Genomic DNA, 57671 nt, shown 5'->3' with positions numbered 1-57671 from the left:
GACGGTCAGGTCGTACGCCTCCGGCAGCGGCGTCGGACAGCCCGGTGCCGTGACGAACGGCCCGTCCGCACGCAGCAGTTCGAGCTCCGGAGCCGGTACGACCCGCAGCGACCCGTCCGGCTGCGTGTCCACGACCCTCGGCGCGGTCAGGACACCGGCCCAGCCCGCCCGGTCGACCTCGCTCTGCTCGCGGGCCTCCCAGGACCAGCCCCACATCAACGCCCGCTCCGGCTCCTGGAGCACGGCGGGGGCGTAGAAGTCCCGCCCGTGGTCCAGCCGCCCGCCCACGCGGGCCTCGAAGCGCAACCCGTCTTCCCCGTACGGTCGCAGACGGCCCGTCAGATACCCGGTGGAGCACGGATCCCCGTCCCACAGGGACAACACGAGCACCCACTCCCCGCCCGCCGTCACATACAACTGCGGGCACTCCCAGCCCACCGCCTTGTCGCCGAAGGCATCCACCGCGACCGGGTCGTTGCCGTCCAGGAGCACCCCGGCGAACCGCCAGTCGGCCAGGTCGTCGCAGTCGTACAGCAGCACCGACGGTGTCCCGTCGGCATGCCCCGCACCGACCGCCGCCCACCGTCGGCCCTCGCTGCGGAAGACGAACGGGTCGCGGAACATCACCACGTCCAGGTCGGCGGGCGGGCCGGTCACCACCGGCGTCGCCAGGGGCCGCCAGTCGGTCAGCGTCTCGTCCTCCGGTACCAGCGCCCGCGCCAGGCAGATCGAGCCGAGACCGGTGTGCTGCCGGTCGACGCCCGTGTACACGGCCGTCGGCACCCCGTCGTCGTCGACCACGCACCCCGACCAGCAGCCCGCCTCGTCCGGGCCGCCCGGGGTCGGGGTGAGCGCGATCGGATGGTGCTCCCAGTGGACGAGGTCGTGGCTGGAGACATGGCCCCAGTGGACGTTGGCGTGTACCGGGGCGTCGGGGTTGTGCTGGTAGAAGAGGTGGTGGCGGCCCCGCCAACGGAAGGGACCGTTCGGGTCGTTGATCCAGTTGGCGGGGGGACGGACCCGGAAGCGCGGGGCGCTGGGGTCCGTGGACTGAGCGGCGAGGCTCAACGGTTGACTCCTGCGGACGTGATGCCCTCACGCAGAGGGCGCTGACCGACGACGAACACGGCGACGGCGGGGATCATGGAGAGCACGACACCGGCGAGCACCACCGAGATGGAGCCGGTGCCCAGGTTGCCCTGGAGGGAGACCAGGCCCAGGGGGAGCGTGTAGTTCTGGCCGGAGGTCTCCAGGATCAGCGGGCGGAAGAACTCGTTCCAGTGGTAGTTGAAGGCCAGTACGCCGACGATCGCGAGACCGGGCGCGGCCAGCGGGGCGTACACGGACCGGAAGATCCGCCAGGGCCCGCAGCCGTCCAGCATCGCCGCCTCGCCCAGGTCCTTGGGCATGCCCAGGAAGTACTGGCGCATCAGGAAGGTGCCGAAGGCGGTCGGGAAGGCCGGGATGATCAGGCCGAGCAGCGTGTCGGTCAGGCTCATCGATTTCAGGACCAGGAACACCGGCACGATCGTGACCTGCAGCGGCACCATCATGGTCGCCAGGACCAGCCCGAACAGGGGCTTCTTGAACCGGAACTCGAGGCGTGCGAAGGCGTATCCGGCCAGCCCCGCCGTGATCATCTGGCCGACCGCGATCAGCGCGGTCACCAGCGTCGAGTTCAGGGCGAGCAGCCAGACGTCGATCTGGTCGAAGACCCCGCGGTACGACTCCATGGTGGGTTCCGTCGGGATGATCTTCGGCGGCAGGTCGAAGGACTCGGCCGGCGTGCGCAGGGAGGTGGAGACGGTCCAGATGACCGGGCCGAGGGTCAGCAGCGCGCACACGGTCAGTCCGGCGATGCGTGCCCACGGCGCGAGCGAGTACCGGGCACGGCTGAGGTTCATTGTCGCTTGGCTCATGGGACTCACCCGGCTCACTGGTAGTGGACGAAACGCCGGCTGAGCCGGAACTGGAGGGCGGTGACCGCCATGATCAGCACGAAGAGCAGGACGCCCACCGCGGAGGCCTCGCCGAAGCGGAGCTGCTCGAAGGCGCTCTCGTAGATGACCATCACGACGGTGCGGGTGGCGTCGCCGGGCCCGCCGTTGGTGAGGACGTACGGCTGCTCGAAGACCTGAAGCGCGTTGATGATGCCGACCACCGACGCGACCAGCAGCGTCGGCGACAGCAGCGGCAGCGTGATGTTCAGGTGCTTGCGCAGGCCGGTCGCGCCGTCCAGGGAGGCGGCCTCGTGGATCTCCTTGGGGATGTTGTTGAGACCCCCGACGAACAGCAGGAACGAGAAACCGAACTGCTGCCACACATAGACCAGGACCACCGTGGCCATGGCCGCGTTCTCGGACGTCAGCCACGGCACCGGAGCGATCCCGACCACTCCCAGCAGCCAGTTCACCATCCCGAAGTCCTGGTTGAACAGGTACTTCATCACCACCGAGATCGACGCGGCGGACAGCACCAGCGGGAAGAAGAACGCCGAGCGGAACATCGACCGCAGCCACACCGGCATGCGCCCGTTCACCGCGAGCGCCAGGACGAGGGCGATGAGCAGTTGCAGCGCGACCGCGAACACCATGAAGACCAGGGTGTTGCGGAAGGAGACGAGCACGGTCGAATCGCCGAAGACCTCACGGTAGTTGGCGGCTCCGGCGAAGCTGGGGTCGTCGATGACGTTCCAGTGGAAGAGGCTCAGCACCACCGAGCCGACGATCGGGACGACCGTGAAGACCACGATGCCGACGATCGTCGGTGCCAGGAACAGCGTGGCCAGCAGCCGGGCACCGCGGTCACGGGCGGACGGACGGGGCGCGACGGCCGGCGCAGCGGTCGGGGGAGCGGTCGGCGGCTTCGGCCGGACGGCCGGTATCCGGGTGTTCGTCATACGTCACGCTCCATGGCCTTCTCCAGATCGCTCTGCATCCGCCGCAGCGCGGGGGCGACCGCACGCCGGGAGGCCAGCGCGGTACCGGTGTGCTTCAGCAGCACCTGCTCGACCTCGGCGACCTGCGGGGGCGCGGGGATCGGCCCGGTGTCGGGGAACTTGTCGAGGGTGTCGTAGAAGACCTGCCAGTGGTTCGGGCCGGTCTCCTGGTAGCGGTCGGCGGTCAGCATCGAGCGGCGCGCCGGGGTGGTCTGGTTGGTTTCGAACAGCCGCATCAGGGTGTCCCTGCGGGCGGCGTACTTGATGAACTCCCAGGCCTCCGCCTGCTTCTTCGACGTGCGCAGCAGCGCGTAGCCGGCGGCGCCGTACTGCATGCGCTGCGTGCGCCAGCGCGGGAAGTACTGCACGTCGAAGCCGTCGGCCTTCATGCCCGCCAGATGCAGGCCGCCCGCCCAGAAACCGCCCGCCGGTGTGACCCCGACCCGGCCGGTGGAGAACACGCCGATCAGGTTCTGGCCGTTGCCCCCCTCGGGCCGGGTGCACAGGCCCTCCTGGACGAGCGAGGCGAGATAGTCGTACGCCTCCTCCACGCGGGCGTCGGTCGCCTGCGGGGTCGTCCACCGGAAGCCGCCGCCGCGCCCCTCCCGTTCCGCGGCCCGATAGAAGGAGTCCCACAGCCAGGCGCCCCCCGGCGCCTTGGACTCGGTGAGCAGGTTGGTGTCGTTGGCGAAGAGCCAGGGCACCACGCCGCCCCAGAGCCGGTTGGTCCAGAAGTACGGCGTGAACTGGGAGCCGCTGGACTTCTTCATGTCCCGCAGCAGCGCGGTGAAGTCGTCGCGGGTCCAGTCGGCCGGCGGGAAGCTCGCGCCGGCCCGCTTCAGCACCTGGGTGTTGAAGTACATGTCGGCCGCGTTGAACTCGACCGGCAGCTGGTAGAGGCTCCCTTCGTACATCATCGACTCCACCAGCGACGGATGGACGTCGGCGAAGTACTCGCGCAGCTCCTCGGCGTCCCGCTTCACCCAGTCGTCCAGCGGGACCCCGAGGCGCTGCGCGAACAGCTGCACGCCCTCGGTGGCGACGTACACGAGGTCGGGGGCGGTGCCCGCCGCGATCTGGGTGAGGATCTTCGCGAAGAAGTCCGACCAGTCGACGGCCTGCACGGCGTTGATCCGCAGCTTGATGTCGGGGTGGACCTTCTTGAAGCCCTCGGTGAGCGTGCGGATGGCCTCCGGCCCGTAGGCGGGGCCGAGCGTGGCGACGACGAGGGAGCCGTCGTCGCGGCCGGGGATGTCGGCTCCGGTGAGCCGGTCCCAGCTCGCGGCGGTACCGGCCAGCGCGGCGGCTCCCGCGCCGTAGGCGCCGTACCGCAGCAGGGTGCGGCGGGTGAGATGCGAGTCGGTCATTCAGGGTGGGCCTAACTCGTGTTAGCCGAATCTGATGACCCAGATGATGTGAAGCACGTTACGGGCCTGTCAAGAGTCCCGAACGACTTGACCTTTAACGAGTTAGGTCGCAGAGTCCTGATCCACATGAGCCGCCGTTCTGAGCCTCGACGACGAGAGGAACGATGTGTGATGCGTGGATTGTCCAGAAGAGCGCTCTTCGCCGGTTCGGCGGCGGGCGCGGCGACCGCACTGCTACCTGCCGCGAGCCCCGCCGCCGCGAAACCCAAGACCGCCGCCACCTGCGCCAGTTACCGTGCCGCGTACCACTTCACGGTCCCGGACCAGTGGAAGAACGACCCGCAGCGGCCGGTGTGGATCGGCGGCGAGTACCACTACTACTACCTGTACAACGCGGACTACTTCACTGGCGTCGAAGGCACCGCCTGGCGCCTGGCCACCAGCACCGACCTGGTGTCCTTCACGGACCGCGGCGTCGCCGTGCCCAAGGACACGACCCCCAACGGCGACGTCTGGTCGGGCTCGGCGGTGGTGGACAGGGACAACACCGCGGGCTTCGGTGCCGGCGCGGTGATCGTGATCGCCACCATGTCGCCCGGCGGCGGCACCGATCACCAGGAGCAGTTCCTGTACTACTCGACCGACGGCGGGCGCACGTTCACCAACTACGGCACCGACCCGGTCCTGCCCACTCCGCGGGTGGGAGCCGACTTCCGCGACCCCAAGGTGATCCGCGACGAGGACCGCGACCGCTGGGTGATGGCGCTCGCCGAAGGCACCAAGGTGGGCTTCTACCACTCCGCCGATCTCAAGACGTGGACGTACGCGGGCGGCTTCATCAAGGAGGGCATCGGGACGCTGGAGTGTCCCGACCTGTTCCGCATCACCGCCGAGGACGGCACGGCGAAGTGGGTGCTGGGCGTCAGCGCCAACGGGAAGGGTTCGGGGCTGCCCAACACCTACGCGTACTGGACGGGCTCCTTCGACGGCAGCGCGTTCACCGCCGACGCCGCAGACCCTCAGTGGCTCGACCACGGCTGGGACTGGTACGGGGCCGTCACCTTCGAGAAGCACCGGAGCGACGGCTCGGTGGACCCGTCCGTCCGGTACGCGCTGGGCTGGCTGAACAACTGGGACTACGCGCACCGCACGCCCACCATCGACTGCGACGGCTTCAACGGCACCGACTCGATCGTCCGGGAGATCACCCTGAAGCGGGCCTCCTCCGGAACCCACTACCTCGCCTCACGACCGGTCGCCGCACTGGACCACCACGTCTCCCGCACGCTGAACCTGGGCGACCTGGAGGTCACCGGCACCCGCGTGCTCGACTACCGCGGCACGGCCTACGAGGTGACCTGCGAGATCACCTGGGACCAACTCACCGGCGCCGGCTTACAGCTGCGCCGCTCACCCGACGGCGGCCGCCACATCGACGCCGGGATCTACCGCGACTACGCCTTCCTCAACCGCCGCCCCACCGTCAACCCCGACGCCTCCGGCAGGTGGCAGGAGAGCCACAGCCCGTTCGACCCGTCCGCCCGCACGGTGAAGCTGCGCATTCTGGTCGACCGTACGTCCGTGGAGATGTTCGTGGACGACGGCCGGTACGTGCACTCGTCGGCGGCCTTTCCCTATCTGATCGACACCGGGCTCGCGCTGTTCACGATCGACGGGACGGCGGTGTTCCGGAACACGGTGATACGGGAGTTCGCCGTGGGATGAGTCGGGGGTTCGCCGTGGGATGAGTAGGGTCGACGGCATGCAGTGCGTGCGCGTCGTGCTCATCGGGGGAACCTCCCACACCGGCAAGTCGACCGTGGCCCGGGCCGTCGCCGAGCGGCTCGGGTTCGACTGCCGCTCGACGGACAAGCTCGCCCGGCACCCGGGGCGGCCCTGGCGGACGGCGGAGTGGGAGCCGCCGCCGCATGTCGCCGAGCACTACGCCGGCCTCGACGTGGACGAGCTGATCCGGTCGGTGCTCGACCACTACGCAGGCCTGTGGCCGCGCATCGAGGCACTGATCAACGACCGGGCGAGGGGAGACGGCCCGGGCCTGGTCCTGGAGGGCTCCGCGCTGTGGCCCACCCGCGTGGCCGGGCTGACGTCCGTGCCGCACACGGGAGCCGTATGGCTCACGGCCGACGAGGCGGTGCTGCGTGAGCGCTTGCGGTCGTCGGCCCGCTATGGGGAACTGACGGGCCGGGAACGGTACTTGGTGGACAAGTTCCTGGCCCGTGCCGAGCGTTTTCAGACGCTGGTGGCGCAGGCCGTGGACGCGCACGGCCTGGCCCGCATCGACACGGGCGGGCGCTCGGTGGGGGAGCTGGTGGACGCGGTGCTGACGACCGCGGGCCTCCCCGTGCACCGAGGCCCCGTCGCCACGCCCGCCGAACACTGTCACGATCTTCCTGGAACCGGCTCGGACCGGAGCCGGTGCGGACGACCGACGGAGCGCGCATGACGACGGACAGGTTCCCTGCGGACGGGACGGAGCAGGCCATCGGGATCGAGGTGAACCCGGTCGCCGGACACATCGGGGCGGAGATCGCCGGCGTCGACCTGGCCGGGGACCTGGACGACGCCGTGGTCGCCGCGATCCGGGCGGCGGTGCTGCGCTGGAAGGTGGTGTTCTTCCGGGGGCAGCGGCTGGACCACGCCGGCCATGTCGCGTTCGCGCGCCGCTTCGGCGAACCGGTCGTGCTGGGGCGGCGCGGGAAGGCCTCCCCGCCGGACGTCCCCGAGATCGAAACCACCGCCGACCGGCTGGAGTTGGGCGGCCGCTTCGGCATGGAGCACGACGAGTGGCTGCGCCGCCGCCGGCACACCCTGCTGCGCGGCTGGCACTGCGACCACGGCGCCCGCATCGACCCGCCCGCCGCGACGATCCTGCGCGCCGAGACCGTACCGCCCTACGGCGGCGACACGACCTGGTCGAACCTGGCGGCCGCGTACGCCGGACTGTCCGGCCCGGTCAGGGAGTTCGTGGACGGCCTGCGGGCCGAGCACCGGCTCGGCGTCGGCTACCAGCCCCGGCCCGGCGACGACGCGTACGTCCGCCATTTGCTGGACCATCAGGTCGCCTCGCTGCATCCGCTGGTGCGCGTCCACCCGGAGACGGGGGAGCGGGTCCTCTACGTCAACGGCTACTACGTCGAGCAGATCGCCGACCTCTCCCGGGCCGAGAGCCGGGCGATCCTCGACATGCTGCTGGAGCAGGCGGTACGGCCCGAGTACACGGTCCGCTTCCGCTGGGAACCCGGCAGCGTGGCCTTCTGGGACAACCGGGCCACCATCCACCTCGCCCCCGGCGACACCGCCCACCTCGACTTTCCCCGGATCATGCACCGCGTGATGCTCGCCGGGGACGTACCGGTCGGGGTGGACGGCAAACCGTCGGAGCCGATCATCGGGACCGAGCCGGGGCGCTGGTAGCCGACACCGGCGCATCCGGCGCGCTTCCCTCCTGTCAGCGGGCGAGCAGTTCCCGTAGCGCCTTCACGATGTCGTCCGGCGCCTCCTCGGCCATGAAGTGGCCGCAGGTGACCGTGGTGTGCCGCAGGTCGGCCGCCCAGGCGCGCCACAGCGCGGCGGCGTCGAAGCCGAGGGCCGCGCCCCAGTCCTGCTGGAGCACACTGACCGGCATCCCGAGCGTGCGGCCCGCGGCGCGGTCGGCCCGGTCGTGCTCGATGTCCACGCCGGCGGAGGCCCGGTAGTCGGCGACGATCGAGGGCACCGCCTCCCGGCAGGCCGCCAGGTAGGCGGCGCGGACCTCCGCCGGGACGGCTCGCCGATCGGCCGTCCAGGTGTCGAGGAAGTGGCCGAAGAAGGCGTCCGGGGCGGCGCCGATCATGCGCTCGGGCAGGCCCGGCGGCTGGGCCATCAGATAGAGGTGGAAGCCGACGGCGGCGGTGACACCGTGCATCACCTCCCACATGTCGAGGGTCGGCAGGACATCCAGGCACGCCAGATGGGTGAGCATGCCGGGATGATCGAGTGCGGCACGGAAGGCCACCAGGGCGCCACGGTCGTGCCCCGCCAACGCGAAGCGCTCGTGCCCGAGTTCGCGGGCCAGGGCCACGACGTCCGCGGCCATGGTGCGCTTGGCGTAGACGGTGCCGTCGGTCTCCGCCGGTTTGTCGCTGGCGCCGTAGCCGCGCAGGTCGGGGCAGATCACGGTGTGGTCGGCGGCGAGGGCGGCCGCCACATGGCGCCACATCAGGTGGGTCTGCGGGAAGCCGTGCAGCAGGACGACGGGTGTGCCGGAGCCGCCGACGGCCGTGTGCAGGGACACTCCGTCGGCGACGGGGACGCGATGATGATCGAAGCCGGCGATGACAGGTGTCACGGCTCCGCTCCTTCCTGCGCGAACGCGAATGGATTGGTTGCGATCACTTGGTTCTGAATGGGTGGCGATCGAGTGGTGGAGGATGCCTCTCAGGGAGCCCAGGGGACTCCGCCCCCGGGGGATTCCCTGCGGGGATGTCTCTCGGGGATCTTGTTCCTCGATCCTCCTGCGGGTGGATGAGCAGTGGATGAGCAACGCCGGGGTGACCCGCGACGATGGAGGGCGGTGGAAGACGTGGGGCCAGGCTTCGGCGTGCTCGGGCCGGTCATGGCCTGGGACGCGGACGGGAACCCGATCGCCCTGAAGGGACCGAGACACCGCTCGGTCCTGGCCCGGCTGATCGTCGCCCGGGGCCGCGTCGTGCCGGTCTCCCGCCTGGTCGACGACCTCTGGACGGACCCGCCCGCCGACGCGGTGGGCGCCGTGCGCACGTTCGTCGCCGCACTGCGCCGCGCCCTCGAACCCGGCCGCGCGCCCCGCAGCCCGGCCCGGCTGCTGGTCACCGACGGCCCGGGCTACGCCCTGCGTGCCGCGACGGACGCGGTGGACGCCTGGCGCTTCGAGCGGACGGTCGCCGCGGCCGCGACGCTGCCGCCCGAGGCCGTGACCGTACGGCTGGAGGAGGCGCTCGGCTGGTGGCGCGGCCCCGCCTACGCGGAGTTCGCCGACCAGCCGTGGGCCCGGGCCGACAGCCGCCGCCTGACCGAGCTGCGCCTGCACGCCGTGGAACTGCGCGCCGAGGCGCTGATCTCCCTCGGCCCGGCCGACCGGGCTGCCGCGGACCTTCGTGCGCACGCGACGGAGCACCCCTGGCGTGAGAACGCCTGGCGCCTGCTGGCCCTGGCGCTGTACCGCACGGGCCGTCAGGCCGACGCGCTGGACGTGCTGCGCCGGGCCCGTGCCCTGCTGGCCGAGCAACTGGGCGTCGACCCGGGGCCGCGGCTGCGTGCCCTGGAGGCGGACATCCTCCGGCACGCCGACCATCTCGGCCAGGCGCAGGACACCCCCACCGGCCGCCCGGACCACCCCGCCGGCCGGGTCTGGGAGCAGGTCGCCGCCGCCTACGACCGCACGGTCGCGCCCGACGCCCGGGCCCGCCTGGAATCGACGACCGGTCTGCTGCGCAGCCTCGCCGTCACCGGTGGCAGCGGCCTGCTCGCCGCCCGCGAGCACCGGGTCGCGGCGATCGCGGCCGCCGAGGAACTGGGCGACCCCGCACTGACGGCCCGAGTCATCGGCGCCTACGACGTGCCGGCGATCTGGACCCGCCTCGACGACCCGGAACAGGCCGCACGCGTGGTCGCGGCCGCCGAGCGCACCCTCACCGCCCTGCCTGCCGAAGGACAGGAGGCCGCCAAGGCCCGTCTGCTGGCCACGATCGCCCTGGAGTCACGCGGCACCCCGCTCGCCCGCGGCCCTCAAGCGGCCCGCCAGTCCGAGGAGATCGCCCGCCGGCTGGACGACCCGGTGCTGCTGGCGTTCGCCCTCAACGCGGCCTTCATGCAGTGCTTCCACCGTGCCGGGCTGGCGCCGCGCCGCGACGAGATCGGCGCGGAGCTGGTGGCCCTCTCCGCCCGAGGCGGCCTGGCCAACTTCGAGATCCTCGGCCATCTCGTGCGGCTCCAGGCCCGCAGCGCCCTCGGTGACTTCAGCGCGGCGGACCGTCATGCGGCCGCCGCGGACGCCCTGGCCGTACGCCACGAACGGCCGCTGGTGGGGGTGTTCACCGGCTGGTACGCCGCACTGCGGCTGGACGCCACCGGCCGGGCACCGGTGACGGAAGTGGAGGCCGCCTACCGGGACGCGGCCGGCCTGCTGCACGACGCGGGCATGCCGGGCCTCGCCGCCGGCCTGCTGCCGCTCGCACTGCTGTGCCTGCGTCTGCGGCATGAGCTGCCCCTCCGCCTCGCCTTCGGCGACCACACGGACTGGGGCCCGTACGGCCCCTGGGCGCGCCCCCTGCTCCTCCTCGACCAGGGCCACCGCCCGGAGACCGCCGAAGCCCTGCGCGCGACGCCCGACCCACCGCGCGACCACCTCCAGGAGGCCCTGTGGTGCCTCACCGCCCGAGCCGCGCTGGCTCTCGGCGACCGGCAGACCATGGCCCGCGCGCACACCGCCCTCACCCCGGCAGCGCACGAACTCGCAGGTGCCGGCAGCGGATTGCTCACCCTCGGCCCGGTCTCCGACCACCTGGCCGACCTGGCCACCGCCCTCGGGGGCACGGCTGAACTGTTTGACGAAACTCGTCGTCGTACAGGTGAATGATCCAAAACGCTCGTGCCCGGTACCGGACCTCGGCAGGGCGCGTCCGCGGGCCCCGGCCCTGCGATGAGGAAGGAAGCGCATGCCGACTCCCGGGCGCCGTAGCGCCGCCACGCTCCTCGACCTGCTGCTGCACGCCGCCGAGGAGGCCCCGGAGCAGGTCGTCGTCCATGTCCGCTCAGACGGCAGCGAACACACCGTCACCTTCGCCGCACTCCACGACGACGCCCTGCGCGTGGCCGGGGGCCTGCGCGCGGCCGGTCTCGAACCCGGCACCCCCGTGCCGCTGCTCGCGGAACTCGGCGAGGACTTCCAGCCGATGTTCTGGGGAGCGCTGGCGGCGGGGCTCGTGCCCGTCCCGCTCGCCCCGGAGGCACGTCGGGCCGGCCCGGTGTGGGAGTTCCTCGGCAGGCCCGCCGTCGTGGTGGACGACTCCACCGAAGCCCTGCTCGCCGAGTTCCCCGGTCCGGTGCGCGCCCTCCGCCTGAATGCGCTGCGCGAGGGCCACCCGCCGCGCGCGCTGCCCCGCCGCGAGCCCCAGGACCTCGCCTTCCTCCAGTTCTCCTCCGGCAGCACCGGCGCGCCCAAGGGCGTGGAACTCACCCACGAGGCCGTGCTCGCGAACCTCCGCCAGATCCGCGCCGCCATGGCGGTCACTCCGGACGACGTGGTGGCGACCTGGATGCCGTACTTCCACGACATGGGCCTGATAGGCACCCACCTCGTCCCCATGGCGGCACGCCTGAAGCAAGTGCGTCTCGAACCGCTGACCTTCGCCAAGCGCCCCGCCCGCTGGCTCGAAGCGGTGACCCGGCACCGGGCGACCCTGCTGTCAGCGGCGAACTTCGCGCTGGCGCTGGCGGTGCGGCGGGTACCGGACAGTGCCTGGGCCGCACTGGACCTGAGCTGCGTACGGCTGATGCTCGTGGGCGCCGAGCCGATCGCACCGCGCGTGTGGCGGGAGTTCACCGCCAAGGCGGGCCCGGCTGGGCTGGACGCCAGGGCCATGCTGCCCGTGTACGGACTGGCCGAGGCCACCCTCGCCGTGACCGCGCCCCCGCTCGGGGAGATCGCCACGCCCCGGCTGCTGGACCGGACGGCGCTGAGCCGTGGCCGGGCCGTGGCCGCGCAACCCGGACCGGACGCCGTCGAAGTGATGGATGTGGGCCGACCGGTGCCGGACTGCGAGATCCGGGTCACCGACGACTCCGGCAGGTGGCTCGGCGACCGGCGGGTCGGTCACATCGAGGTGCGCGGTCCCCAGGTGGCCCGGGGCTACCACCGCGCCCCTGACGCGAGCGCGGCCGCGTTCTCCGGCGGCTGGCTGCGCACCGGCGACCTCGGCTTCCTGGACGAGGGCCGGCTGTGCGTCACCGGCCGGCACAAGGACGTCGTCTTCGTCGGCGGCGGTACCTTCCACGCACCCGACCTCGAGGAGACCGCCGCCGCCACACCTGGGCTGCCCGAGGGGACGTTGGCGGCGATCGGCTCCACGGATCCGGACACCGGGGGCGACCGCGTCGTGGTGTTCGTGCAGTGGGCGCGGCCCGCATTGGCCACGGCTCTTCCGGTGCTCGACGCGGCGGCCGCCCGGGTGCGGGAGGCACTGGGCCACGACGACGTACGGGTGCTGCCCCTGCCGCCCGGGGCATTTCCGCGCACGACGAGCGGCAAGCTGCGGCGCGCTCTGATGCGCGCCCGGTTCGACGCGGGTGCCTATGCGGCGGTCGAGGAGCGGTTGTCGGCGGCGCGGGGCGGGCTCGAGGCGACCCGGGCGGACGAGGACGGTACGCAAGGGCCCGTGCCGCGTTCGCGGCGTGACGTCGAGGAAGCGGTCCGGGGAATCTGGGCACGGACCCTGGACCTCGCGCCGGCGGGCATCGACCGCACCGACCGGTTCTTCGCGCTCGGGGGCTCCTCGCTGAAGGCGATGGCGGTGCTCGCCGGGATCGAGGACGCCTTCTCCGTCACGGTGGAACCCCGCGTGCTGCGCGACCATGACACCGTGGCCGCGCTGGCCGGGCATGTGCTGGCTCAATTGGCCGTATCCCGTACGGGGATTGACGGACCGACAGCCTCGGATTCCGGGCCTGCCGCGGCGAGGGTGACGCGTGCCGAGCGCGCCTCGATGCCGTCCGGCGAGAACCCCCGGAACCGGCCGATGGCGGTTCTCGGCATGGCCTGCCGCTTCCCCGGCGCCCCGACGCCCGAGGCGTTCTGGGACCTGCTCGTCTCCGGGCGCGACACGGTGACGGCCGTGCCCGAGGACCGCGGCGAGGGCTGGGAGAGCGCCCCCGGCGCCCCCGCCCTCCTCGGGTCCTTCCTCCCCGACCCCGGGCTCTTCGACACCGCCTTCTTCGGCCTCGACGACGAGGAGGCCCGCGCGACCGACCCACAGGCGCGGATCTTCCTGGAGCTGGCCCACGAAGCCCTGGAGCGCGCCGGGTACGCGGGGCCGCGGCGTACCGGCCGCAGGATCGGCGTGTTCGCCGCCGTCGGTGACAGCGGATACCGCGAGATCCTGGCCGCCGCAACGGACGGCGACCTCACCGCCCACCCGGGAGCGCTCACCGGCAACCTGCCCAACCTGATCGCCGCCCGCCTCTCCCAGACACTCGACCTCGACGGCCCCGCCCTCGCGGTGGACACCGCGTGCTCCTCCGCGCTCGTGGCGCTCCACCTGGCGCGGCGCAGCCTCCAGAGCGGCGAGTGCGACATCGCCGTGGTCGGCGGCGTCCAGCTCGCCCTCACCCCGACCGGCCACCGGCTGCTCGCAGGCGCGGGCGCACTGTCCCCGACGGGCAGCAGCCGCCCCTTCGGCGCCGCCGCCGACGGAATCGTGCCCGGGGAAGGCGGAGCGGCCCTCGTCCTCGCCCGCCTGGACGACGCGCTGCGGGACGGTGATCCGGTACTCGCCCTGGTCCGCGGCACAGCCGTCAACAACGACGGCCGGTCGCTCAGCCTGCTCGCCCCCAATCCGCGCACCCAGCGCGAGGTCATCACCCGGGCCTACGACGAGTGCGGCATCGACCCCGACGCGGTGTCGTACGTCGAGGCACACGGAACCGGCACTCCGGTCGGCGACCCGATCGAGGCACAGTCACTCGGACACGCCTTCCCGCCCCGCACCGACGGGCTCCCGCGCCTGATCGGCTCGGTCAAGGCGAACATAGGGCACCTGCTCAACGCCGCCGGTCTACCGGGCCTGGTCAAGACGGTCCTGGCACTCCAGCACCGCCGTATCCCGCCCTCCCCGAACACGACCCCGCCCGCGCCGTACCTGGAACGCGTCGCCCCCGGCTTCGAACTCGTCACCGAGCAGCGGGAATGGCGGACCCCAGGACCCCGACCCTTGATCGCGGGCGTCAACGCCTTCGGCTTCGGCGGCACCAACGCACACGCCGTCCTGGAGGAGGCACCCGCACGGATCCCCTCCGCGCGTGCCGCCGCCGACGGCCCCCATCTGCTCACGCTGTCGGCCCACAGCGCCGACGCCCTGCGCACATCCGCCGCCGACCTGGCCACGTACGTACGGGCGCACCCGGATCTGCACGAGGCGGACCTCTGCGCCGCAGTGAACGCCGCGCGCGACGACCGCCCTCACCGCCTCGCCGTGGTCGCCGACGGCGACCTCGCGGACCGCCTCGCCACCGCCCACGCGGCGGACTTCACGATCGCCCGGTCCCGCCCGCGCACGGTGTTCCTGCTGCCGGGGCAGGGCGCACAGCGGCCCGGCCAGGGCCGCGCCCTGTACCGGTCGGCTCCCGCGTTCCGCGAGGTGCTGGACGAGGCCTCCTCCCTGACGGGACCCGTACGCGGGCGCTCGCTCGCCGAGTGGTGCCTCGATCCCCGTATCGGTCCCGAGGAGCTGGCCAGAACGGAGGTGGCCCAGCCGCTGCTCGTCGCGTTCGGGGTGGGTCTGGCCCGGCAGTTGGGGGAGTGGGGCCTGGCCGCGGACGCGGTGGCCGGACACAGCGTGGGTGAGATCGCCGCCGCGTGTGTCGCCGGGGCGCTGAGCCTCGCCGAGGCGGTGGGGTTCGCCGCGGAGCGCGGACGTCTGGTGGGCGAACGTGCCCTGCCGGGAGCCATGGCCGCCGTCAGGGGCGACGAGGACACCGTCGCCGAGCTCGTCTCCGCATCCGGCGGCTCGCTGAGCGTGGCTGCCGTCAACGGGCCCCGGCAGGTGGTCATTTCGGGAGCCGGGGAATCCGTCGAGCGTGCCCTCGCGGAGCTGACGAGACGTGGCGTGGCCACGCGCAGGCTCCGTGTCTCCCATGCCTTCCACTCGCCGCTGCTGGAGCCGGTCCTCGAACCGCTGCGGGACGCCGCGAAGGCACTGACGGTCAAACCGGCGGCCGTACCGATGCTGAGCACGGTCACCGGCGAGTGGCGCCCCGGCCTCACCCCTGGCTACTGGCAGGAGCACGCCGTCCAGCCGGTGCGGTTCGGCGCGGCTGTGGCACGGCTGCTGGACGAGGGCTACGACACGTTCGTGGAACTCGGCCCGGGGAACACCCTGGGCGGGGCGGTCCGCGCGGTCGCCGAGGCGCACGACACCTCGGACGTGGCTGTCCTGACGGCGGGAGCCGCCTCGGTCCCCGGCCGTGACGCCGATGCCTCCGGGGCACGGGCGCTGCTGGAGACGGCGGGCCGGCTGTGGGCACGCGGTGCGGTGCTGGACCGGGCGGCTCTGGACGGGGCGGCCGTGCGCCCGAGGGTGCCTTTGCCGACTTATCCGTTCCAGCGCGCCCGTCACTGGCCGCGCACGGCCGGTGCGGCGACCGCGGTGCGGCGCCTCGACTGGCGGGACGCGCCGCTCACTCCGGCGGCGGGGCCCCGCGTCGTGCGGCTGATCGGCGCTGACCGGGCGCTCGGCCGGGCCCTGGCCGAGCGGCTCGTCGGCCGTGGGGTGAGGGTACTGGGCGAGGTCAGCGCCGACGGGCTGGTCGCCGCGTCGGCGGACACCGTGGTGTGGCTGGGCGGCGAGGACGGCTCCGGCGACGGAAGCCGGCAGGGCCCGGACGCCGCCACGAGCGCCGCCGTCACCTCACTGCGCCAGGTCCTCGGCCTGCTCTCCGCCGACTGCACCCGCCTGCTGGTGGTCACCGAGGACGCGTACATCACCAGGACCGCCCCGGAACAGGCGCGTCCGACGCAGGCACTCCTGCACGGCTTCACCCTGGCACTCCCGGAGGAGCACAAGGGGCTCGCCGCGCGCAGCGTCGACCTCTCCTCCCGCGACACGCTCGACGCCCGGGTCGACGCCTTGGAACGGGAGCTGTGGTCGGCCCACGAGCCGGGCGCGGACGGCGCGTTCGCGTGGCGCTCCGGACGCAGGCTCAGCCGTACGCCGACCGCCGCACCGGACGCTCCCACAGCGCTCGATGCCCTGCCGTCCGACGGCACGTACCTGATCACCGGGGGAGCCGGCGGGCTCGGTTCCGCGCTCGCACGCGACCTGGCGGGCCGCGGCGCATGCCGGCTCATCCTGACCGGACGCTCCGAGACCGCGCCCGACGACCTGCTCGCCGAGCTCCGTGCCCAGGGCGCCCGAGTCCGGTACCACACGGCCGACGTGGCCGACGAAGCCGCCGTCGACGCCCTGTTCGCCACCTTGCCTCCGCTCGACGGGGTGTTCCACGCCGCCGGTACGGTCCGGCCCGGCACCCTCCGTGCCAAGACCGACGGCGAGATCGAGCAGGTGCTCGCCGCGAAGGTGCGGGGCACGGTGCTGCTCGCCGAGGCGCTGCGGCGGCACGGCCGGACGCCCGCGGTGTGCGTCGCCTTCTCCTCCGTCTCCTCGGTACTGCCCGGCCTGGCGGGCGCGCTCGGCGACTATGCGGCGGCCAACGCCTTCCTGGACGCCTTCGCCGCCGCCGAACGAGCGGCGGGCCGGCCCTGGCAGGCGATCGGGTTCGGTCCCGTCGCCGATGCGGGACTGGTGTCCGCCCTGCATCTCGGCCCCCGCGACGCCGATCGTGGCGAAGCCGCCGGTGCACCGGCCGGGACCCGGCTGCACGCTCGAGGCCTGACCCCGATGAGCACGCGGGCCGCGATCGCAGCGCTGCGGACCGCCGTCGCCACCGATGCCGCGCACCTGCTGGCGGCCCCCGCGACGACACCCGCGCCCGCGGTGCCCTCCGCAGCGGAGCGCCCCGACGGCACGCACGACAGCGCACCTCGCTCGCCCCGCACCTCACCGGACGGCGGCGACGGCGCCGTGGCCGACCCCGCCCGCGTCACGGAACTCGTACGCCGCCTGCTGGCCGAGGCGCTGCACCGCGCCCCCGAGGACATCGGCGACGACGAGCAGTTCCTCGGCCTCGGGCTCGACTCCCTGACCGCCGTCGACCTCGCACGCCGCCTGGAGACGGAACTCGGACTGCCCCTGCCCGCAACGCTGCTCTTCGAGTACCGGACGATCGGCGAACTGACCGGCCACCTCAGCGGACAGACGCCGACGGTCCCGCACGCCCCAGCGGCAGCGAACCCCAGGTGGGATGACACCCCGCGCCCCCTCACCCCGCTTCAACGCGCTTTCCTCACCACGGAGGCGCTGTACGAAGGCGTCACCGCCTACGGCTACCTTCGCCAGACCGTCCGAGGCCCCCTCGACCCCGACCTCCTCGGCCGGGCCCTGGCCCACCTCGCGGCACGCCACCCCATGCTGCGCCTGCGCATCACCACGAACGCCACGAACGCCATGGACGCCATGGACGCCCCGGACGGAACACCGCCGCGCCAGTACACCGGGCCCGCCGACCCCACCGGACGTTCTCCCCGCTGGTACGAGGTACACGAGCCGGACGACACGGCACCACCGCTGCCCGACCTCGAACAGCGGCTGTACAACCGCCCGTTCGACCTGACCGGCGAAGACCCGGTGCGTGCCGTCCTGGTCCGCGACCGCGGGGACGCACACCTCGCCCACCTACTGCTGGTCGTCCACCACAGCGCAGCGGACGGGTACAGCCTGAAGGTCCTGTGCGAGGAGCTCTGGTCGCTCTACACCACGCTCGCGCAGGGCCGCCCTGTCGAACTCCCCGCCCCGCATGCCGAGTTCGCCGACTATGCGGACCTTGTCACCGCCGACCGCACGTCGGCGACCTTCACCCGGGACCAGCGGTACTGGCGTGACCGCATCGCCGGGCACACCGCGGCGGCCACGGCCGCGGCCCTGCCGTACGACGGCGACCCGCAAGCCCTCCCGCAGCCGCCGCTCACCCACCACCAGACGGCCGTCGACGCACCGCTCACGGCGGCCCTGCGCGAGCTGGCCGCACGGCACGAGGTCTCCCTCTTCCACCTGCTGCTCGCGGTGTACGGCCGCTGCCTGGCCCGCTGGAGCGGACAGCGGGCCGTCGCCGTGAACGTGGCGCGTGCCCGCCGCGAGGCGCCCCTGCCTGGCATCGACCGCCTAGTGGGCCCGCTCGCCGACACTCTGCCGGTCTTCGCCGACGTCGACCCCGACGAGCCCGTGACCGCACTGGCCGGGCGGTTGCAGCGGATCTGGCGCGAGGCGGAGTCCCACGCGACGCTCTCCAGCCCCGACATCGCCGCGCTGCTCCCCGCCACCGGCCCCGCCCCCCGTACGGTCGCCCCGGCCGGGTTCAGCTTCGCCCGCTTCCCCGTGAGCCACGGCCGCGACTGGCCGGTCACCGTCACCCCGACCGCAGCGGCCACCGCCTCTGCCGCGACCCGGCTCGGACTGCTGTGCTGGGAGTCCGACACGGCCCTGCGCCTCTCCTGGAACCACCCCGCTCACCTCTTCCGGCGCGCGACCGTCGAGCGTCTCGCCGCGGACTTCCTGGACGAACTGCGCGCCGCGACGGGACAGCCATCGGCCGCATCCGTCGCACCGGATCCCGCGGAGCGCGCCATCACACAGGGTCCCGCGGAGCGTGCCGTCACACCGGCTGCCACGGGGTGCGCCGTCGCACCTTGCGCGTCGGGGACGCTCGGCGAGGACGGCGTCGTGGACCGCCTCCGTACCCGGTTCCGCGCGACGCCGACAGCCGTGGCCGTCAACACCGGCAGTGCGACGCTCACTTACGCCGAACTCGACCACGCCTCCGCCGCTCTCGCGGCCCGGCTGCGGGCGAACGGCGTCCAGCCCGGCGACCTGGTAGGCCTGCTCACCGACCCGGGCGCGGACACCGTCGTCGGCGTCGTCGGCATCCTCCGCGCGGGCGCGGGCTGGGTGCCCCTGGACGCCGGTCACCCCCTCGCCCGGCTGCAGGACCAGGTGCACCGCACCGGCGTCGGCGTGGTGGTGTGTCACACGGCGACGCGCACGGCCACCGGCGAGCTGGCCGGCATCACCCCGGTCGCCGCCGACGACCCGTCACCGGCCCCACTGCCTCCGGACCGGCTGCCACCCGCCGACCCCGACGCCATCGCCTACGTGATCTTCACTTCGGGCTCCACCGGCCGCCCCAAGGCCGTCCCCATCACCCACCGCTCCATGCTCACCTACCTCGACTGGTCCCTGACCACGTTCGGATACGGCCCTGGAGACCACCTCGTGCAGACGGCGTCCGTCTGCTTCGACGCCTCCGTACGCCAGTTGCTGGCACCGCTGCTGGCCGGCGCCACGGTCCACACCCTCACCCGGGACCTCCTCCGCGACCCCGAAGCACTGCTGGACCGGATCGTCGACGACCGCATCACCGTGTGGAGTTCGGTGCCGACTCTCTGGGAGCGACTGCTGACCGCCGCCGAGACCCGGGCGCGGCAGGACGGGACACCACCGGACCTGTCGGCACTGCGCTGGGTCCATGTGGGGGGCGAGGCGCTGCCCGCCGCCCATGTGCGCCGCTGGTTCGACCTGCTCGACACCTGCGGGGGAGCGGAGCACAGGGTCGCCAACCTGTACGGGCCCACCGAGGCCACCATCAACGCCACCTGCCACATCATCGACACCCGGCCCGCCGACGACGTACGGCAGCTGCCCATCGGCCGACCGGTGGCCGGGACCGAACTGGCCGTCGTCACCGAGGACGGGCGTCCCTGTGCGGTCGGCGAGCCCGGCGAACTGCTCATCGCCGGCGCTGGACTGACACCCGGCTACCTTGGCGAGCCGCAGCTCACCGCGGAGGCCTTCGTCGAACGCGAGGGCCGCCGCTGGTACCGCAGCGGTGACCGGGTCCGCCGGACCGGGGACGGCGCACTGGAGTTCCTCGGCCGCCTCGACGACCAGGTCAAGGTCCGCGGCCATCGCGTGGAGCTGGGCGAGGTCGAGGCCGCGCTGCTCACCCACCCGGACTTCGCCCGGGCCGCCGTGCTGCTGGTCGACGGACGGCTGGTGGCGTACGTCGAACCCCGGCCCGGCTCGGACGAGCCCGACGCACGCGAGGTGCGCGCCTTCCTGTCCCGCACGCTGCCGCCGTACATGCTGCCCGGACGCATCCGCTCAATGTCGGCGATACCTCTGACCGGCACCGGCAAGATCGACCGCACTCTGCTGGCCCGCGCATCCGAGCCCGTGCGATCCGGGCTTGGCAGCCCTCCCGGAACCGGGCCCGGCAGCCCGGCCGGAACCCGGCCCGCAAGCCCACCCGCAACCCGGCCCGCAAGCCCGGCCGGAAGCGGGCTGAGAGGCCAACCCGGAAGCCCTCCCGCCACCCCGACCGAGCACACCCTGGCGCGCATCTGGTCGGCCCTGCTGGACGTCCCCGACGTCAGCCGCGAGGACGACTTCTTCGCGCTCGGCGGCGACTCGATCATGGTGCTGGAGCTCTTCGCCCGCCTGCGCAAGGAGTTGCCGGCCCTGCCACGGCCGACCGCCGTCTACACCCACCGCACGCTGGGTGCACTCGCCTCGGCCCTCGACGCCACCGCCACCAGCCCCGCGTTCGACCGGACCCTGGACTCGGACTCGGACTTCGCCCGGCCCATGGCTCCCTACCCCCTCACGCCCTCCCAGCGGGGATTCCTGCTCGCCGAGACCATCAACCCCGGGGCGGGTTCCGGCTGGCTCGCCCGGTTCCGGCTCAGCGGGCCGCTGCGCCACGACGTCTTCCAGCGTGCCGTCGACGTCCTGGTGGCCCGGCATCCGATGCTGCGCACGGTCTTCCCCGCAGACGCCCGCCCCCCGGTCCAGCAGGAGCTGCCGGACTCGCTTCGCCTGCCCGTGGAGGCGGAGTCCCTCGCGCATCCCGACCTCCTGGAGCAGCGGACCGCCGAGGAGGCACGGCGCCGACTCGAGCCCTGGGCCTGGCCGTTGCTGCGTCTGCGGCTGTTCACCCTGGCCCGCACCGAGCACGTGCTCCTCGTCCACGCGCACCACCTCATCGGCGACGGCTACAGCGCCGCCCTGCTGGCCCGGGAACTGCTCACCGTGTACGACCGCCTCGACCGCGGCCTCCCGCACGGCCTGCCGCCGCTCGACGGCACCTTCCGCGACCACGTCGCCCAGTCCGCCGTACGCCCGCGACCGCACGGCCCGGAGGCCGAGGAGTACCGGACCCGTCTCCACGCCCCCTACACGCCCCCCGTGCTGCGGCGCCCGACCGCCGAGGACACCGACGCACAACCGGCGGTCCACACCTCGGGGTTCACCCTGGACGCCGCCACGACCACGGGATTGCGTCGACTCGCCCGAGCAGCGCAGCGCACGCTGTACGCACCGCTCCTCACCGCGTACTACCGCGCCCTCGCGGAACGAACCGGACAACGCGACCTGATCCTCGGGCTCGCCGTCACCGGACGCGAGGAGTCCACGGCGGACGCGCATCGGGTGTTCGGCCCCTTCGCGGAAGCGGTGGCGCTGCGACCCGCCATGCCAGAGCTGGACGGACAGGCCCAACCACCCGCGTTCGACGACGACTTGCGGCGCCTAGCTGCCGAGACGGACCTGGCCAGGGCCGAGGGCCCCAGCGAGCTGCGCACGTCGGCGGGACTGCCGAGACACGCCCAGTTCTTCTTCACCTTCCTCGACTTCACGTCCCTCGGATCCGAGGCCGTCGGCAGCCTGATCCTGCACCCGGACGAGTCCGACACCGCCCTCGCCCCGCCGCCGCTGGGCACCGACGTGTTCCTGGCCGTGCGGCCGTTGGCGGACGGGGAGAATCTTCGCGTCACCGTCCGGGCCTCGGCGGCGGCCTTCACGGCCCGCGAAGTCGCCGGCTTCGCCGAAGCGATACGGACACAGGTGCGGGATGCGCTGAACGACGCCGATCAGGCCACTGCCCGAACCGCCCGCCGACGGCGACCTCACCTCGACGCCGCGCTCGTCGGATACCTGCCCGCCCCGCACCACCTCGCCGCCCTCGCTGGACTGCCGTACGACAGTCCCGGCCTCGGCCGAGAGGAAATACGGGCGCTCCTCTTCCCGGACGGCCGTGCCCGACTGCTGGAGAAGACCGGGACCCCGCTCGGGAACTCCGGTTTCGTCGCCCTTCCTCTCTTCGCCGACGAGCTGGCGCCGGGCGGCGATCTGGCGGCCCGCACCGCCCGCGCCGTCGAGCACGCCGCCTCCCTCGGCGCCCGCTGCGTGTCGCTCGCCGGCATGATCCCGTCCCTCACCGGCTACGGCTACGACGTCCTGCGGGAGACCACGACGAGCGCGGCGATCACCACCGGCCACGCCTCGACGACCGTCGCCGTGGCCAAGACCGTCCAGGCCGCGCTCGCGGCGACCGGCCGCCGCCTCGACGATCTCTCCCTCGCCGTCGTCGGGTGCGGCTCGATCGGCACCTCGTCCCTCCGGCTGCTGCTGGCGACGGCACCCTGCCCGCCGGCCCGGCTGCTGCTGTGCGATCTGCCGGGCAACACCGCGCGCCTCCAGAGGCTCGCGGCGGAACTGTCGTCCGGGCATCCGGCGATGCCGGTCCGGGTCGCCGAGTCGGGGCGCGCCCTGCCCGCGGCTGTCTACGAGGCCGATGTGATCGTCACCGCCGTGAGCGGCGCGACGGCCCTCCTGGACGTCGGCCGGCTCCGTCCCGGCACGATCGTCGTGGACGACTCCTTCCCGCACTGCCTCGACACCGGGAGGGCGCTGGACCGGATGAACCGCGACCAGGACGTGCTGGTCCTCGGAGGCGGGCTGCTGGCCCTCGACGCCACCGAGACCCGGCTGAGTGAGGACCTGCCGGGCGTGGCGAGCGCGGGCTTCGCTCTGCGGTCCGGGATTCCGGACACCTTGGCCTCGTGCCGGCTGGAGTCACTGCTCCACGCCCATCTCACCGGTTCCGGCCGCCCGCCGGGCGAACTCCCCTTGATCCACGGCCTCGTCGACCTGCCCCGGGCCCTCGCCCACTGGGACGCGGCCGAGGCCGCCGGAGTCCGGGCCGCCCCGCTGCACCTGCTCGACCGCGTCATCGCCGAGGGCGAGGGGCTGCCCCTCAGACCTCCGGGCGCCACCCCAGCGCCGGGCCCAGACGGGTCGCGATATCGGTGAGGATCTGCACATAGTCCTCGTGCTCGAAGGTGAAGGGCAGCGCGAACGCCACCTCGTCCACCTCGCGGAACGCGGCGTGGGCGTGGAGGCGTTCGGCGATCTCCTCCGAGGTGCCGACGAGGTCCGGCGCGAACAGCAGCCGCGCCGGACCCTGCGGTGACGTGGTCCGCGGAGTGCGCTGGGCGAGGTACTCCTCGTACTTCGCGCGCTGTTCGGGAGTGGCGGAGTCGGTGGGGATGACGACGAGGCCCTGGGAGACGCGGGCGTTCTCGCCGGCGGGGTGGTGGGCGCGGAAGGCGCGGATGTGGGAGAGCTGGATCTGCGCGAAGTCCGGTGACTCTTCCGCGCCTTCGGGCCCCTCCGCCTTGACCACGCTGCTGGTCAGGAAGTTCATCCCGTGCTCGCCGGCCCACTGCGCCGAACGCAGGCTTCCGCCGCCGTACCACATACGGCTGCCCAGGCCGGGGGATTGCGGCTGCACCCGCTCGGAGAACACCTCGAACCCCTCGACGCCGCTGAAGTCCGTGGCCGGCTTGCCCCGTACGAAGTCCAGCAGGCGCTGAACCCGCTCGTAGCCGAAGTCCTCGGCATCGGCCGTGTCGGGGTACAGGGCCTCCTTGATGCGGTCGTAGTGCATCGGCGGGCCCACGCTGATGCCCGGGTTGAGGCGGCCGCCCGACAGCAGGTCGACCGTCGCCAGGTCCTCGGCCAGCCGCAGCGGGTTCTCCCAGCCGAGCGGGATGACCGCGGTGCCGAGCTCGATGCGGCGGGTGCGCTGGGAGGCGGCCGCGAGGACGGCGACGGGGGAGGAGATGCCGTACTGGAGATGACGGTGGCGGAGCCACGCGCTGTCGAAGCCGAGCCGTTCGCCCAGCTCGATGATCTCGAGCGTGGACTCGTGGCCCCGGCGCGGATCCGCCTCGTCGAACAGCCCGATGGTGAGGAAGCCCAGCTTGCGAAGCGGTCGTGAGGTCGGCGGCACGGGCTCCTCCATCGTTCATCGATCACGTCGTACGGCAGTGCCAACCTGCCCGCCACCGATGATGTTCCCGTCCTCCCTGGTCAGGGAGTCCCGGGTCAGCACAGGGGAATCGTGACCTCGTCCTCCACCGGCGGGTCGATCTCCTGGGCGCGGTTGCCGGTCGCGGCGTAGCAGCGCAGGCGGACGGTCTCCGGGGTGACGTCCAGGCGCAGGAAGCACTTGAAGAACGGCGGGCTGTAGGTCGCCGAGCTCGGCGAGAACAGCTGGGTGTAGATCTTGCGCACAGGGAGGCGGAACCGCGCGGTGCGGTCGGGACGGCGGCCGGCGCCGAGCAGGCTGGCGACCACCCGGGTGCGCCAGGTGATGCGGGCGGCCGACTGCTGGGCGCGGGTCAGCGGGATGCCCAGGCGCTCGGCGACGACGGCCGCCGCCTCCGCCTCGGTGAGGGTGAAGAAGCGGCGCATGCGCAGCCGGCGGCCGTAGAGCGCGCTGTAGAACGCCAGGGAGTCGCCGCGCAGCGGATAGCAGTGGAATTCCTTCTCGGTGACGTTCGCGATGTCGACTCGCGGAATGGTGTGCGTGGCGTGCATGAACGCACCGCCGCCGCCCGAGACGACGTACTGGATGGTGCGACCGTCCACCTGCACCGGATAGCGCTGGTAGTTGTGGATGTCGCCGCCGATCGCCGCGACGTAGCGGTGGGCCGGGTCACGGACGATCTCGTCGACGGTGCCGCCTCCTTCGATCGTGCAGGGGTGGTGCTCGCCGTCCACGTACAGGGGCTGGCCCGTGATGAGGATCTTCGGCCGGGGATCCTTGGACACCTCGCGCAGCCACGCGCCCTGTTCGGCGTCGATGGTCCCCAGCAGCCCCGTGTCGATCCCTACGATCCGCACCGGTCCCGCGTCGATCGCCCAGTACGGCCCCGGCTGAACGGCCTGTTGGGCAGGGGACGACCTCAACTCACGGGCCCGCGCGAGCCGTTGGCCGTCCCCCTTGCGCGGCCGGTGCCACAGCAGGGACCGCAGCCATGCCTTGCCGAGCGGGCGCTGCGCGGGCTCGGGCTCGAGGGGCGGGGCGTCGCCGCAGAAGACGCGCATGAACGCGCCGAGGTCCTCGTACCAGTCGTGGTTGCCCGGTATCGCGTACATGGGCGCCTGATAGTCCTGGTACGGCCGGAAGAACTTGGTGCCGTAGTCGTCGGCACTGCCCACCGGATAGATCACGTCACTCGCGACGACCGCGAACCGCGTGTCCTGACCCACCTGCAACAGGCCGGGCACGACGGCGTACTGGGGCTCGTCGCCCTCGCCGGTGTCACCGATGACGAGGAAGGAGAAGCGGTCCGGGTCGTCGCGCCGGATCACCTTGTCGGCGGGCGCCCCGGCGGCCGCCCGCTGCGCCACCCAGCGGCTGCGGGTGTGCCCCGTCGGGTCCCCGAACCAGGACGCGAGCACGCCGTTGCGGGCGGCCCACAGCGTCTTCGGGTTGAGCCAGGAGATCTTCTCGACCTTGTGCGGCATCAGCCGCTTGTACTCGCCGAGTTCGGCGGCGCCCCAGCCGGCGCCCTCGGCGGTATCGCGTGAGGAGTCAGACACTGGTGCACCGTAACAATGATCTAGAGAAGGCCGAGAGGGGGAGGCGGGGGTCCGGCGCGTCGCGGGCCCCTCGGCTCACTGCGCGTCACTGCTTGCGGGCGTACGGTTCCCGGCGCGGCCGCGGGCTGGTGGTGGCCGGAGCCTTGAACTCCGAGTCGGCGCCGGGGCGTCGTCCGGACCGGCTCCACTCGCCGTCGCCGAGGACCAGGAGCGGATCGAACATCACCACCACTCCGGCCAGCAGCAGGAAGACGACCGGCCCCAGGAGCATGGGTAACAGCAGCGAGGTGGGCGAGTCACCGGCCCACGAGGCGCCGGTCGTGCCGTGCAGATGCACGCTGACCGCCGCCATGCCCGTGTAGTGCATCCCGGAGACCGCCACACCCATGATCGTGCTGGCGCCGAGGCTGGTGAGGAAACCGCGGATGGTGACGGCCGCCCACAGCGCGGCCGTGGCGGCGACGATCGCGATCAGGATCGAGAGCCCTACGGTGAACGCGTCGTACCGGATGCTGCCGTCGAGGCGCAACGCCGCCATGCCCACATAGTGCATGGCGGCCACGCCGAGTCCGGTGATGACGCCCGCGCCGGTCAGCGCGCCCTTGCCCGCGCCCAGACAGCCGACCATGAACACGCCGATACCGACCACGACGATGGCCACGGCGAGGCTGAGGACGGTCAGCCCCGCGTCGTACCGGATCCGGGTCTCCTCGACCTGGAAGCCGATCATGGCGATGAAGTGCATCGTCCAGATGCCGCAGCCGATCGACGCGGCGCCGAGCGCCAGCCAACCCGGCTTCCACGTCTGCTCGTCGATCAGGGACCGCACGATGCACCGCAGTCCCAACGCCCCTCCCAGGCAGGCCATCAGATAGGCCGCCACAGGGGTCACCGCACCGTAGCGGAACCCGTCAACCGTGCCTTCCATAAGCCAACTCCCCCAGAGTCTTGGCCAGTTGTCGACAAGGTGTACGGGGCAGTGTTGTGCGAAAGCAAGCCTTTACCGCCGGTAGCCGTTGAACTCTGCACCACCATGAGTGAACTCCGGTCACATGGGGGACGGGTTTCGGCCAGACGCGGGCCCGGCTCGGGCACGCCTGCTATGGGAGGCTGGAGTGAGGGCGGGTGACGGTGGGAGGCGGTCGGCGGCGGAAGGGACCGGACATGCAGGAGCTCGCGATCGTCGAGGCACCGTCCGTGCTCGGCCTGCGGCCCTCCGGGGTCCAGGAACTGCCGACGGCGCTGCTCGACGCCGGTCTGCTCGCCGGCCTCCGTGCGGTACGGGCCGTCCGGGTCGATCCACCGGCGTACGACCCGGCGAGGGACGCCGACACCGGGGTTCTCAACCCGCACGCCATCGCGCGGTACTCCGCCCGGCTGGCCGACGCGGTCGGCGGTGTCCTCGACGCCGGCCGTTTCCCCGTCGTCCTCGGCGGGGACTGCAGCATCCTGCTCGGCAACCTCCTCGCCCTCCGCCGCCGCGGACGCCACGGGCTGCTGTTCCTCGACGGTCACACCGACTTCTACCAGCCGTCGGCGGAGCCGAACGGTGAGGCGGCCTCGATGGAACTCGCCCTGGCCACGGGCCGCGGCCCGTGGCTGCTCACCGACCTCGAGGGCCGCGGCTCCCTGGTGCGGGACGAGGACGTCGTCGCCCTCGGTTTCCGCGACGCCGCCGAGTCCGTCCTGGCCGGTATGCAGCCGCTCCCGCCCGAGCTGCACGCCGTCGACCTCGACGGCGTCCGCGCGTCCGGCGCCGCCGCGGCAGCGCGCCAGGCGGTCGACAGGCTGGCGGCCGGTACGGGTGGCGGATTCTGGGTCCACCTCGACGTCGACGTCCTGGACGACGCGATCATGCCCGCCGTCGACTACCGCCAGCCCGACGGGCTGACCTGGGAGGAGCTGGAGAGCGTACTGCGGACGGCCCTGGCCGACCCGCGAGCCGTGGGACTCGACGTCACGATCTTCAACCCTCGCCTCGACCCGGACGGCACCATCGCCGCGCGCCTCGCCGAGTGCCTGCGCCGGGGGCTGGCGGTACGGGCCGCGCCCGCGGCTGACTGAGTACGGAGCGGCCCTTCGGCTCCTCCCCCTCCTCCTGGCGGCCGAGCGCGGTGAGGTGGAGATACGGGATACCGCAAGGGAACTGTTCGATATCGGCAGGCGCCGCCGCTCGGGCGTTCACCGGGTCACGTGCGCGTGTGCGCCGCCTACCGTCTGCGTGTGGTCAGGCGTTTCACCGCCTGCGCAGCCTCGCGCGCTTCCCGTTCGGCCCGGTCGAGCGCGTCTGCGGTCGCGCGGCTGCGTTCCTCGGCCCGCTGCTGTTCGTCGTCGGCTCGCCGGAGCTCTTCCCGGGCCTGACGCAGTTGCTGCTCGGCGGCCGACACCTGCTGCTCGGCCTGGTCGTGGCGGTCCTGGGCCCGCTGCACGGCGACGTCCGCTTCGGCCTTTTCGGCGCGCCTGTCGCGCAGTCGCTGCGCGGCCTCTTCTGCTGCCCTCCGGGCCTGATCGAGTTGCTCCTGCCGTTGGCGGCGCCGTTCGGAGAGTTCGTCCGTCGTCCGCTTTCCGGCCGACGCCGGCGGTGCCGTCGGCCGCGTCGGCTTCGGCCTGGCGCCGGACGGCGGGGCGGTGCCGGTGGGGAAGTCCGACGGCGGAGTGAGGGCGCCGGTCAGGCGTCCGCCGGCCCACTGGTCGGCGGCCTCCGGGTCGGCGAGCACCGCGCGCAGGGTGGATTCGACGTCCTGCTGCACCGCGGCCGACAGCCGCTGCCCGGCCCGACCGGCCAGCTGCGCGGCCTGCCGGGACAGTGCGGAGACCATGCGCCGTCGCTGCTCCGACAGTTCGCTGATGCCGGAGGCGTCCAGAGTGCGGTACGCCTCGCGCAGCACCGGCCCCAGCTCCAGGAGCCGCCTGCTCTCCTCCGGCCGGGAGCGCAGCAGCAGGTTCGCGGTCCAGGCCGCCAGGGTGGGGCGACGGGCGGCACGGATACGGCGGGCGTCCTCGCCCCGGCCGTCCGCCTTGGCCGCGGCCGCCATCTCCTCCCGGCGCGCGACGAAATCGGCCGGAGGCGTGACGTACAGCTCGTCGAGCACCGCCTCCACGTCGGCGTCCCGGCCGCCCCGCGCGCCCTTGCGCTTGTTCAGGGTGCCCACAGCCCTGGCCCGCCTTCGTGCCACGCCATGCCACCAGCCTCTCCCGCGGTCGGTGGCCCCGCATCCCGGGTCTTGGCGTTTCAGGAGCCGGGTCCGCCGCCCCGGTGACATGCCGTGACGCGAGGTGACGCGACCTGACGCCGAGTGCGGCCGCAAGCCACGGGGCGGCATCGGGTGCGACCGGCCCGCCGCTGCCTCCGACACCTCGAAACTCGACGCCACCTGCGGCAGCAGCCCGACGATCAGGAACTCGGTCAGGCCGATGCCGAAACCGCCGAGCGCCGGCGCGAGAAGCCCACTCGGCGTCCGCCGCCGTTCTGTCTCGCGTGCCTGCGATACGAGCCTGGAGCCGCTGGACAAAGGTTTCCGTTCGACCAGCCGCAGTCAGTCCCGCAAGAGGAAGTCGAACACCGCCTCGCGCCCCTCGTCGCCCGCCGCCCTGCTCTGCACCGAGTGCGCGGCTCCCCGTACCACCACGACTTGGGCCCGCGGTGTCAGCTTCTTCTGGTCGTACAGCCACTCCAGCGGGGTCGACAGGTCTCTGTCCCCGCCGAGGAGCAGTACCGGTACGCCCGGCAGGCGGCGGTGGTCCGGCGGCAGGGGCGGGGCCGGCGTGCGCGGCCAGTGCAGACAGCTCAGCATCCAGCCGAGGCCCGTGGCCGTGGCGGCGTCGAAGGGGCCGTAGTCGGCCGGCGTCAGTTCTGCTGCTGCCTTCTCCAGGGCCTCCTGGCGCCCGGCCACCGGCGCGTTTGACCTGCCCCACGGATAGCGGCCGTCCAGACACAGCGTCGAGGCGTGCAGCCCCTGGCTCAGCTCCTCCGCAGTCGCCGCGTTCCCTTGCCGCGTACCCGCGATCAGGCCCCGCAGCGGTCCGGGGTCGCCGCCCGCCGCCTTGTGCAGGGCGTCGATCATCGCCGCGTAGTTCGGGTCCACGAACCCCCAGGTGGTCAGCGCGTCCAGTACGTCGACACCGTCGGCGTAGGTGTCCACCACCTCGGCCAGGTCCGCCGCCGGTTCCGTCGTGCACGCGATCGCCTTGCACGCCGCCGTCAGCACGCGCGGTGCGGCTCGCATCGCTGCGAGGTCCATCGCGTCGCCGCCGGTCTGCGGCACCACCGAGTCCAGCACCAGCCGTGCCACACGCCCGGGGTGGGCCAGGGCGTACCGCTCGGCGGTGTACGTGCCGTACGAGACGCCGTCGAGCGTCATCTTCCGTACACCCAGCGCCCGGCGCAGCAGCTCCAGATCGGCGACCGTGTCACGCGTACTGTAGAAGCGGCGGTTGGGACCGATGGCCGCGGCGCAGTCCGTCACCGCTCGTGCGGTGGGCGGTGTGAGGTCGGACGCCCCCATCTCCTTCTGCAGCCGCGGGCACTGCAGTGCGCCCGCGCCGGTGCCGCGCTGGTCGATCATGACGAGGCGGTAGTCCTTCAGCACCGGCGCCAGCTTCTCGCTCAACCGTTTCACGTACGGCACACCCGGCTGTCCCGGTCCACCCGTCAGAAACAGCAGCACGCCCTTCGGGGCCTTGGCGTTGTCCGCAATCGCCACCTTCAGGCCCAGTCGGCCCGGCGTGCCGCCGCCGTGGTCGAGCGGGACCGTCAGTGTCGCGCAGGTGTAGCCCTCCAGGCCGGGGCAGGCCGCGGCGCCGGAGAGTCCCCCGCTCTCCCCGGCGGATGCCGCGGCCGCCCCGCCCTGTCGGTCCTGCGCCGCCGAGGAGCAAGTCCCCGACAGCAGCAGGACGCCCGCGGCGGCCAGGGCGACCGCCGTCGGCAATCCGGGCCGGCGCATCCCCCGTGCCCGCGGTGTTCTTCGCAGCCCCGCCACCCGTGTCCGCCGCATGTCCGCTCCCCCTCGGCTCGGCTCCATGACCGGGCAACAGACTGCGCGAAGCAGGCCTGCCACCGCGAGCTTCCGTGCCACGATTCGAGCAGGTTCGAATAGCCGGCAGGGGAGAGACGAAGGGGCAGCGGCAGGGTCATGATCGAGCTCACCGTGGACGCCGCCGGGCTTGCCCGCTCCCGGTTCGCCGTCTCGCCATTGCACGAGGCCGCCGCCACGCTACTGCCCTGGGGCCTGCGCCCGGGCCCGGAGGCCGATCCGTGGTTTGCGCGCGCCCGCCGTGTGCTGCGACGGGCGCGACTGCCGTTGCTGACGGAACTGGCCCTGGACGGCGGCGGTTACGTGCCGGATTTCCTCAGCCCCCATCCGTCCGGCCCCTCGCCCACCCCCGAGGAAGAGCTGGAGCGGGTCCGGGCCACTGCGCCCGAACGGGTCCTGGGCGAGCTGGAGGTGTTGCGCGACGGTCGCCCGCGCAACGGCTTGACGGGTGCGGAGCTGCCCTCAGCCGTGCAGCGGGCGATGGCGCGTGGCGGCGCGTACGTGGCCCGGCAGGCGGCCGACGAAATGCGGCGCTACTGGGACCTTGCCTTCGCCCCGCACTGGGAGGCCGCGAAGGCCGTCCTCGACGCGGAGGTCGACCGCTGCGCCGGCGTGCTGGCCCGGCACGGAGCGGCCGGGCTCTTCAACTCACTGCACCCCGGCATCCGTTGGGACGACGGCACGCTGTACGTCGACAGTCGGTTCACCATCGCCCTGCCGGTGCCCCTGGTGGTCGTGGTGCCCTCACTGGTGGCCGCGGGGCCGGGCGTGGCCGTGGACCCGACGCGGGGCGGACGGAGGCCGCCCATGCTGGTCTGTCCCGTGCGCGGCCGAGCCGTCGCCGAGTCCATCGCCCCGGCCGCCCCCTCCGCGGAGATGGCCAGGCTGCTCGGCCCCACCCGCGCCGGGCTGCTCACCGCGCTGGCGCAACCGGCCTCCACCACGCAGCTGGCGGCACGTCACTTCCTCAGCCCCGCCACCGTGTCGTACCACCTCGGCGTGCTGCACCGGGCCGGCCTCGTCGCCCGCGCGCGGTCCGACCGGTCCGTGCTCTACCGCCGTACACCCGAAGGGTCCCGACTGGCCGGAAACGGCTGGACATACATGCCTTGAGCGCGACAGGGACCTTCGCGGACGCGTCCGGCGGCCACTGGGCCACCGTCTCCCTGCGCGCTCACGTCCTAGCCAGTACCGGCCGCCGGAGCAGGTAGGCGGCTGCGGTCGAGACCAGGACGGCCATGCAGGCGATGAAGACCAGCCCCGCGTTCTCCAGGCCGATCGGATCCGACAGCACACCCACACCGATCACCGGTACCGAGATACCCGCGTAGGCCACCACGAACAGCGTCGAGATCACCGCCGCGCGCCGGTCCGCCGGAGACGCCTCGGCCACCGCGGCCAGCGCTCCGCGGAAGGCCAGCCCCTGCCCGCCCCCGCCGACGAGAGCGCTCAGCACCACCAGCGACATCAGGTCCCACCGCAGCGCACCCGCGAGCAGCGCCAGCCCGGCGAGGAGCGCGCCGCAGCCCAGCGGCAGCGACCGCCCGACTCCGACGCGGCCGACCGCCAGTTGCCCGGCGGTCGAGGAGAAGAAGGCCAGCGCGACGACCAGCCCGCTCACGGCGTGGTTGTGCACGTCCAGGGACTGGGCGAGGAACTCCGGGCTGACTGACGTGAACACCCCGAACAGGGCGAACCCCACGAACGAGGCGATCGCCGCGGGCCCGAACACCGCCCGTACCGGCGCGGGCAGAGCAGGCCGCTGCGGCCGTACGGCGTTCAGCGGCATCCGTTCCCGAACCGTCTCCGGAAGCCGCAACAGGACGGCCGCCGAGCCGGTCACCAGTACCAGGTGCACGGCGAACGGCAGGTACAGCGGCCAGGCGGCGTACTGCGCGAGCACCCCGGCGAGCAGCGGACCGCAGCCCAGCCCACCCATGTTGGCGGCCGTCGCCACGAACGTGGCCCGCGAGGCACCGCCGTACGGCGCCAGCTCCATCACATACGCCGTTGCGGCCCCGGTGAACAGACCGGCGGACAGCCCCGACAGCAGCCGCCCCGCATACAGCCACTCCAGGCCGGTGGCAGACAGGAAGCAGACAGCGCTCGCCGCCGCGAACCCCAGACCGCAGATCAGCACCGCGCGTCTGCCCACGGCGTCCGAGGCGTTGCCCATCAGCAGCAGCACGCCGATGACCCCGAAGGCGTACACGGCGTACACGACGGTCACCGTCAACTCGGAGAACCCGAACTTCTCCTGGTACAGGGGGTAGAGCGGAGTCGGCAGCGTGGTGCCGGCCATGCACACGGCGAACACCGCCCCGCCGAGCAGACACTCCCGCCACCCTCGCCGATCACCGTCCACGCCGCCGACGATAACCCCGTGCCCAGTGCCTCTCGCCCATTGAAGGCACCGAAGCGCGGCCGACGTGTCGGAAAAAGTTGACACGTCGGAGACTTCCGACGCATCCTGGGGGCATGCCACCCGTCGACGTGTACAGCGCACTGGCCAACCCGGTCCGGCGCAAACTGCTCGAAGGCCTGATAGGGGGAGCACGCGCGGCCGGGGACCTGGCCGGGGAGTTCTCGCTCAGCCGTCCCGCCGTCTCCGAACACCTCTCCGTGCTGCGGAAGGCCGGACTGGTGCGTGAGGAGCCCCGTGGGCGCCACCGCTACTACCACCTGCAGCCCGAGCCCCTCGCCGAGGTCGGCGCATGGCTGCATCCCTTCGAGCGCTACTGGCGTGCCCGCATGGGCGCCCTGAGTGACGTACTGGACGACATCAGCACCACCCGCGACAGCAAGGACGACTCTCCATGACCGTGGAACCCCGGACCATCCACTGCGACCAGTTCATCGCCCACCGTCCCCAGGCCGTGTGGCGCGCGCTCACCGACCCGGAACTGCACGCGCGTTGGTGGGCCGCCGGAGACGTCCGCCCGGAAGTCGGGCACCGGTTCACCCTGGACATGGGGCCGTGGGGCCACCAGGAGTGCGAGGTGCTCGCGGTGGAACCGGAGCGCATGCTGCGCTACAGCTTCGCCCCGGGCACCCTGGACACCACCATCACCTGGCGCCTGGAACCCGAGGGAACCGGCACACGGCTCTTCCTCGAGCACTCCGGCTTCGATCTCGACTCGCCGCTGGCCAAGACCGCGTACGACGGCATGGGGAGCGGCTGGCCGGGTGTGCTGGAGCGGATCGAGCCTGTGCTGGACGCCGTGGCCGGCCAATAGCGTCAGAGGTTGTCGAATTCTCCGGTCCGCGATCGACGTGAGAGTGAAGGCAGTACAGCCCACGACTTCAGGAGCACCTCATCATGACCGTCACCGCGGACATGGCCATCTCCGTCGACGGCTACGTCGCCGGCACCGACGTCACCATCGACAATCCGGGAGGCGACGGCGCCGAGCCGCTCTTCGAGTGGATTCACCATCTGGCGAGCTGGCGGGAGCGCCAAGGCATGACCGGCGGGGAGGAGAACCGCGACTCGGAGCTGATGCGCGAGTGGTTCGATGCCACCGGAGCGGTGGTCATGGGCCGGATGATGTACGACACCGGCGAGGAGTTCTGGGGCGACAACCCACCGTTCAGGACCCCGGTGTTCGTACTCACCCACCGCCCACGGCCCGCGCTCGTCAAGGAGGGCGGCACCACCTTCACCTTCGTCACCGACGGCATCCACAGCGCCCTCGACCAGGCGAAGGCCGCCGCCGGTGGCAGGAACGTGGACATCGCGGGCGGCGCGAGCACGGTGCGGCAGTACTTCCGGGAGGGGCTCATCGACGAACTGCAGCTGCACGTGGTGCCCGCGCTCCTCGGTGAGGGACTGCGGCTCTTCGAGGGGCTGGGCGCCGAGCGGCGGCACCTCGAGCCGGTCAGGGTGGTCGACACGCCGCTGGCCACCCACGTGAAGTACCGCTTCCCGAAGTGATCGCCGAGCCGCTCAGAACGTCCGCTTCAGCAGATCGAGCAGCGCCGCCCAGTGCCGCTCTGCCGCGGCCTCGTCGTACGCGGAGGTGTCGGCCTGTGTGTAACCGTGGTGGGCGCCCTCGTAGACCTCGTACCGGTGACGGACGCCCGCCGCGGTCAGCGCGTCGGCGAGGCGCTCCATCTGCTCGGGAGGCATCGACTGGTCCGCGTCGGCGTGTCCGAAGTAGAGCTCCGCGGTGATGTGTTCGGCGACCAGGTGCGGGCTGTCCGGCGCGTCGGTCGCCAACTGCCCGCCGTGGAAACCGGCCGCGGCGGCCACCCGGTCCGGGTAGGCACCGGAGGTGCGCACGGCGAGTCGTGCGCCCATGCAGTAGCCGGTGAGGGCGACGGGACCGTCGGCGACCTCGGGCCGCTCGGCCATCCAGCGCAGATAGGCGCCGGCGTCCCGCATCGCGAGTTCGGGCGTCAGGGACCGCATGACCGGGACGATCTTCTCCCACAGCTCCGGCCGCGCGGCGGGGTCGATGAACTCGGGCAGCTCGAAGACGGGGCTGCGGCCGTGACGGTAGAAGACGTTGGGCACGAGAACCGTGTAACCGGCCTCGGCGAGCCGGTCGGCCATCGACCGCAGATGGGGGCGGAGCCCGAAGGCGTCCTGATAGAGGAGGACGCCCGGCCGGGGCAGACCGTCGCCCGGACGGGTCAGGTAGGCGTCCGCCACGCCGTCCGCGGTGGGGATGTCCACGTCTGTTGCCTGTACGGAGGTCATGGGGGTGCCTCTCTGCGCAGTCCACGGCGAACAGGTCGCCGACCCGGCGGAACCGGGCCGCCCGCATGGTTTCACGCACCATGCAACCGGGCCGTCGCACCCCCTGCCCCCTGGGGACGGCTTTACTCGAACCGGGACGTGTCCCCCGCTCCCTTCCGAACGATCTCGGCCTCGCCGCCCGAGAAGTCGATCACCGTCGTCGGCTCGGTACCGCAGTCCCCGGAGTCGACGACCGCGTCCAGTACATGGTCGAGCCGGTCCTTGATCTCCCAGCCCTGTGTCATCGGCTCCTCCTCGTCGGGCAGCAGCAGCGTGCTGGACAGCAGCGGCTCCCCGAGCTCGGCCAGCAGCGCCTGGGTGACGACGTGGTCGGGGATGCGCACGCCGACCGTCTTCTTCTTCGGATGCTGAAGCATGCGCGGCACCTCCTTCGTCGCGGGCAGGATGAACGTGTAGCTGCCCGGCGTCGACGCCTTGATCGCGCGGAACACGTCCTTGTCGACCAGCACGAACTGGCCGAGCTGCGCGAAGTCCTGGCAGACGAGCGTGAAGTGGTGCCGGTCGTCCAGGCGGCGAATCGTCCGGATCCGGTCGATGCCGTCACGGCTGCCCAGCCGGCAGCCCAGCGCATAGCAGGAGTCCGTGGGATACGCGATGAGCGCACCGGCACGGATGCTGTCGGCGACCTGGGTGATGGTGCGCGGCTGAGGATTGTCGGGGTGCACGTCGAAGTACTTCGCCATTGGACGAGCCTATGCCCTGGACGCCCGGCAGCCGCGCATGCCGTGACAGGTACACCCAGGGGGTGCAGCCGTCGAGGGCACGCAAGTCGCTGGTGCGCGGACCGCCGGGGTCAACGGAATTCAGGCTCCTGCCCCGAACCGGTCGGGATGAGCGCCGAGTTCCGGGGAACTCCGTCCCGGAACGAACGACGGCGTACGGGCTCGGACGGGTGAGGTAACGTCCCGAGCGGTATGTCGTGAATGAAGTGCAGGACGAGGTGAAGGCCGACGTGGCTGGCAGGGAGGACGGGGTCCGTCAGGCGGGGGTGAGCAGGGCCGACGGTTCGGCGTGGGCGGAGGAGTTGCTGGACCATCTGCGGCCGACCGGGCGCGACGTCCGCCGCGTCGTCGCCTGGCTCGCGGACGCCGTGGAGGGAACCGCCGCCCTGCAGGACGACACCGGCACGCTTGTGTCCGGCACGTCGGTGCCCATGGACGACGACCTCGTCGCGGCCGTCGCCGCCGGCCGCATCGCCTCCGCCGCCTGGGAGGGACAGGGACGTCACCTGCGTCTGATCAGAGTGGAGTGGCCGAACCGGCCGTCCGCGGGCGTCCTCGCGGTGTCGCGGGAGACGCCCTTCGACCGGCGCATCTCCGACATCGTCACGCACACCGTCCAGGTGATCGAACTCCTGCTCAGGGCGGGCGAGACGGCCGCCGCCGGACGCCGGCTCGCACAGGCGACGTCCGATCTGCGGCTGGCGATCCTGCAGTTGCTGATGGTGGAGGACACCGTCTCCGCACGCCGCGTCGCCGCGGGACTGTGGCCCGGCCTGCTCGACACGGACACCGCCTGCGTCCACGTCGTCGAGGGCACCGCCGAGGATCGCGACCGGCTCGCCGAGGAGTGCGTCGACGCGACGGGCGAGCGGGCGCTGGTCGTGCTCTGCCCGGCGGTGGAGGAGCATGTGATCGTCGTGACGCCCGGCGAGGCCGAGGCCCGGGAACTGCGCTCGCTGATCGGGCCGCGCCCGCACACCTTCCTCGGCGGCAGCGCGCGGCAGAGCCTGGCCCGCACCGCCACCGCGTACGGGCAGGCCGTGAGCGCTCTCGCCGTCGCGCACTTCCGCCCGGACAAGTCCGCCGTCTACGCCGAACGCACCCACCCCGAGCGCCTGATCGACCCGGCTGCCCTGCGCGGCTGGACGGCCCGCCTGCTGCAGCCGCTCGACACACTGCCCCACCACACCCGCGCCGAACTGCTCGCCACCACCCGGCTGGGCCTGGAGTTCACCGCCGTGAACGCGGCCAAGGTCCTCGGCGTCAGCCGCAACACCGTCCGAGCCCGCATGGAACGCGTGGAGGCCCTGCTGCGCGCGGACTTCGCCGACCTCACCGCCCGTGCCGTCGTCCACCTGGCGCTCAACACCCAGGTGAGCCTGGCGGACGCACCGGCCGGCACCGGCACGTCGGACGCGTCCCCCGTCTCGCTGTGCGACCTGCTCTCCGGGCCGGCCATGTACACCTGGGCCCAGGACCTCCTCGCCCGCCTGGACCGGAACACCCGGGACCTGCGCCGCACCGTCCGCATCTGGATCGCCGAAGGCGGCAACGCCGAACGCGCCGCGCAGACCCTCGGGGTCCACGCCCAGACCGTCCGCGAGCACGTCCGCAGCGCGGAACCCGTCCTCGAACGGCAGCTCCTCGCCGGCGGCACCGACCTGTACGAGGTCGTCCTGGCGCATCTCGCCGTCGGCGACCTGGATCAGCCCGCCCTGCCCGGGGCGAAATCGGGCCTTCCGGACTCACTTGTGCACAGGTGAGCCCCGAGGACGGCCCAGCGGGCATGAATGCGATACCAATCCGGCCGTCCTAGACGTAAGTTCGACCTGCCGCGGGGGCACGACCGGAACGGGGGACCGGTCGCGTCCCCGCTCCCGGCGCTCAGGCCCCGAACCGCACCGGAATCTCCCGCCAGCCGAACGCGATGAACGACGGCACCTGACGCAACGCGTCCTCCCCGACGGCCAGCCGCATGTCCGGGAAGCGGTCGAAGAGGGCGGGCAGCGCCGTCAGGGCCTCGACGCGGGCCAGCGGAGCGCCGATGCAGCGGTGCACACCGATCCCGAACGCCATATGGTCGTCGGCCCCGCGCGAGGCGTCGAAGGTGTCCGCGTCCGGCCCGTAGTGCATGGGATCCAAGCCGGCCGCGGCGTACGTCGTGATGATGGCGTCCCCGGCCGGAACGGTCACGTCCCCGACCTTGATGTCGCTGACGGCGAACCGCAGGGGCAGTGACGCGATCGACGGGTGCACCCGCAGCGTCTCGTCGATCACCGCGTCCCAGCCGATCTCCCCGGACCGCACCGCTGCCAGCTGCTCGGGGTGGGTCAGCAGGGCGACGACAGCGTTGCCGATGAGATTGACGGTCGTCTCGAAACCCGCGCCGATCACCAGCAGCAGTGTGTACAGCAACTCCTCGTCGCTGAGCCGGTCGCCGTCCTCGTCGCGGACCCGGATCAGCTCGGTCGTCAGATCGTCCCCGGGGTGCTCGCGGCGGTGGGCGATCAGCGCCCCCAGCACCGTACCGATCTGCTGCTGCACGAACGCCGCGTGCTCCGGACTCGGGTCGGAGGTGTCCATGATGGCCGCGATGAGCGTCCCGGTGGCCTCCCGCAACTCCTCCGGCACGCCGAACAGTTCGCAGATCATCCGCATCGGCAGGGGATGGGCGAACCCGGCCTTGAGGTCGACCACCGCGCCGTCCGCGCCGTCCTCGCCGTCCGCGTCGAGTGCGTCGAGCAACTCCGCCGTGATCGCCTCCACCCGCGGCCGCATCATCTCCGTACGCCTCTGGGTGAAGCTCGGCGCCACCAGCCTGCGCAGCCGCGTGTGGTCGGCGCCGTAGGTCGACAGCATGTTGACCACACCCACCCAGCCCAGGATCCAGCCCCAGGAGGGGTGTTCGCCGATCTCGGGCCACAGCCTCCAGTGCAGCCGGGGGTCCTTGCTGACCTGCGGGTCGAGGATGAGTTCCTTGAGGGTGTCGTAGCCCGTGGGTGCCCAGGCGGGAATGCCGCCGGGCAGTTCCACGGGCACGATCGGGCCGAGCGCGCGCAACCGGGCGCTCTCTCCGGGGATGTCGGCGCCGAACGGGTCGATGGCGAAACGGTCGATGCGGTCGGTCACGGTCACGACGGATCTCCTGGCTGGTCGGGGGTGCGGGGCTGAACCGGACGGGTGAGGAGAATCGGCTCGGACCCCGCCACCAGCCGCTGCGCCCGGGCGCGTTCGTCCTGGGTCATGCCCAGGCCCGCGTCGTCGACCGTGACGCAGACGCCGCCTGCAACCGGTACAGGGCCGCCTGGATCCCGCGTGCCGCCCCGCGCATACCGGCCTGTGCGGCCGCGTCGATCCGGGTGCGCTGTGCGGCCGGCTCGGTGCGCAGCCCGGCCAGTACGTGCTCCCGCGCCAGGCCCAGCGGTGTCCTCGCGGTGTGCGGACGCAGCGGACCCGGCACGGTGACATGGGGATGGGCCGGCTGCCGGGCGGCGGCCGGGACGCGCCGCGCCGCAAGATGCTCGACCTCGCCCATGAACACCTTTACCGGACCGTCGAGTTGGGGGCGCAACGCGGCGATCTCGGCGCGCTGGCACGCCTGTTGCCGCTGCGCGTGCAGCAGGCCGCCGCCCGGGGCGAGCGCGGACAGCATGCCGACGGCGAGACCACCGGTCGCCAGGTCCGGTAATTCGATCATCGAGTCGGTTCCCAGGGGGTCGGTTCGGGAGCGGTCGGGCAGGGCTGGTTCCGAGGTCGTGGGGCGAGGCACTCGGAGCACAGTACACACCGTCACCGACCGATCTCGCACGGTCGATCGATACTTCATTTCGAAAGTGCCGGGACTCTGCTCGCTTCTGCGTCGAGTGTCTGAATTCCAGAGGAGGTGGGGGAGTTGGCGCAGGCGCCCGTCTTCGGCGGGGTGGTGTGTGTCCGGGCCGACGGCGGGTACTCGGCGAGCCCAGGAACGAGAACGCGACAACGCCGGAGGAGGCCTAGCGTGACCAGTGGCACGGAAACCGGTGGCGTGACCGGTACGCAGGACAAGGACTACAACCTGATCTGGTACGTGGAGGCGTGCCTGAGCAACGCGCTTCGGCTGGAGACCTACATCGAGGACGCGGAACGCGGCAAGGACACCGAGGTGGCCGACCTGTTCCGCAAGGCCCAGGCGGACAGCCGCAAGGGCGCCGAAATGGGCAAGGCACTCCTGCGCGCGCGGCTCAACGGCGGCTGATCAAACCCGCCCGCGCGGCCCGGACACCCGGGGAAGCCGAGGTGTCCGGGCTTTCCCCTGTGCGGGAACCGCCACGGCCGGGCATGCAGCGCCCTCGCTTGGTCAACAGCCTTTGGACACGTAGGGTTTACATCCGTTCGGCCCGTCGGACCGAACGGGATTGCTATGGTGCTACTCGCCGGTAGCAAGTTGCATGGGGAACGCGAGGGGTCTGCCGTACGGCGGCACGGCTCCTCGGCAGTCGTCGAGACGGGACGTCCGGCAAGGGGGCCGGACCGGCCAGGTTTCCGCGGGCATCCAGCTCCCTTCGCTCGAACTCCAGTTCCCCTCGCCCGACCGATCCAGACAGGTGAGACTCGTACATGGTTCGATCACTGGTCGATCTGCTGACCCAGCATGCCGCGCACCACCCCGACCGAACCGCCTACCGCTATCTCGTCACCGGCGATGTCGACGGCGAGATACAGGAGATCTCGTACGGCCGTCTCGCCGAACGCTCCCGGGCTGTCGCGGCCTGGCTGCAGGAGCGCGGCCTGGCCGGTGCCCGCGCCATGCTGCTGTATCCGCCCGGCCTGGAGTTCATCAGCGGCTACCTCGGCTGCCTCGCGGCCGGCGTCGTCGCCGTACCGGGCGTCCCCCGCAGGGCCGCGCGCAGAACCACCGGGCCCTGATCCGGATGAAGCGCCTCATCGCCGACGCCGACGCCAAGGTGATCCTCTGCGGCCGCGAGGTGATCACGGCCCTGTCCGGCATGGCGGAACACCTGCCCGAGCTCGACGGCATCACCTGCGTCGCCACCGAGGACATCCCCGACGAGGCGGCCGCCTCATGGCGCGAGCCCGACCTCACCGCCGACTCGGTCGCCTTCCTCCAATACACCTCCGGCTCCACCTCCGCCCCGCGCGGCGTGATGGTCACCCACGGCAACCTGCTGGACAACGAGCGGGTCATCACCGAGCGCATGGGACACACCCCGGACGTCATCGCCGAGTACGGCCACGAGATGTTCGTCAGCTGGCTGCCGGTGTACCACGACATGGGCCTCATAGGTCCCGTCCTCAACTCCGTCCATCTCGGTGTGACCGCCACCTTCTTCTCGCCGCTGCACTTCCTGCAGCAACCCCGGCGCTGGCTCACCGCGATCAGCCGCTACCGACCGCACACGAGCGGCGGCCCCAACTTCGCCTACGAGCTCTGCCTCAAGCACGCCGGCCCCGGCCTCCTCGACGGCCTCGACCTCAGCAGCTGGAAGGTCGCCTTCAACGGCGCCGAACCCGTACGTGCCGCCACCCTGCGACGCTTCGCCGAGACCTTCGCCCCGGCCGGCTTCCGTCGCGAGGCCCTCTACCCCTGCTACGGCCTGGCCGAGGCCACCCTCATGGTCACCGGCAGCACCGTCCAAGCACCGCCCACCTTGCTCCAGGCCCCCGCGTTCGGCCCGCACGCAGGCCTGGCCGACGCGGCGGCCGTCAGCTGCGGCCTGCCCGGCCCCGAGGTCACCGTCGCCATCGCCGACCCCGAACGGCACGAGGAACTGCCCGAGGGCGAGGCCGGTGAGATCTGGGTGCGCGGCGCGAGCGTCGCCAAGGGCTACTGGCGCAACGCCCTGGCCACCCGCGAGACCTTCCGCGCCACCCTGGCCGGCCACGAAGGCCGCTTCCTGCGCACCGGCGACCTCGGGTTCCTGCGCGACGGCGAGCTGTTCGTCACCGGCCGGCTGAAGGACCTCATCGTCATCGACGGGCGCAACCACTACCCCCAGGACCTGGAACTGACCGCCGAGATGGCCCACCCGGCGCTGCGCCCCGGCTGCACCGCCGCGTTCTCCGTCGACGGGGAGGCCACGGAGGGCGGGGGAGAGGCCGGCGAACAGACCGTCGTCGTCGCCGAGATCGCCCCGGACGCGGCGTCCGAGGCGGAGAAGATCATCGACGTCATCCGCAGCGGGATCGGCGAGTCCCACGGCCTGCCGGTACGCGCCGTCGTCCTCGTCCAGCCGGGCACCATCCCCAAGACGTCCAGCGGCAAGATCCAGCGCCATGCCACCCGGGCGGCGTACCTGGAGGGCACCCTCGCCGTGGTCGACGCGCCCGCACTGAGCTGACACCGGCCGGTCCACCGTCGTACGCCGACGCATCCGCTGTACCGCCACGCGAGTCCTACGACGTCGTACGGCCACACCAACCTGCCCGAATCCACGAGGACACCTGTCTAGATGCCTGCGCACGAGTCCCCGAAGCAGTCCCCCGAGCCGTCCCTCACGACACCCGAGGACGTGCGGGCCTGGCTGGAGTCGGCCGTCGCCGAGGCGGCGGGGCTCGCCCCGCTGACTGTCGACCCGGACCGCCCGATCACCGAATTCGGCCTGGGATCACGGCAGTTGGTGGCCCTGGCCGCCGAGCTTTCGACGTCGACGCGCAGGACCCTGGACCCCTCCCTGATCTTCAACCACCCCACCATCGCGGCACTCGCCGAGGCGGTGTTCGACGACGGACCCGCGCGCCCACGGACACCGGCCGCCGCTCCGGCCGACACGCCGGTACGGCGGGACGACGACATCGCCCTCATCTCCATGGCCTGCCGCTTCCCGGGCGGCGCCGACCACCCGGAGGCGCTCTGGCGCCTGCTGGCCGCGGGCGAGGACGCCATCACCGAGGTGCCGGCGGGCCGTTGGGACACGCGGGAACTGCACGACCCCGACCCGGAGGCCCCCGGCAAGGCGTACTCCCTGCACGGCGGCTACCTCTCCGCCATTGACCGCTTCGACGCGAGCTTCTTCGGGATCTCGCCGCGCGAGGCGGCGGCCATGGACCCCCAGCAGCGGCTGCTCCTGCAGACCGGCTGGGAGGCGATCGAACGCGCCGGGATCGTCCCGGAGACGCTGAACGGCAGCTCCACGGGCGTCTACATCGGCCTGTACGACAGCGGATACCTGGCCTCGGCCGCCCTGGAGCAACTCGACGGCCACGTCGGCACCGGCTCGGCGTCCAGCGTGGCCTCCGGCCGCATCGCCTACACCCTCGGCCTCCAGGGCCCCGCGGTCACCGTCGACACCGCCTGCTCCTCCTCCCTGGTCGCCCTGCACCTGGCGGCGCAGGCGCTGGCCGGCGGTGAGTGCGACCTGGCGCTGGCCGGCGGCGTCACGCTGCTGGTGACCCCGCGCGGGCATGTCGAGTTCAGCAGGCTGCGCGGACTGTCGCCGTCCGGGACGTGCAGTCCGTTCTCGGCGGACGCCGACGGCGTGGTGTGGGCCGAGGGCTGCGGTGTGGTGCTGCTCAAGCGGCTCGCCGACGCGCGCCGCGACGGCGACCGGATCCTCGCCGTCGTCAAGGGCTCGGCGATCAACCAGGACGGCCGCAGCCAGGGCCTCAGCGCCCCCAACGGCCCCGCCCAGGAGCGGGTCCTGCGCGCCGCTCTCGACGCCGCCGGGCTCCAGCCGCACGACCTGGACCACATCGAGGCGCACGGCACCGGCACCCGGCTGGGCGACCCCATCGAGGGCCGGGCCCTGGCCGCCGTCTTCGGACCCGACCGCCCCACCGACCGCCCCCTCGGCGTCGGCTCCCTGAAGTCCAACATCGGCCACACGCAGGCAGCCGCGGGCATCGCCGGCGTCATCAAGACCGTACTGGCGCTCCAGCACGAGCGCATACCGGCGTCCCTGCACGCCGAGACCCCGACCGGGCACATCGACTGGGCGCACAGCGGTCTGCGCGTACTCGGCGGGGCCCAGGCCTGGCCACGGCACCCCGAGCGGGTACGGCGTGCCGGGGTGAGCGCCTTCGGGATCAGCGGCACCAACGCCCACGTGGTGCTGGAGGAAGCACCCGAAGAACAGACACAGCCGCCCGCCGACCCCACCGGTACAACCCTCTTCCCGCTCTCCGCCCGCACCGTCCCCGCACTCCGAAGACAGGCGGGCCGCCTCCTCGAAGCCCTCCGGCACCAGCCCGACCTGCCGCTCCGGGCCGTGGCCGCGACCCTGGCCCACCACCGCACCCACTTCGACCACCGAGCCGTCGTCCGGGCGGGCGACCGAGCCGAACTGCTCACCGCCCTGCACGCCCTCACCGAGGACCGGCCTGACACCGACCTGACCGTCGGCCCCCAACAGGTGGCCCCCACAGGCAAGTTGGCCTTCGTCTTTCCCGGGCAGGGGGCCCAGTGGCCCGGCATGGCGCGCGATCTGCTCGGCCGCGACCCGGTGTTCACCGACGAACTCGACCGCTGCGACGCCGCCCTGCGCCCGTTCACCGACTGGTCGGTGACATCCGTGCTGCGCGGCGACGCGGGCGCCCCGCCCCTGGACCGCGTCGACGTCGTCCAGCCGGTCCTCTTCGCCGTGATGGTGTCGCTCGCCGCCGTGTGGCGCGCCCGTGGCGTACGGCCGGACGCGGTCGTCGGACACAGCCAGGGCGAGGTGGCCGCGGCCTGCGTCGCCGGGGCGCTCAGCCTCAACGACGCGGCAGCCGTGGTCGCCCTGCGCAGTCAGGCCCTGACCGAACTGTCCGGCAGCGGCACGATGGCCGTCGTCGCCCTGCCGCACACCGAGGTCGAGGCCCGACTCGCCGACCACGACGGCGAGATCACTGTCGCGGCCCTCAACAGCGGTCGCTCGACGGTCGTCGCCGGTGCCGTGGACGCGGTGGAAGCCCTGCTCGCCGACCTCGACCGGCACCAGATCTTCGCCCGCCGCCTCGACGTCGACTACGCCTCCCACAGCGACCGGGTCGAGCCGGTCCGCACGACGATCCTCGACGAAGTCGACGGAGTCACCACCTGCCCCACATCCGTCGCCTGGTACTCCACGGTCACGGGCGAACCGGTCACCGAGGAACTCGAGGCCGGCTACTGGTACACCAACCTGCGCGAACCCGTCCGCTTCGCGCCCACCGTCGAGCGCATGGTCGCCGACGGCTACCGCTGCTTCGTCGAACTCAGCCCGCACCCGTCGCTGCTCACCGCCCTGCGCACCATCGACGAGGACCTGATCGCGGTCGGATCGCTGCGCCGCGACGAGGACGGACCCGCCTGCCTGGATCGCGCCGCCGCCGAACTCCACGTCCACGGACGGCAGATCGACTGGCGCCGCCTGATTCCGCACACCGCGCCCGCGGACCTGCCGACGTACGCCTGGGACGCTCAGCGGCACTGGATCGAGCCCGCCGCCTCCACGACCGCCCCCAGCCTCTTCGACCGCGCGGCCCACCCGTTGCTGGGCGTCCAGCTCCAGTCGGCCGACCAGACCCGCTGGACCTTCCGCAACGAGTGGTCCCCGGCGACCGCCGACTGGCTGCCCGACCACGCCGTCTTCGGCCGGACCGTCGTCTCCGGCACCACCCTGATCGAACTCTGCCGCGCCGCCCTCGCCGTGGCCCGCCCGGACACCCCGGCCGATGTCACCGACCTGCTCCTCCTGGCCCCGCTCACCCTGCCCGAGACCGGCACGGTCGAGGTGTCCGTCGAGGTGGTCACCACAGGGACCGTCCCGGAGATCACGGTCCACAGCCGTCCACGCGGCCAGGAAGCCACGGACTGGACCCTGCACGCCACCGCCTCCGCCACCGCCACCGCCTCCACCTCCGCCGCCTCCACGCCGGCAACGGCCGACCAGCCACCCCCATGGCCCGAGGCGGCTGAACCGGCCTGGGGTGAGGACACCTACGAGCGGCTCACCGCACTCGGCCTCGCCTACGGCCCCGCCTTCCAGGGCGTACGACAGGCCGCCGCGACCGGCGACGGCACGCTGCTGGCCCGCCTGTCGCTGCCACCCGTGGCCTGTGACGCGGCCGACCCCTACCCGGTGCACCCGGCGCTCCTGGACGCCGCCCTCCACGTCGCCGCCGCCCTCGACACCTCCGACGGGCGCGTGCTGCTGCCGGTCGCGGTGGCACGCTGCGTGCTGCCGCCCGGTTGCGCGACGGACCTCACCGCGTCCGTACGCCGGAGCCGGACGGGCGGCTCCGGCACGGACCTCACCCTGGACGTCAGCCTGTGGGACGCCGACGGCTTCCCGGCGGGCCGCCTGGAGGGCGTGCGCCTGCGGGCCGCGCACCCGGCCGACCTGAACAGCGGCTCGGAGCACGGCCGGCACCTGTACGAGGTGGCGTGGACGGCCGTACCGGACAAGCCGGCCGAAGCACCCACCGCCCGGTGGGCCGTCCACGGCGACCCGGACGACCCGGCGGTTGCGGCGGCCGTGCGCGAGCTGCGCGCGGCGGGCGTCCACGTCACCGACGAGAGCGCCGAGACCGTCGTACGACTGTGGCCCCGACCGGCGGCCGGCAGCGAACCGGCCGCCGCAGCCCACGCGTTGGCCGCGATGGCCCTGGCCGAACTGCAGGCGCTGATCGCTCTGCCGTCGGACGAGGCGCCCGCCCGCACGATCTGGGTGACCCGTGGGGCGATCGCAGCCGTCGACGGGGACGCGGTTCCCGGTTTCGCCCAGTCGGTTCTGTGGGGCCTGGCGCGCAGCGCCCGCACCGAACATCCCGACCTCGGGCTGATCCTGCTCGACCTCCACGGCGACGAACCGCTGCCGCTCCCGGCTCTCACACACGCCGACGAGCCGGAACTCGCGGTGCACAACGGTGAGTTGCTCGCGCCGCGCCTCGTGCGTGCCCGTCCCGCCCCCTCCGCCCACCCCGCCCTCATCCCCACAGAGGGCACCGTGCTGATCACCGGCGGCCTCGGCGCGGTAGGCCGCCAGATCGCCCGCCTGCTGGCCGAGAACGGCGTCCCCCGCCTGCTGCTGACATCCCGTCAGGGCTCCGACGACCCCCGCACAGCCGAAGTCACCGCCGAACTGACCGCACTCGGCGTCGAGGTCGAGATCGCCGCATGCGACGTCGCGGACGCGGCAGCCGTGGCTGATGTACTGGCCCGCATCGGCGACGAGTCACCCCTGCGCGGCGTCGTCCACTGCGCCGGAGTCCTCGCCGACGGCGTGGTGGCCGAATTGACCCCCGAACGTCTCGCGCAGGTGCTGCGCCCCAAGGTCGACGGCGCCGCCCACCTGCACCGGCTCACCGCCAGCTACCCGCTCGACCTCTTCCTGCTGGTCTCCTCGGCCGCCGGGGTCGTCGGCAACGCGGGCCAGGCCAACTACGCGGCCGCCAACGCCTTCCTCGACCAACTCGCCCACCACCGGCGCGCGTTGGGCCTGCCCGGCGTCTCGGTCTCCTTCGGCGCCTGGGCGGGGGAGGGGCTCGCCGCCGAGCACGCCGACCTGGAGCGGATGGCCCGCCTCGGCCACCGCGCCCTCACCCCCGACCAAGGCCGTGAGTTGACCGCACTGTCCCTGCGACGCGACGCTCCACACCTGGTCGCCTGGGCCCTCGACTTGCCCCGGCTGCGCGCCGCCGCACCGACGGGGGCACTGTGGCGCTCCCTGCTGCCCGCACCCCACCCCGACCGCCTCGACGGCCACACCCTGGCGGACCGGCTGGCCGGGCTGCCGGAGCCCGAACGCGCCGCACGCGTCCTCGCCCTGCTCCGCGAGGAGGCCGCGCACGCCCTCGGCCTGCGCTCGGCGGAGTCCGTCCGCCCCGACCAGCCGCTGCGCGACCTCGGCATGGACTCCGTGACGGCGGTCGACCTGCGCAACCGCATCAGTGCCCGGATCGGCACCAAACTCCCCGCCACCCTGCTCTTCGACCACCCCACACCCAGCCGCCTCGCCGAGTACCTGCTGACCGGTGCCCTGGCCACAACCGCCCCCAGGAGCCGCGAGGCCGCGCCCACATCCAGGCCCTCTGCGGAGGAGCCGGTCGCCCTCGTCGCCATGGCCTGCCGCCTGCCCGGCGGCGTGAGCGACCCGGAGGGCCTGTGGCGTCTGGTCGCGGAGGGACGGGACGCGGTCGGACCGTTCCCGGCGGGGCGGTGGGACGTCGAAGCGTTGTACGACCCCGACCCCGACGCGCTCGGCAAGTCCTACGCCCGCGAAGGCGGCTTCCTCGACGACATCGACTCCTTCGACGCGGGCTTCTTCGGCATCACCCCGAAGGAGGCGGCGGCCATGGACCCGCAGCAGCGGCTTCTGCTGGAGACGGCCTGGGAGTCGCTGGAACGCGCCGGAATCGTGCCCGCCGACCTGGCGGGCAGCATCACGGGCGTGTACGTCGGCATGTTCGGCAGCGACTACCTCTCCGGCACCCGGCTCGACCAACTGGACGGCTACGTCGGTACGGGCTCCGCCCTGAGCGTCGCCTCGGGCCGCCTCGCGTACACCCTCGGCCTGAACGGCCCCGCCCTGACGGTGGACACCGCGTGCTCGTCGTCGCTGGTGGCCGTGCATCTGGCGGCGCAGGCGCTGCGCGCGGGCGAGTGCGATCTGGCGCTCGCCGGTGGTGTCACGCTCATGGTCACGCCGCAGACCTTCGTCGAGTTCAGCCGGCTGCGCGGCCTGTCGCCGACGGGGCGCTGCCGTTCCTTCTCCGACGCCGCCGACGGTGCCATCTGGGCCGAGGGCGCCGGCATGATCGTACTGAAACGACTGAGCGACGCCCGCCGCGACGGTGACCCGGTCCTGGCCGTGCTGCGCGGCACCGCCGTCAACCAGGACGGCCGCAGCCAGGGCCTGTCCGCGCCGAACGGGCCCGCGCAGGAGCAGGTGATCCGACGAGCCCTGGAGCGGTCCGGACTCGGGCCCGCCGACATCGACTACGTCGAGGCACACGGCACCGGCACGACCCTGGGCGACCCGATCGAGGCCAACGCCCTCGCGGAGGTCTTCCGTGGCTCACGCCCCGAGGGCCGCCCGCTGTACCTGGGCTCGCTGAAGTCCAACGTCGGGCATGCACAGGCGGCCTCGGGCGTCGTAGGCCTGATCAAGGTGGTCGAGTCGCTGCGGCACCAGACCCTCCCGCGCACCCTGCACGCCGACACACCCAGCCGCCACGTCGACTGGGCCGACAGCGGACTGCACCTGCTGCGGGAGGAGATGGCATGGCCCGCGTCGGCGGAGCGGGTGCGGCGCGCGGGCGTGAGCGCCTTCGGGATCAGCGGCACCAACGCGCATGTGATCGTGGAGGAGGCCCAGTCCCCGGCACCTGAGCCCGCCGCCGAACTGCACGAGGGCAAGCACCTGTTCGTCCTCTCCGCCCGCAGCGAGGCGGGCCTGCGCGGACAGGCCGCGGCGCTTGCCCGCCACCTCGCCGACGACTCCGCCCCGCTGCCGGACATCGCCCACAGCCTCGCCCACCACCGCAGCCACTTCGAACGGCGCGCGGCGGTCATGGCCGAGGATCACGACGAACTGCGGTCCGCGCTCGACGAGTTGGCGAACGGACGGATCACCCTGCCCCGCCCCGGGAGGAACAGACGGGCAAAATCGCCTTCGTCTACGCCGGACACGGCGGGCAATGGCCCGGCATGGGCCTGGATCTGATGACCGGGTCGGAGCCGTTCCGCGAGGAGCTGACGCGGATCGACGAGGCGGTACAGCGGCGCGTCGGCTGGTCGGTGCTCAACGCGCTGCGGGCGCCCGAGGAGTTCTCCCCGCTGGAGCGGACCGAGTATCTGCAGCCGACGCTGTTCGCGGTGAACGCCGCGCTGACGGCAGCCTGGCGCGCACTCGGCGTCACCCCGGACGCCGTGACCGGCCACAGCCTTGGCGAGATCGCCGCCGCCTACAGCGCGGGCGCCCTCACCCTGGACGACGCCGTGGCCGTGGTGACCGGGCGTGCCCAGGCGGTCGTACCCGTGGCGGGCAAGGGCGGCATGCTCTCCCTGGACCTGCCGCGCCCGCGAGTCGAGGACCTGCTCGCCCCGTACGCCGGGCGGCTGTTCGTCGCCGCCGTCAACAGCCCGCACTCCACGGCCGTCTCCGGCGACGGCGACGCACTGGCCGAACTGCGCCTCAGCCTCGACCGGCAGGGCATCGAGGCGCGGTCGCTGTCGACCCCGTTCGCCTCGCACACCCCGCTGATGGCCCCGCTGCGTGACGAACTGCTCGACCGTATCTCCGGTGTCCGAGGCGCCGCGCACACCGCGACTGCGCTGTACTCGACGGTGCTGGCTGAGCCCGTGCCCGGCGACCGCCTGGACCCCGCCTACTGGTACGCCAACCTCAGCGAGCCCGTCCGTTTCGCGGACACGATCCGCCGCATGCTGGACGACGGCTACCGCTACTTCGTCGAGCTGAGCCCACACCCCTCCCTCGGCTCGTCCATCGAGGCCGTGACCGCCGACGCCGGAATCGACGCGGTGAGCGTCGGCTCGCTGCGCCGGCAGCAGGGCGGGCGGGACGTCCTGCTGCGCAGGCTGGGGGAGTTGTACGCCGCCGGCCACACGCCCGACTGGGCCACACTGTTCCCGGCGGGCCGCTGCGCCGACCTGCCGACCTACGCCTTCGCCCGCGAACGCCATTGGCTCGCCCCCGCCCCGGCCACCGCGACCGGCGCCTCACCACTCCTCGGCACGCACGTCGAGGCCAGCGACGAGGCCGGCCGGCACCTCTTCCAGAGCGAGGTGGACCTGCGCGACAGCCGCTTCGCCTATCTGACCGACCACAAGGTCACCGGCGAGGTGTGGCTGCCCGGCGCCGCCTTCCTCACCATGGCGTTGGAGGCCGCGTCAGCCGTGCAGGACGGGGGAGTCGTACGACTCGCCGACGTCAGGTTCGTCCGGCCGCTGCGCCTCGACGAGTCCCGGCCGACACGGCTGCAACTGGTCCTGCGCCTCGCCGCCGACGGCTTCCGGGACTTCACCGTCGCCTCGGCGCCCGCCGGGCGCGGACAGCGCACGCACTGGGAACAGCACGTCAGCGGACGCATCGCCGTCGCCCCCGCCGAGCCCGACGCCGACCCGACCGACACGCCGGCCGCACTACGCGCACGGTGCACGGAGCAGGTCGACCTACCGGCCGTCTACGCCGCTCTCACCGCCCTCGGTATCGACTACGGCCCCGCCTTCCGAGGCCTGGAGTCGGGCCACCGCACCCACTCGGCGGGCCTCGCCCGACTGGCCGACCGGCCCGCCGCCGGTCATCTGCTGCACCCGGCCGTCCTGGACGCCGCCTTCCACACGGCCGCGCTGCCCGGCGACGCACCCCAGGGGCGGGCGTTCGTGCCCGCCGGGGTCGGACGCCTCCGCCACACCGGACTGCGCACCACGCCCGCGTGGGTGACGTGTGAGCTGCGGTCGGTGTCCGGCGACACCGCCACGCTGGACCTTCGGCTGTACGACGAGAGGGACCGACTGCTCCTGGAGGCCGAGGAGTTCCAGCTGGCCGCACTCTCCCCCTGGACGGGGCGCTGTTCGAGACCCGCTGGCAGTCCCGCCCGGTCCCCAACGAGCCGACCGGCCAAGGCAGTTGGCTGATCCTGGCCGACGAGTCGGGTGTGGCTTCCGAACTCGTCGAGCGGCTGGGCACCTCGGTGCCGTGTGTGATCGCCCGCAGGAGCGCCGAGTTCGCCGCCGAGGGCCCGGGACGTTACGTCCTCGATCCGGCCGACCCGCAGCACCTGACCCGCCTCCTCGACGAGGCCTTCGCGGGCGAACCACCCGAGCGAGTCGTCCAGCTGTCGGCACTCGACGCGCCCCCGATCGAGAACGCCGACACGGCCGAGGAGGCCGCCCGGCTGTGCTGCCTGAGCACCCTGCACCTCGTGCGCGCGCTCACCGAACGGACGCAGGGCCCGGCGCCCCGCCTCTTCGTCGCCGTACGGGGCAGCCAGGCCGCCGGTGACAGCACGCAGGTGACACACCCGCAGCAGGCCCTCGCCTGGGGCTTCGGCCTCGCGGTGGCGCAGGAGCACCCCGAGCTGAGGACCACCCTCGTCGACCTGCCGCCGACGGACGGCGTCGACGCCCTGTGGACCCAGCTGCGACACGCCGACGACGAACGGCTCGTCGCGCTGCGCGAGGCCGGACGGCTGGTACCCCGCCTGACCCGCACCCGCCCGGACGACGGCGGGCAGGGTGCCATCGGCCCGGACGGCGTGTACCTGATCACCGGTGGGCTGGGCGGCCTCGGGCGCGTCGTCGCCGAGCGGCTGGTCCGTCGCGGCGCCCGCCGACTGGCCCTGATGGGCCGGAGCGCCCCCACTACGGACGCCATGGGCTGGATCCGGGATCTGGAATCGCGGGGCGTGACCGTGCACCTGGCACGCGCGGACGTCGCCGACCGCGACAGCCTCACCGCCGCCCTGAACGCCGCACGCCACGCACTCGGCCCGATCACCGGCGTCGTCCACGCGGCCGGCGTCCTCGACGACGCCACGATCACCAACCTGACCGACGAGCGCGTCGTGCGCGTCCTCGCCCCCAAGGTCCTGGGCACCGCACTGCTCACCGAACTCACCCCGGACGCACAGGACTTCATCCTGTTCGCCTCGGCGGCCGGACTGCTCGGCTCGGCCGGACAGAGCCCGTACTCGGCTGCGAACGCCTTCCTCGACGCCTGGGCCCACCACCTCTCCCGCACCGACCGCCGGGCACTGAGCCTGGACTGGGGCGCCTGGTCGGGGTGGGGATGGTGTCCGAGTCCGACGCCCGTGAGGCCGAGACGGCCCGATCGGGTCTGGTCGCCTTCTCCGCCCAGGACGGTGGTGAGCTCTTCGAACGCGTGCTGACCACGGCCCGCCGTCAGCTCGCCCCCTTGGCTCTGGACTGGGAGCTGCTGGCCCTCGATCCCGACGCTGCCCGCACCCGCCCGATCCTGGCCGACCTGGTCACCGTCCCCACGGGCACGCCCGGCACGGACGACCTCGTCCAGAAGGTGTTCGCCGCGACGACCGACGCCGAACGTGCCGTACGACTGGAGGCATACGTGCGCGCCCGCGTCGGTGAAGTCTCCGGCGGCGCCGTCCAGGTCACCGCGACCACGGCCCTGAAGGAACTCGGCCTCGACTCCCTCATGCTCGTGCGGCTGCGCAACGCCTTCGCCCGCGAACTCGGCGCCGAACTCCCCGCCGCGACCGTCTTCTCGGCCGCCGACATCCGCGGTCTGGCCCACGCCCTGGGCACAGCGTTGCCCGAACGGGACACCAAGGCATCGGACGAACGGCAGACCATGGCACCGGACGAGCCGCGGCACGTCACCGAAGTCCCGGCAACCGAACTGCACCCCGCGACGCGGGACGTCGTACGGCTCCTGCGCAGCGCCCAGACCGGCATGCCGGCCGCCGCCCACGCCGTCGGCCTGGCCGTACGCCTCACCAAGCCGACCAGCCGCGAGACCCTCACCGGCATCCTCACCCGCCTCACCGCACGGCACGCGGCGCTACGCACCGCCGTCGTCGCCGCTGCCGAGGGCGGACGGCAGCTGCGGGTCGACCGCGAACCGCCGGGACCGCTGTTGCGCTGGACGGTCGTACCGGACGATGACGCCTTCGACGCCGCCGACCGGCTGCGCGGGCTTCTGGAACCGCCTTTCGACCTGGCGACGGCGCCGCTGTGGCGATTCGAGCTGCTCGACGGCGGGGAACGCGGTCAGCTCCTGGTCTACGGCGCCCACCACGCCGTCAGCGATCTGCAGTCGCTGCTGCTGGTCGCGGGCGAGATCGACGCCGAGCTGTCCGGCCACGCCCTCGGCGACACCGTCACCAACCGCGACATCGCCCTGCTGATCGAGGCCCAGCAGACAGACGAGCAGGTCACCGAGCAGGCCAACAGGCGTGCTGACGCGGGCGAATGGCGCGAGGCGTTCCAGGGCAGCGCCCGCCTCGACCTGACCCTGAGCCGACCGCGCCCGCAGGCCCGCACCTACCGCGCCGGCAGCGTCACCGTGCCGATCCCCGACGGCCTGATGGACCGGCTCTCGGCCGCCGCGAGCCGCCTCGCCGTGACCCCCGCCGCCTTCTGCCTCGGCACCCTGACCGTCCTGCTGGCCAGGAAGCGCGAGCGCGAACGCTTCGTTCTCGCCGTGCCCGTGGACACACGCATCCACGCCGACGCCTACGACGCGGTCGGATTCTTCGGCGTGCCGGTCCCGTTCCCCGCCGAGGCGAACGCGCAGGAGCGGGTCGAGGAGGTACTGCGGCGCACCGACGGGCGTCTGCGGAGGGTGCTGACCAAGGGCGCGATGTTCTCCGACGTCCTGCCGGTGCTGGCCGGACAGGGCCTGTACCGGGCGAACGCGCCGCTGGTCGAGGTGTACTTCAACTACGTACGCGCCGCAGGCCGGTTGGCCGGCCTGGAGGTGCTGCCGGCGGGGACGGGCTACTCCGACCTCGACCTGATGATCACCATGACGCCGGACGCGGGACGGATCCGTCTCGACCACAATCTCGACATCCTGGACGCGGCGACGGTCACCGGGCTGGGGGAGGAGCTGCTGCGCCTGCTCGAGGAGACGGCCGAGGATCCGACAGGACCGGTTCGCACGACGCGTACGACAGCCGGGCAAGACTCCACGGTGCCGTCCCGCACGCTCGCCCTGGCCGCCACGTTCTCCCTCGGCAACCTGCCCCTGATGTGCGAGACGGCCGTAGACGAGTCGGTACGGGACGGCAGCGTGACGACCGTCGCGGAGGCGCCGTACCACCACGTGCTGGCGAGCCTGCGCGACCCGTCCGGCGTGTTCGCCGACCCGGCCACCACGGTGGGTGTCGTGCTGCTGCGGGCGGCGGACCTGCGGCGCTTCGGCCCGGTGGACGACGCGGTGCTCGCCGAGCTGCGCACCGCCTACCCGGCCGCCCTGCGCGCGGTGGCCGAGCGCACCCGCAAGCCGCTGATCGTCGGCTTCCTGCCCACCGCACGGGGCGAGGACCGCTTCACCCGGTGGGAAGGGGAGATTGCCGCCGAGCTCGCCGACGCGCCCGGCATCGCCGTGCTCGGCCCCGACGACTGGACCCGCCACCACCTGGTCGAGGAACGCTTCGACGAGCGGACCGAACGCTTGGCCCACCTCCCGTTCACCCCGCACTTCCAGGCGGCAGTGGCACTGCGCCTCGCCGAGATCGTCCAGGCCGTACGGCGCCCCGCGCCGAAGGTGATCGCGGTCGACGGCGACGAGACGCTGTGGGGCGGCGTGGCCGGGGAGGTCGGCCCCGAGGCCGTCGACCTGACCGGCCCCCGCGCCCAGCTCGCCCGCAGGCTGTTGCAGTGGCGGGCGGCGGGAGCGTTGCTCATGCTGGTCAGCAACAACGACGATGCCACGGTCCGTGCCGTACTGGACCGCCCGGAAAGCCTTGTGAAGGCGGAGCACTTCAGCGTGCTCTCCGCGGACTGGGGCCCGAAACCGGCCCGCTTGGCCGAGGCCGCGCGCACCCTCAACCTCGGGCTGGACGGCTTCCTGTTCCTCGACGACAACCCGGCCGAGATCGCCAAGATGCGCGCCGCACTGCCGCAGGTGCTGTCGGTGACCTGCCCGCCGGAGGCCGAACTGCCGGACCTGCTGGGCCGGTTGTGGCCACTGGTCCCTGCGGCGGCGACGGCCGAGGACGCGCTGCGGGCGCGGTTCTACGAGCAGGAGCGGGAGCGGGACGCCGTGCGCGAGCAGGCCGGTTTCGAGGAGTTCCTGGAGCAGCTGGAACTCGAGGTCGACATCCGGGTGCTGTCCGATGCCGATGTGCAGCGGGCCGAACAACTCGTCCGCCGCACCAACCAGTTCACCCTGCGTGCCCGTTCCGCCGACGGCGGCGATGTCGCCCGCTGGCGGGAACGCGGTGAGGTCTGGACGGCCGCCGCGCGCGACCGCTTCGGCGACTACGGCCAGATAGGCCTCCTCGCCCTGCGCCGCGAGGGCGACCGAGTCGATGTCCTGGCCTGGCTGATGAGCTGCCGTGCCCTCGGCCGGGGCGTCGAGGAACGCCTGCTGCAGTGGCTGGCCGACCGCGCCGAGGAACTGGACTGCGCCAAGGTCCGCCTGACAGCGGAACGCACGCCGCGCAACACCCCGGCCCGGCGGCTGCTGTCGGCACTGGGAGGCGGGGATCAGGACGACGACCGGCTGGAGACCATGGTCACGCCGGAGCAGCTGCGAGTGTTCCGCTCCTGGCGACGGCAGTGACGGCACGGGGAGTGCCGAGGACCGTCCGGACAGCAGCGATGAAGGGGCAAGGCAACACGGTGAAGGGCTCTCATGCGTGAGGTGAACGAGAACGTGTCGGCAGCCGCCGACCAGCGGGCGACGGCGGAGGCGATAGAGCGGGGTGGTGCCGGTCTGACCGTGACCGACCTGCTGGCCAAGGTCACGGCATCGGCCGCGCCCGCGCAGCCCGATGCCGCCGATGCGGCGACGCCGCACCGGATCAGCCCGAGCGTGGCCTCGCCGACCGAGAGCGCCCTGCTGGGCGAGAGCGCCTCGCCGACCGAGAGCGCCCTGCTGGGCGAGAGCGCCTCGCCGACCGACAGCGCCCTGCTGGCCGAGAGCGCCTCGCCGGCCGACAGCGCCCTGCTGGCCGGGAGCACTCCGCCGGCCGACAGCGTCCCGTCGGCCACCAGTGCCCCGCCGGGGGACCTGGAGGTACTTGCGGCCACCATCGCGGCCATAGCGGGGCGTCATGTTCCAGCAGGACACCTGTCGCCCGAGGCGGACTTCTTCGACGCCGGGGGCACCTCCGTGAACGCGGTGGAGTTCGTTGCCGCGCTGGAGGAGGAGCTGGGGATGGAGGTCGAACTGGACGAGGTGTTCGCCGATGCCAGGCCGATCACCTTGGCCAGGCGCCGGCTGGAGAGCACCGGAGCCGGAGCCGCCGTACCGTCGGTGGCCACCTCGGGAATCCCGGCCGCGCAGGATCCGGCAGTCGGCGTCTCCGACAGGCCACTGGCTTCCGGCGCCGGGCCGCTTTCCGCCCCCGGCGTGCCATCGGCCCTCGCCACCCCACCGACCCCCGGCACCCCCGGCACCCCCGGCACTCTCGCCCCCTCCGCGGCCCGCCCCGAGGACCTCACCCAGATCCTCGCCGACCTGGCCCTCGCCGACCGCCTCCCCTTCACCGCCTCGCCCGACCCCCTGCCACCCCGCCGCGTCCTCCTGACCGGCGCCACCGGCTTCCTCGGCAGCCATATGCTCCTGGACCTGCTGCGCCACAGCGACGCCCACGTCTACTGCCTGGTCCGCGCCGCCGACGAGGA

General features: G+C 72.8%; 34 protein-coding genes and 1 pseudogene (2 of these 35 cut by a window edge). 19 read left to right on the top strand and 16 right to left on the bottom strand.

The genetic code is table 11. The features are described from left to right. The 4 genes in view from ACQEV2_RS01300 to ACQEV2_RS01285 are tightly spaced (at most 14 nt apart) and all read right to left on the bottom strand, a layout consistent with a single transcriptional unit that may run on beyond the window. A protein-coding gene (locus ACQEV2_RS01300; RefSeq protein WP_433035392.1) for a glycoside hydrolase family 32 protein crosses the window boundary here: on the bottom strand, window positions 1-1068 show its 5' portion. 333 nt of this gene lie to the left of the window's left edge; only the first 1068 of its 1401 coding nucleotides appear in the window; its start codon is at window positions 1066-1068; the stop codon falls past the left edge of the window. Next, window positions 1065-1919, bottom strand: a complete 855-nt coding sequence (locus ACQEV2_RS01295; RefSeq protein WP_433035389.1) for a carbohydrate ABC transporter permease — start codon at window positions 1917-1919, stop codon at window positions 1065-1067. Before ACQEV2_RS01295 ends, ACQEV2_RS01300 begins: the two co-directional genes overlap by 4 nt. Window positions 1920-1933: 14 nt before the next feature. After that, complete coding sequence (locus ACQEV2_RS01290; RefSeq protein ID WP_433035386.1) at window positions 1934-2899, bottom strand: carbohydrate ABC transporter permease; 966 nt, start codon at window positions 2897-2899, stop codon at window positions 1934-1936. Then, window positions 2896-4305: an extracellular solute-binding protein gene (locus tag ACQEV2_RS01285; RefSeq protein WP_433035383.1), complete on the bottom strand. Its 1410-nt coding sequence runs from the start codon at window positions 4303-4305 to the stop codon at window positions 2896-2898. Before ACQEV2_RS01285 ends, ACQEV2_RS01290 begins: the two co-directional genes overlap by 4 nt. Before the next feature lie 171 nt (window positions 4306-4476). Here ACQEV2_RS01285 and ACQEV2_RS01280 point away from each other — a divergent pair, with 171 nt between their 5' ends. Genes ACQEV2_RS01280 through ACQEV2_RS01270 form a run of 3 tightly spaced genes read left to right on the top strand, consistent with a single transcriptional unit; the run spans window position 4477 to window position 7740 of the window. Beyond that, the gene (locus ACQEV2_RS01280; protein ID WP_433035380.1) at window positions 4477-6030 is read left to right on the top strand and encodes a glycoside hydrolase family 32 protein; all 1554 of its coding nucleotides are present in this window, start codon (window positions 4477-4479) and stop codon (window positions 6028-6030) included. A gap of 37 nt (window positions 6031-6067) precedes the next feature. Next, window positions 6068-6769 (top strand): AAA family ATPase, encoded by a 702-nt coding sequence (locus ACQEV2_RS01275; protein ID WP_433035377.1) that lies wholly within the window; start codon window positions 6068-6070, stop codon window positions 6767-6769. After that, the gene (locus ACQEV2_RS01270) at window positions 6766-7740 is read left to right on the top strand and encodes a TauD/TfdA dioxygenase family protein (protein WP_433035374.1); all 975 of its coding nucleotides are present in this window, start codon (window positions 6766-6768) and stop codon (window positions 7738-7740) included. The genes ACQEV2_RS01275 and ACQEV2_RS01270 overlap by 4 nt, the downstream gene beginning before the upstream one ends. A gap of 34 nt (window positions 7741-7774) precedes the next feature. Here ACQEV2_RS01270 and ACQEV2_RS01265 read toward each other — a convergent pair whose 3' ends face one another. Then, a complete protein-coding gene (locus ACQEV2_RS01265; RefSeq protein ID WP_433035371.1) occupies window positions 7775-8653 on the bottom strand; it encodes an alpha/beta hydrolase in 879 nt (292 codons plus the stop codon). Window positions 8654-8920: 267 nt separating this feature from the next. Here ACQEV2_RS01265 and ACQEV2_RS01260 point away from each other — a divergent pair, with 267 nt between their 5' ends. Together ACQEV2_RS01260 and ACQEV2_RS01255 are read left to right on the top strand one after the other, a co-directional pair. Then, window positions 8921-10921 carry a BTAD domain-containing putative transcriptional regulator gene (locus tag ACQEV2_RS01260; RefSeq protein WP_433054096.1) on the top strand — a complete coding sequence of 667 codons (2001 nt, stop codon included), beginning with the start codon at window positions 8921-8923 and terminating at the stop codon, window positions 10919-10921. Window positions 10922-11000: 79 nt separating this feature from the next. Next, window positions 11001-23318: an amino acid adenylation domain-containing protein gene (locus ACQEV2_RS01255; RefSeq protein ID WP_433035368.1), complete on the top strand. Its 12318-nt coding sequence runs from the start codon at window positions 11001-11003 to the stop codon at window positions 23316-23318. Here the strand turns inward: ACQEV2_RS01255 and ACQEV2_RS01250 are convergent. The 3 genes from ACQEV2_RS01250 to ACQEV2_RS01240 form a co-directional block, all read right to left on the bottom strand. Beyond that, on the bottom strand, window positions 23263-24300 hold the full coding sequence (locus ACQEV2_RS01250; protein WP_433035365.1) for an LLM class flavin-dependent oxidoreductase: 1038 nt from the start codon (window positions 24298-24300) through the stop codon (window positions 23263-23265). The two genes, ACQEV2_RS01255 and ACQEV2_RS01250, sit on opposite strands and share 56 nt — an antisense overlap. Before the next feature lie 95 nt (window positions 24301-24395). Then, window positions 24396-25898: a metallophosphoesterase family protein gene (locus ACQEV2_RS01245; protein ID WP_433035362.1), complete on the bottom strand. Its 1503-nt coding sequence runs from the start codon at window positions 25896-25898 to the stop codon at window positions 24396-24398. An 85-nt stretch (window positions 25899-25983) separates the two neighbouring features. Further along, the gene (locus tag ACQEV2_RS01240; protein ID WP_433035359.1) at window positions 25984-26826 is read right to left on the bottom strand and encodes an MHYT domain-containing protein; all 843 of its coding nucleotides are present in this window, start codon (window positions 26824-26826) and stop codon (window positions 25984-25986) included. A 236-nt stretch (window positions 26827-27062) separates the two neighbouring features. Between ACQEV2_RS01240 and ACQEV2_RS01235 the strand changes: the two genes are divergently transcribed. Further along, window positions 27063-27962: an arginase family protein gene (locus ACQEV2_RS01235; RefSeq protein WP_433035356.1), complete on the top strand. Its 900-nt coding sequence runs from the start codon at window positions 27063-27065 to the stop codon at window positions 27960-27962. Window positions 27963-28108: 146 nt separating this feature from the next. Here ACQEV2_RS01235 and ACQEV2_RS01230 read toward each other — a convergent pair whose 3' ends face one another. The 3 genes and pseudogenes from ACQEV2_RS01230 to ACQEV2_RS01220 form a co-directional block, all read right to left on the bottom strand. Then, entirely contained in the window at window positions 28109-29050 is a 942-nt protein-coding gene (locus ACQEV2_RS01230) for a hypothetical protein (protein ID WP_433054093.1), read from the bottom strand. 180 nt (window positions 29051-29230) lie between these two features. Next, window positions 29231-29410: pseudogene (locus ACQEV2_RS01225) on the bottom strand (hypothetical protein); the annotation flags it as partial. A gap of 24 nt (window positions 29411-29434) precedes the next feature. Next, window positions 29435-30892, bottom strand: coding sequence for an alpha/beta fold hydrolase (locus ACQEV2_RS01220; RefSeq protein WP_433035353.1), 1458 nt, complete (start codon window positions 30890-30892; stop codon window positions 29435-29437). Window positions 30893-31030: 138 nt separating this feature from the next. Between ACQEV2_RS01220 and ACQEV2_RS01215 the strand changes: the two genes are divergently transcribed. After that, entirely contained in the window at window positions 31031-32044 is a 1014-nt protein-coding gene (locus ACQEV2_RS01215; RefSeq protein WP_433035350.1) for an ArsR/SmtB family transcription factor, read from the top strand. A 61-nt stretch (window positions 32045-32105) separates the two neighbouring features. On the opposite strand, the gene ACQEV2_RS01210 is transcribed toward ACQEV2_RS01215, so the two are convergent. Continuing rightward, entirely contained in the window at window positions 32106-33296 is a 1191-nt protein-coding gene (locus ACQEV2_RS01210; protein ID WP_433035347.1) for an MFS transporter, read from the bottom strand. A 113-nt stretch (window positions 33297-33409) separates the two neighbouring features. On the opposite strand from ACQEV2_RS01210, the gene ACQEV2_RS01205 reads away from it, so the two are divergent. From ACQEV2_RS01205 to ACQEV2_RS01195, 3 genes are all read left to right on the top strand, one after another. Next, on the top strand, window positions 33410-33751 hold the full coding sequence (locus tag ACQEV2_RS01205; protein WP_433035344.1) for an ArsR/SmtB family transcription factor: 342 nt from the start codon (window positions 33410-33412) through the stop codon (window positions 33749-33751). After that, complete coding sequence (locus tag ACQEV2_RS01200) at window positions 33748-34167, top strand: SRPBCC family protein (protein WP_433035341.1); 420 nt, start codon at window positions 33748-33750, stop codon at window positions 34165-34167. The genes ACQEV2_RS01205 and ACQEV2_RS01200 overlap by 4 nt, the downstream gene beginning before the upstream one ends. Before the next feature lie 83 nt (window positions 34168-34250). Beyond that, window positions 34251-34865, top strand: coding sequence for a dihydrofolate reductase family protein (locus ACQEV2_RS01195; RefSeq protein ID WP_433035338.1), 615 nt, complete (start codon window positions 34251-34253; stop codon window positions 34863-34865). A 12-nt stretch (window positions 34866-34877) separates the two neighbouring features. Here ACQEV2_RS01195 and ACQEV2_RS01190 read toward each other — a convergent pair whose 3' ends face one another. Continuing rightward, window positions 34878-35633: a dienelactone hydrolase family protein gene (locus ACQEV2_RS01190; RefSeq protein WP_433035335.1), complete on the bottom strand. Its 756-nt coding sequence runs from the start codon at window positions 35631-35633 to the stop codon at window positions 34878-34880. Between the two features lie 122 nt (window positions 35634-35755). Beyond that, the gene (locus tag ACQEV2_RS01185; protein ID WP_433035332.1) at window positions 35756-36376 is read right to left on the bottom strand and encodes an L-threonylcarbamoyladenylate synthase; all 621 of its coding nucleotides are present in this window, start codon (window positions 36374-36376) and stop codon (window positions 35756-35758) included. A gap of 269 nt (window positions 36377-36645) precedes the next feature. Here ACQEV2_RS01185 and ACQEV2_RS01180 point away from each other — a divergent pair, with 269 nt between their 5' ends. Further along, window positions 36646-38178, top strand: a complete 1533-nt coding sequence (locus tag ACQEV2_RS01180; protein WP_433035330.1) for a helix-turn-helix domain-containing protein — start codon at window positions 36646-36648, stop codon at window positions 38176-38178. A gap of 121 nt (window positions 38179-38299) precedes the next feature. On the opposite strand, the gene ACQEV2_RS01175 is transcribed toward ACQEV2_RS01180, so the two are convergent. Together ACQEV2_RS01175 and ACQEV2_RS01170 are read right to left on the bottom strand one after the other, a co-directional pair. Then, window positions 38300-39550, bottom strand: a complete 1251-nt coding sequence (locus ACQEV2_RS01175; RefSeq protein ID WP_433035327.1) for a cytochrome P450 family protein — start codon at window positions 39548-39550, stop codon at window positions 38300-38302. A 106-nt stretch (window positions 39551-39656) separates the two neighbouring features. Beyond that, the gene (locus ACQEV2_RS01170; RefSeq protein ID WP_433035324.1) at window positions 39657-40112 is read right to left on the bottom strand and encodes a hypothetical protein; all 456 of its coding nucleotides are present in this window, start codon (window positions 40110-40112) and stop codon (window positions 39657-39659) included. 300 nt (window positions 40113-40412) lie between these two features. Between ACQEV2_RS01170 and ACQEV2_RS01165 the strand changes: the two genes are divergently transcribed. From ACQEV2_RS01165 to ACQEV2_RS01130, 8 genes are all read left to right on the top strand, one after another. Then, a complete protein-coding gene (locus ACQEV2_RS01165) occupies window positions 40413-40649 on the top strand; it encodes a hypothetical protein (protein WP_398826799.1) in 237 nt (78 codons plus the stop codon). A 362-nt stretch (window positions 40650-41011) separates the two neighbouring features. Further along, window positions 41012-41320, top strand: a complete 309-nt coding sequence (locus ACQEV2_RS01160; RefSeq protein WP_433035320.1) for an AMP-binding protein — start codon at window positions 41012-41014, stop codon at window positions 41318-41320. A 5-nt stretch (window positions 41321-41325) separates the two neighbouring features. Next, window positions 41326-42753 carry a fatty acyl-AMP ligase gene (locus tag ACQEV2_RS01155; protein ID WP_433035317.1) on the top strand — a complete coding sequence of 476 codons (1428 nt, stop codon included), beginning with the start codon at window positions 41326-41328 and terminating at the stop codon, window positions 42751-42753. 111 nt (window positions 42754-42864) lie between these two features. After that, window positions 42865-50037, top strand: a complete 7173-nt coding sequence (locus tag ACQEV2_RS01150) for an SDR family NAD(P)-dependent oxidoreductase (protein WP_433035314.1) — start codon at window positions 42865-42867, stop codon at window positions 50035-50037. Next, on the top strand, window positions 50022-51971 hold the full coding sequence (locus tag ACQEV2_RS01145) for an acyltransferase domain-containing protein (RefSeq protein WP_433035311.1): 1950 nt from the start codon (window positions 50022-50024) through the stop codon (window positions 51969-51971). The genes ACQEV2_RS01150 and ACQEV2_RS01145 overlap by 16 nt, the downstream gene beginning before the upstream one ends. After that, window positions 51893-53224 carry an SDR family oxidoreductase gene (locus ACQEV2_RS01140; RefSeq protein WP_433054090.1) on the top strand — a complete coding sequence of 444 codons (1332 nt, stop codon included), beginning with the start codon at window positions 51893-51895 and terminating at the stop codon, window positions 53222-53224. Before ACQEV2_RS01145 ends, ACQEV2_RS01140 begins: the two co-directional genes overlap by 79 nt. Next, window positions 53125-56604, top strand: a complete 3480-nt coding sequence (locus ACQEV2_RS01135; protein WP_433035308.1) for an HAD-IIIC family phosphatase — start codon at window positions 53125-53127, stop codon at window positions 56602-56604. The genes ACQEV2_RS01140 and ACQEV2_RS01135 overlap by 100 nt, the downstream gene beginning before the upstream one ends. A 72-nt stretch (window positions 56605-56676) precedes the next feature. Beyond that, window positions 56677-57671, top strand: partial view of a thioester reductase domain-containing protein gene (locus tag ACQEV2_RS01130; protein ID WP_433035305.1) — the 5' end (the start) only. Its footprint extends 1627 nt past the window's final position; 995 of the gene's 2622 nt are visible here — the first part of the coding sequence; the start codon lies at window positions 56677-56679; its stop codon lies beyond the right edge, outside the window.

Origin of the sequence: Streptomyces sp. CA-251387 (assembly GCF_050936625.1) — a bacterium.
Lineage (GTDB): Bacteria > Actinomycetota > Actinomycetes > Streptomycetales > Streptomycetaceae > Streptomyces.
Note: the sequence above shows the minus strand (reverse complement) of the source record. Positions and strands in the feature narration are given on the sequence as shown.

Coding starts and splice junctions, on each gene's coding strand:
- ACQEV2_RS01295 (WP_433035389.1), bottom strand. CDS start 1,919: ATGAGCCAAGCGACAATGAACCTCAGCCGTGCCCGGTACTCGCTCGCG.
- ACQEV2_RS01290 (WP_433035386.1), bottom strand. CDS start 2,899: ATGACGAACACCCGGATACCGGCCGTCCGGCCGAAGCCGCCGACCGCT.
- ACQEV2_RS01285 (WP_433035383.1), bottom strand. CDS start 4,305: ATGACCGACTCGCATCTCACCCGCCGCACCCTGCTGCGGTACGGCGCC.
- ACQEV2_RS01280 (WP_433035380.1), top strand. CDS start 4,477: ATGCGTGGATTGTCCAGAAGAGCGCTCTTCGCCGGTTCGGCGGCGGGC.
- ACQEV2_RS01275 (WP_433035377.1), top strand. CDS start 6,068: ATGCAGTGCGTGCGCGTCGTGCTCATCGGGGGAACCTCCCACACCGGC.
- ACQEV2_RS01270 (WP_433035374.1), top strand. CDS start 6,766: ATGACGACGGACAGGTTCCCTGCGGACGGGACGGAGCAGGCCATCGGG.
- ACQEV2_RS01260 (WP_433054096.1), top strand. CDS start 8,921: ATGGCCTGGGACGCGGACGGGAACCCGATCGCCCTGAAGGGACCGAGA.
- ACQEV2_RS01255 (WP_433035368.1), top strand. CDS start 11,001: ATGCCGACTCCCGGGCGCCGTAGCGCCGCCACGCTCCTCGACCTGCTG.
- ACQEV2_RS01240 (WP_433035359.1), bottom strand. CDS start 26,826: ATGGAAGGCACGGTTGACGGGTTCCGCTACGGTGCGGTGACCCCTGTG.
- ACQEV2_RS01235 (WP_433035356.1), top strand. CDS start 27,063: ATGCAGGAGCTCGCGATCGTCGAGGCACCGTCCGTGCTCGGCCTGCGG.
- ACQEV2_RS01220 (WP_433035353.1), bottom strand. CDS start 30,892: ATGCGGCGGACACGGGTGGCGGGGCTGCGAAGAACACCGCGGGCACGG.
- ACQEV2_RS01215 (WP_433035350.1), top strand. CDS start 31,031: ATGATCGAGCTCACCGTGGACGCCGCCGGGCTTGCCCGCTCCCGGTTC.
- ACQEV2_RS01205 (WP_433035344.1), top strand. CDS start 33,410: ATGCCACCCGTCGACGTGTACAGCGCACTGGCCAACCCGGTCCGGCGC.
- ACQEV2_RS01200 (WP_433035341.1), top strand. CDS start 33,748: ATGACCGTGGAACCCCGGACCATCCACTGCGACCAGTTCATCGCCCAC.
- ACQEV2_RS01195 (WP_433035338.1), top strand. CDS start 34,251: ATGACCGTCACCGCGGACATGGCCATCTCCGTCGACGGCTACGTCGCC.
- ACQEV2_RS01190 (WP_433035335.1), bottom strand. CDS start 35,633: ATGACCTCCGTACAGGCAACAGACGTGGACATCCCCACCGCGGACGGC.
- ACQEV2_RS01185 (WP_433035332.1), bottom strand. CDS start 36,376: ATGGCGAAGTACTTCGACGTGCACCCCGACAATCCTCAGCCGCGCACC.
- ACQEV2_RS01170 (WP_433035324.1), bottom strand. CDS start 40,112: ATGATCGAATTACCGGACCTGGCGACCGGTGGTCTCGCCGTCGGCATG.
- ACQEV2_RS01160 (WP_433035320.1), top strand. CDS start 41,012: ATGGTTCGATCACTGGTCGATCTGCTGACCCAGCATGCCGCGCACCAC.
- ACQEV2_RS01155 (WP_433035317.1), top strand. CDS start 41,326: ATGAAGCGCCTCATCGCCGACGCCGACGCCAAGGTGATCCTCTGCGGC.
- ACQEV2_RS01150 (WP_433035314.1), top strand. CDS start 42,865: ATGCCTGCGCACGAGTCCCCGAAGCAGTCCCCCGAGCCGTCCCTCACG.
- ACQEV2_RS01145 (WP_433035311.1), top strand. CDS start 50,022: ATGGGCCTGGATCTGATGACCGGGTCGGAGCCGTTCCGCGAGGAGCTG.
- ACQEV2_RS01135 (WP_433035308.1), top strand. CDS start 53,125: ATGGTGTCCGAGTCCGACGCCCGTGAGGCCGAGACGGCCCGATCGGGT.